Below are 57,671 nucleotides of genomic sequence, written 5' to 3' on the forward strand. Positions count from 1 at the left end.
CGTGGTTTTTCAGCAGTCTGGGATACCCGCACCGGCGAGCGCGGGAACAACGTCCTCGCTGTGCAGCAGCGAAGCGGCGCCGGCCTTGAACTGAGCGAGCTTGTCGACAATCGTCTGGCCCTCCGGCGTGTGGCCCCAGATGCTGATGCCCTGGTAAGTGCTGGGTTTCCAGGTCGTCTCGTCGACGACGATGGGATTCCAGCCGAGTTCCCATTCGAACCCGGAGGGCGTGACGGCATAGAACGACAGTTCCTTGTCGTTGGTGTGCTGGCCGATCCCCAGCGCCATACGGAAGCCGAGTTCCTTGACCCGTTGGTAGGCCTCAGTCATGTCATCGAGGTCGGCGACCTGGATGTTGACGTGCTGCACCCGGGTGCGAATTGGGTTGAGAGGCATGCGATTGACCGCTGCGATCGCGATGGAGTGGTGGCGCTCGTTGACTCGCAGGAACCGGATCTTCAGCTTCAGACCGCTGATCGTCTCATCGATGTAATCGGAGAGCCGCGCGTCGAACACGGTGGTGTAGTAACCACGCACCTGGTGCGGTCGGGTGGTGGTAACCGCGACGTGGCCCATACCGGCCGCCCCGGTGATGAATCCGCTGCGCGCTGCTAGCCGCGGCGGGGTACCCGCAGACCGGGCGCGGGTGAACACCTCCTGGGTCAGGCCATTGGGTCCGGGGAACCGCACCAGTCGCTCCACCCCTCGCAGAGCGGCCTGGTCGTCGGTGCCATCGGTGAACGGCACGCCGTGCTGGGTGACACGGGCGAGAACCGCATCGAATGACTTGTGGTCATCCAGTTGCCAACCGAGTGCGGTGACATCCTCGGCGTCGCCGCGTTCGATTAGGAACCGGCACTCGTGGTCATCGAGGCGAAATCGCATTGTGTCCGTCAGCGCGTCGTCCAGATGCATGCCCATGGCGTCGCGGCCGAAACGCCGCCAGTCGCCGAACTTTTGGCTTTCTATCACCACGTAGCCCAAATGAACGCTTCCGAACACCGAGGGACTCATGGCGCACCTCCCAGGAAATCGATGGCCAGCCGATTGAACAAATCCGCTCGCTCCCACTGCATCCAGTGCCCGGTGCGCGACGTCATGACCAGCTCTGCATTCGGCAGCAGGTTCAGCAACATCGGACCGCCGGTGGGGCGATTCACCTTGTCGTCCCGACCCCAGAGGATCAGCGTCGGCGTCGTGAGTTGCCCCAGCCGGCGGTCACGGGTGAGATCCATCCGCCACAGCGTGCGCAAACCGGACGGACGGCGCAGCGGCGGATCCGCCACCACCTGCGGGTCGATCGATGCCTGGTAACGCACGTCGATCAGGTCGTCGGGCACCGACGCGCCGTCGTAAACCAGGTAGCGGCGGATGAACGTGGCGAGCTTGTCTCGGCTTGGACCGTCTCCGGTGTAGTACGACAGCAGACTTTTGATCCCGGCACCAGGCAAGCTTCTGGTGGTACCGATCCCGCCCGGCCCCATCAGCACCAGCCTGCCGACGCGGTGTGGGGTGTCCAGCGCAAGCCGTAGTGCCGCCGCACCGCCGTAGGAGTTGCCCACGAAATGGGCTGTGTCGATGCCGAGTTCGTCGATGAGGCCGCGCATTATGTCGGCCAGATAACCGAACGGGTCGTGCTGGTCGACGCCCTTGGCCGACCTGCCGTAGCCAGGCATGTCGGGCACGATGACCCGGAAATGCGTCGCGAGGGCATCGATATTGCGGGAGTAGTTGGACAGGCCCGAAGCGCCCGGACCTCCGCCGTGCAGCAGGACGACGGGCCGCCCGCTCCCGGCTTCGGCCAGGAAGATCGGCTTTCCCGCGACGTTGATAGTGCGCTCGATCAGCTGGGCGGCGGTCATGCAATGGCTCCGGCCGGGATCGGTGCGCTCACCGACAGGTTGGCGACGCCTGCCGGGGGTGGCGGCAGTCGGTATCCGGTACCGGCTGCAGCGAATATGAATCCATCCGGGCGAACCACCATCGCGGCGGCGTTCTTGTCACGAACCCAACGGGTCAGCACACCGTCCTGGTCCCAGATCGCACCCGGATAAGGGTGGTTCTTGGTGACGGCCACCGGCAATGCACCCAGCCTCGCCCAGAAATCCATGCCGACTGGCCGGACACCGAAATACACGACAGCCCAACGTCCACCGATGACATCATCCAGCCGTCGTCTGTCTCCGCCGCAGTCGGTCACCCACGGTTGCGGCAGCTGCCAGCCAACTGCGGGATGAGCAACGCGCGTGAAAAACCCGTCGCGGAAATGCGCATCGGGGATCCATATCAGTTTCCGCCCGGCCTCGATCACACCGGGTATGCGAGTCAGCGTGCGCAGCAAGTGATTCCGCAGAAAGACCAAAGCCTTTCGTCGTTCAGTGATGAGCCGCCCGTTACGTACCGTGCGGCGGGTGACCTCGGTGACATGGGGTTTACGTTCGACCTGGTAGCTGTCGAGCAGTGATTCGGGCGCTTGGCCGCGGATCACCGCCGCGAGTTTCCAGCACAGGTTGGCCGCATCACGCACACCGGCGGACATCCCTTGGCCGATCCAGGGCGGCATGGCGTGCGCGGCATCGCCGGCCAGGAAGACGCGGCCGACGCGCCATCGGTCGGCCACCCGCACGTGGTGGCTGTAGACGACGGCCCGCAAGATCTTCACCTGGTCCTCAGTGATGCCCTGTTCGTGCAGAACCTTCCACACGGCCGCCTCACTCACAAGATTCTTCTCGTCCTCACCGGCACGGGCCGGGTACTCCCACCGGTGATGCCCCAACGGTGTCGGACAATCCACGGTCGGGCGCTTCGGATTGCAGTGAAACCGCATCCGGTCGTGACCGTCCCACTCGCGAATCATCTTGGTGTCGATGACCACCCAGCGCTCCCGGTAGGTGCGCCCGGAGTATCCGACTCCGAGCAGGCCGCGGGTAGGAGAGGAACCGCCGTCGGCGGCGATCACGTAGGACGCGCGAATCCGCTTGAGGGTGTCGGTCCGCAAGTCAGCGAGCAGGAGATCAACCCACTCAGACTGTGCGTCAACAACATTCAATACCCGAAAACATTCGTGTTCGAGGAGGACCTCGACGTTGTCGAAGCGCGCGACGCCCTCGCGGAGCACCTGGTCGACCGCCGGTTGGTAGAGGAACTGCTGCGCCGGATACCCGCAGCCGCGCGGCGGAAAGGTGGTCTCGAGAAACGGAACCCCGTCGGCGTCGACCCACGCGATCGGCCGATCCGGCAACATGTCCCGTTGCAGTCGATCGGCCAGGCCGATTGACTGCCAAATACGCATGACCTCGTCATCGGTGGAAATGGCGCGCGCTCGCCCGTACACGTCCGGATCCCGCTCGATGACGATCACATTGAGGCCAAGGGCCCCAAGCATATTGGCGGCGGTAGCGCCCGTCGGCCCGTAACCGATGACTGCGACGTCGTAGCTGGAGATCATCGCTGTCCCTCATTCGTATCGCCCCGTAATCGGGGGTGGAATCTGTAGTGATCGCTACAGTAATGTAGTGTTCACTACAGTAAGATGGGATTGAGTCGAAGTCAAGACCCGAGCGCAAGGAGTTTCGATGGCCGACACCAAGCGGCAGCCATCCCAGCGACGCCGCCGCGTCGACGGTGAAGCGTCCCGGGTCCGCATCCTGGATGCGGCAACCCAGATCGCCGGTGAGCGGGGTTACGAGGGCACCAGTATCGCGCTGGTCAGCACCAAATCGGGGCTGCCTGCCAGCTCGATCTATTGGCACTTCAAGGACAAGGACGACCTGCTAGCCGCCGTCATCGAACGCAACTTCGAGCGTTGGCGAGCGGCCTGGGAGGTGCCCGACGAAGGCACCGGTCGCGAGCGGCTGATAACAATGGCGCTGCAGCAGGCCAAGGCGTTCTTGGACTCCCCCGATTTCCTCCGGCTCGGTTTGATGCTTGCCCTGGAGCGCCGGCCCGTCGAGCCCCGCGCGCGGGAGATGTTCATCGATGTCCGGACGCAGATGCGAGCCACGCTCGCGACCACCACCCGCGAGATCGTCCCCGGCCTCACCGATGTGCAACTGCAACAATTCATTACCTACGCGATCGCCGGCGCCGACGGGCTCTTTGTCGCCAAGGAACTCGGCGGGGACTCCGTCGACCTCCCCGCACTATTCGAAATGCACGCGACCGCGCTCTACGACCTCGCTACCCGCATGGTTGCCGAGCAGTAATCCTCGGCGCCACCCCGACACATGCAAATGCCACAGTTTTCTTTTGTCGCGCGGCCCCGAGTGCAACGATCGGCAGATGGACATGATGACGATGGGCCTGATGGGCACGGTCGTGGGCGCATCGGCCATGGGCATCGCGGGCATCGCAAAGTCGGCCGCCGATAACCTGCTTCCCGGGATGGCGCTAAACGGCACCAACAAGCATCAGATGAGGAGCCAAATACATTCGCAGCGATGCGAAGCGATCCAACAGTGGCGGTGCGGCTTGGCCGGGGCACGCGATGCCTACCGGCAGTGGTCCTGCGGACCTCGCGTCGATGACCCGCCCAACGTCGTGGGCGACGAGTGGTTCGAAGGTTTGCGGCCCCACCTACCCAGCACCGGCGAAGCGGCTAAGTTTCGCACCGCGCACGAAGTCCACTGCGACAATCCGACCCTGATGCAGCTGTCGCTGCAGATCGGACGGGTCGAAAAGGAGTGGACCGAAGAGGCGAAAGGCCGTCGGCGCCGGAGGCGAAATCGGGATCAATAGCCGCGGCCGCAGTTGGCCAGATTCATTTGACAGCACTAGACTCTTTGTATGATCACCCATTCCCCTGCCGGACTTCGTTAGTCCGCAATGGGCCGAAAAGGTTGGGGCGGAGCACCACCGGCCGACGATGAGGAAGCGCGCAAGCGCATCATCGACGCGGCCCTGCGAAGTATCGAACGGCGGGGCCCGCAACACACCAGCCTGTCGGTGATCGCGGGCGACCTCGGCGTTACCCGCCCGACCGTGTACCGCTACTTCGCGACGCTCGACGAACTGGTCACGGCCGCAAGCGACGTCGCCCTCGGAGGCTGGACCTCCCGGATCGCCGAGCTCACCGCGGGCAATGGCGATCCGGTCGATCTCCTCGTCGAAGCCGTCGCCTACCTCGTCGAGCGATTGCCGGAAGAGCCCGTGCTGATGATGCTGCTGGAAACCGATCAAAGCCGCTCGATGAGCCGCCAGATGGTCTTGGGCGAATCAGTCAGGCGATCGCGCGTGCTGCTGGAGCGCACTGAAATCGACTGGGCTGCTTTGGGTTATCGCGGTAAGAGTTTCGACGACCTGGTCGAGTACCTGCTACGCATCATCCAGTCGATGGTCTTGGTGCCACCGGACCCGCCGCGGTCTGCGGCAGAGTTGCGAGCCGTGCTGCGGCATTGGATCGGGCCGGTGGTGCAGACTCCCCCGGCCCGCAAGAGGCGCTAGGACAGCGCGCACGGCGCCTCGCCGGCCGGCACAACCTCGGTAGCCGGCTGCTCGGGCAAATCGTCGGCGTGGAACCAGCGAAACGACATCAACCCTTCCGGGTGGTCTTTGGTCGAGATGGCATTGGGGTGGTCGAGCTTGTCGCGGCTGATCACGATAGTGATGCTGCCGTCCCGATTGGGGACCGCGGTGCCCGAATTGATACTGCCACGGCCGTATTCGAGGTCTGGCGCAGCCATGTACTGGTTCCACAGCGTCAGATTCCAGAACCGGCAGGTGGGATGGCGCGAGGTAATCACCAGCGCCTCGCCGGGTTCCAGGGCGTACGCGCCCAGGCTGTACACGGCGTTCTGCATGGAGTAACCGTGCGTGGCCGCGCCCGCCCGGTAGGGCGGCGCAAGGACGTTGTGGGACAGGTTTTGTCCGTCCGCAAGCTCAGTCGGGTTGCGCTCCTGCAGTATCAACGGCACGAGTGCGAGCATGTCCTGGGTGTAGCGCAGCGCCGCCCGCAGCGACTTAGCCACCGCTGCATCAGTTTTCGTCGGCGTCGCGGGCTGGCCGCCGTGGTCGATGACCTGGATCTCCCAGTCCACCCTGCGCGTTCGGGCGGGATCCTCGTGGTAGTCGCGGGTGAGCACGCCGTGCGCGTCGTCGTCCAGCGCGATGAACGCACCGTCATACCCCGCCGGGCATTGCGGACCCAGCACGCAGCTGAACCGCCCGTCGTCGTCGAGCGGCATGTCTTCGTCGTAGAGCACCCCGATGGTGCGGTTCGGCCAGGCGCCCGGCTCGGGTTCGTTGTACACCGCAATGGAGTACAACGAGCTGCCGTTGACCGCGCCGCTGACGCGATACGTCCGCATTGGGTCGATGACGACGTAGCTGTAGTAAGCATCCGTGTTGTCACCACCCCAGCGACGGTCGCGGCGAAACGGCGTCAGCACATCGTGGAAGCGGGGTGCCACCGGGTCCGCGAACAGCGTCACGTCCAACGACAGCCCGAGCATCGTGGCGAGAAACTCGTAGCCCTCGGCGACGGCCAGCTCGCCCCGCACCGCCTTCGGTCCGTCGAGGAACAGATTCTCGAAATCTGCGAAGGCGGTGAGCAGTTCGCGCCATGCGGCTGAACTCTGAGGATTGGCCATGGGTGGTATCATAAACTCGGGTCAAGATACAGCACAACGTAGGTTGTAAAATGTGTAATGGCGACTGTAGGGTCCGGATGTGACCGACGCCATCCGCATCACCGACCTCGCCAAGCCGACCTTCACACCCCAAGCTCAGGCGATCGTCGACGGCATGGCCGCGATGGCCGACTACTGTCCGCTGACCACCGACGCCCTGCACGACCAGGCCACTGCGCAGACCGGCTTGACCGACTTCGGTGAGCAGGATTATCGCGAGCGGATGGCGGTGCTGCTCGAAGCTTTTCACGAGTTGCCGCGCCTAACCGCGTTCGGCCGCACCTACGCGTTCTCACTGATGCTGACCTTCCTCAAGGGCAGGCTGCGTGTCATCGATCATCTCAAGCGCCACCCCGAGATCTTCGACGTCAGCATCCAAGCGCCCCTGGTGATCGCCGGGCTGCCGCGTACCGGCACCACGCATCTGCACAGTTTGTTGGCCGCGGACCCCGCGCTGCGTTCACTGCCGTATTGGGAAGCCCAGGAGCCACTGCCCGCGCCCGGAGAAGAAGGCACCATCGAGCCTCGCCGCCAGCGCACCGGCGACGCACTCAACATTTCCAACACGCTTATGCCGTACTTCACGCTGATGCACGAGATGACGATCGATCACATCCACGAAGACATCGGGCTTATGGTGCAGGACTTTTCGAGCGGCTTCTTCACCACGCTCACCCATCTGCCGCGCTGGTCCGACTACCTGAGCGACCATGACCAGACCCCGGGCTACCAGTTTCTGCGGATGATGCTGCAAGTGCTGCAGCATCAAGACGGCTACGACCGACGATGGGTGCTCAAGTCGCCACAGCACCTCGAGCAGTTCATCCCAATCCTCAACGTATTTCCCGACGCAACATTCATCGTCACCCACCGCGACCCCGTGGACGTCGCGGTGTCGATGGCCACGATGATGACCTACACCATGCGGATGAGCGTCGACGAGGTCGACGTGAACACGGTGGCCGAATACTGGATTACGCGGATCGACGAGCTGCTCAGCGCTTGCATGCGCGACCATGATCGATTGCCGGCGCAGCGCACCATCGACGTCCGCTTCGACGAGTTCATGGCCGACGACCTGGCGATGGCACAGCGTGTCTGGGACACAGCCGGCTACTCACCATCCGAGGACTCGAGAAAGGCTGTGGCACAGTACATGGCCGGCCATCAGCGGAGCCGGCTAGGTCGCGTCGAGTATCACGCCGCGGATCTTGGACTGGACAAGGCCGGGTTGCGGACACGGTTCGCGCCGTACGTGGACCGGTTCGTCACACCCACCAGCAGCACCGCGACCACGAAACACCCACCGGCGTAAATCAGATTGCCGGTGGGCGTTTCGTCGCTGGTGATGCCGTCCTTAGCCGAGAGGTAATCGGGAAGTGCGGTGAACCAGAGGATTCCGAGGACCAACAGATAGATCGGCCCGAAGATCCGAACGAATAGATTCGGCAGGGCAGCGCGGCGGGCGCTGATCAACACAGGAATCGCGACCGCCGCGAACGCCACGAGTTCGACGACGAAGACAACGGCCTGGGCGGTAATGTTCGGATGACTGCCACCGAAAATCGACGACGGAATGCTCAGGATCGCCACCCCGACCGGGACCAGCGCGCCGGCAACGATCGTGCGCCACAACAGGCTTGCCGCGCTGAGCCGGCTTCCGGCCTCGCGGCCGACGAAGAGCATCACCAGCAGCGCTAGCACGGCGGGGCCGAGTGTGGCAAAGATGAAGACACTCGTCATCGGCACCGAGGCGAACATCGGACGGTTGAGCGGGTTCTGCGTGTTCCATGCCCACCAACGCAGCTGCGGACCCAACTGGTCGAAGACTTCGTAGCAGCACTGGTGTACCAGGCCGACGCATACCGAGCCGACCAGAATGCCACGTGATCGGAAAATTCCTAGCGTGCGGACGATTTCGAATGCCAGGGTCGTCACCGCGGGATGCAGCGCGACGATGTAGAGCGGCAGCCGTTCATACATGAACTGAACGGTGAAGACGTTGTGGTCGAAGACCACACCGATCTGATCTTCGACCATAAACAGGTGGGGAAAATACAGCGGAATCTCGGTGACAAGTAGATAGACGATGGACGCAAACCACAGCGCCAGATTGGTCGGGTCGTTGTCCCGCCGAATCCGCCGAATCGACCACCACAGTGCGAGTAGGGCGCCAACGACCATCATCAGTTCCAGCACCGGCAGCGTCGGATTGGACAACGCGAACGGGTTGCGAATGTGAACGATGGCCGGAGCGTCCGTGCACGTGAAATGCCCTAGCGTTGCTGCGATCTCGTTGAATCGCGCATTACACTGAGACATTGCCTAACCCGCCCTTAGCCGTTCGCGGCGGCGCTGTACCAGCGGGCGACGTCCTCGCCCCGTTTCCAGCGCGCGAACCACTGATCGGCGAATTGCGGCAAGGGCTCGTGTTCCGGTTTGTGATAAGGGGTTTGACTCATCAGCACGCGGCCCGCGGCGACGAGTATCTGCTTGCGCGGCACACTGCCGAATGCCGACGGCACTGATTGATTCGCCGCGGCCAGCGGCAACTTGCTCTTGAGGTTCTCCCATGCCCCATACGCTGGTAGCAATGTTCGCGCATCGACCTTGCGATCGCCGAAAGGCACGTGCGCGTTGACGCCGTCGCCGATAACCGACAGGACCCCAAGCAGATGCTTGACCACCCCCGGCAGGGCGCGGATGCGATACCAGTTGTCGCCTACCACCGCGTCATAGATCAACAGTGCCGAGCTGCGATGCTCGACCTCTTCGACGAAGTGCCACAAGAACAGTGACGCCACCCGGTCGTCTCCCGGCCGGAACAACGTCGCCTCGTTGTCGAGCATCAGCTTGAACGAGGGCGTGAAGGTAGCCTCCAAATCGGCGATGTAGGCCAAGCGGAATTCCAGCGATTTCGTCGCGGTGAGCGTGTCGAAGCATGCCATCGCATCGTCGAAGGTCTGCTGCAGGCCCGGGTACCGCTTGATCAGTGCGCTGACATGCTTGCGGTGCGAACTGGAATGCTGCGCTTCCTGACGCAGGAACGCGATCGCCTCCGCTGCCACATCGGCGTCGGCCATCAGCGGCTTGGCTTCCTGCACCGCGGCCACGATCATCTGCTCGAAACAGATGGCAATGATCGACGTGGCGTTCATGAAGAACGAGAACGCCGGGTTCTCGGGATGCCAAACCCACGGAACGTCGCCGGTGAAGTCGAACTTCGGCCGCCGTACCTCGAGATCAGTCACAGTTCATTCCCGCGGAACTTGATTATACAGAGTTACATCTAATGTAAGATCTGATTGTTGCGGCCTCATCAGGATGAGTCAAGGCCTGATGGGGCGCAATCATCAGCCACCAGGTGCCGGTACGGCGGAATCACCTGGCGCTGAGTCAGTTACGGCGGGACCCGCGAGTGTGTCAGCTTGTGACGGCGAGTACGGCTTCCGCTAGCTCGGGACGGCACACCACCACGTCCGGCAATTTCGGGTCGGCCTGGTTGTAAAGCAATGCCGATCCGTCGATGCGCGAGGTGTGCAAACCGGCGGCGCGAGCCACCGCCACGGGGGCAGCCGAGTCCCACTCGAACTGCCCGCCGGCGTGGACGTAGACGTCGGACAGACCCTGAACGATTGACGCGACCTTGGCTCCGGCGGAACCCATTTCCACCAGCGTGCCATCCAACGCGTCGCGAACCGCTAACGCGATAGCCGGTGGCCGGGTACGCGATACGACAATGCGTGGCTTGGCCGGTGCTGCCGGTGGCGCAGCAAGCTGAGGCGTCGCCAGCGTGATTCCCTGCGCCGGCAGCGCGACGGCGCCGGCGACGAGTTCACCGGCCTGCCAGAGCGCGACGTGCACCGCCCAGTCGTCGCGCCCGAGCTCGGAGAATTCCCGCGTACCGTCCAGCGGATCGACGATCCACACCCGCTCGGAGCGCAGTCGCACCGGGTCGTCGGCGCCTTCCTCGGAAAGCACCGCGTCCTGGGGTCGCTCAGCCGAAAGCGATTGCATCAGAAAATCGTGGGATCTCTTGTCCCCCGCCGCTTTCCGATCGCTCGCATCGGCGTCGGCGAACTCCTCCCGCACCCCGAGCAACAGCTGCCCCGCCTCGGTGGCCAGGCGCGCGGCTAGTGCATGGTCATTCATCGGTTACTCCTAACCCGTCGCGAGGGTCTCGATACTTCCTTATGTTGGTAGCGTTGACCAAATTTACCGTGCCAGGATTTTCGTCGACCCGGCACCCTGCAGGCGACTTCTGGCATAGCCTGGAAATCGTGAGCGGCAACGTCTCCTCGTCGAGCGGGCCGCGGCGGGGGCGCCTTACAGTGATCGTCATCGTCGTGGCCCTTATCGTGGTCGGTGCGCTGATCTTCGTCGGCGTGAAACTGACCGGCGGTCAGCACAGCACGACCGCCCAATCCACCAGCCAACCACCAGCTCCGCCCGACAGCTACGCCATTCCGGGTTGCTACAACCCGGCGGTCCAACCGAGCGCGCGTCCAAAAAAGCTCAATGTCCTGGGCTGTGCGAGTGTTGCGGTTGCGCTGCAAGACATGTCATGGAGTTCGTGGGGCCCGCAGGGCGCCGATGGCAGCGGCACAGCAGTTTTCAAGTTGTGCGATCCGAATTGCGCCGCCGGCTCCCAACTCACCGAACCGGTCGTTGTTCACGCGTGGAATGCGCAGAAGCCGCGTACGGATGCGATCTGCCAGCTCAACCTCAAGATCTTCGGCGACATGATCTTGGCGTTCCCCAAAGACGTCCCGCCGCCCAACGCGCAGCCGATCGACGCCCAGTACAACGGGATGCCGGCGGTGCACTACGTGAACTACTCACCCAGCGACACCCACGAAACCGAATTCATCGGCTACACGTTCTGCAACTGAGCGCTTAGACCTCGACGACGACGGCGCCGCCCTGGCCGCCGCCAGCACACATTGCCGCAACGCCGATACCTCCGCCGCGGCGGGCCAGCTCGTAGACCAGCGTGGTGACCATCCGGGCGCCCGAAGCCGCAATGGGGTGGCCCAGGCTGCAGCCGCTACCGGAGAAGTTCACCTTCTCCTCATCAAGGCCGTACTCGCGACAGGCCGCGATCGGCACCGATGCGAATGCCTCGTTGATCTCCCACAGCGCCACGTCCGACGGCGACAAACCGGCCCGCTGCAGCACCTTTCCGATCACCTTCACCGCGCCCAGACCGCAGTCCCGCGGCGCTACGCCCGCGGCGGCCCACGCCTTGACCGTGCCCATCACATTGAGCTGCTCGGCTTGGGCGTAGTCGCTATCGACGAGCGCGACGGCTGCCGCGGCGTCATTGGTGCCGCTGCTGTTGCCCGCCGTGATCGAGAAGCCCTCGATCTCGGGGTGCAAGACTTTGAGGCCGGCCAGCTTCTCGACCGTCGTGTCGCGGCGGGGGTGCTCGTCGACGGCGAACTCGGTCACCGAGCCGTCAAACTGGGTGATCTTCAACGGCAGGATCTCGGCGGCGAACTTGCCGGCGTCCTGGGCCGCGACGGCGCGCTGATGCGAACGGGCCGCCCAGGCGTCCATCTCCTCGCGACTGATCCCGACGGACTGCGCGGTGTTCCAGCCCACCGTGATCGACATGTCCTTGGCGGGCGCATCCGGGGTTTCGACGTGCGTCGGCGGCATCCACCTCTCTTCGAACTTCAGCTCCGGGCCGGGGATGCGCCAATTCGTCAGCGGCGTCATCGACAGCGACTGCACACCGCCGGCGATCAGTACCCGCTCCATACCCGAGCCGATCTGGGCGGAGGCATTGCCGATGGCGGTGAGGCTGCCGGCGCAATGGCGATTCACCGACTGGCCGGGAACGTGCTCGAGACCAGTGGCACTGGCGGCATAGCGAGCCAAATCACCTCCACCGTAATGCGATTCGGCAAAGATGATGTCATCGATGACGGACGGGTCGACACCGGAACGGCGGACCACCTCCGGGAGCACCGCGGTGATCAGTGTCTCCGGCGGCGTGTTGACCAACGTCCCTTTGAACGAGCGGCCAATTGCCGTCCGGACTGCTCCGACGATGACGGGTGTACCCATGTTCTCAACCTCGCTGCGGTGGGCGGTCAGACGACGCGAATCGTATCAAATACTGTATAGGCAATAGTAATGGTCTAAATTCGGTACGCCGGGGTGTGTGACGGCGCTAACAATTAAGCGGTTCGGGTAAACACGGAGGCCTACCGTTGAAGACCAAAGGTGCGCTGGTCTGGGAATTGAACGAGCCGTGGTCGATCGACGAGATCGACATCGGCGATCCTCGTCGCGGTGAGGTGACCGTCCAGCTGGAGACGGCCGGCCTGTGCCACTCCGACCAACATTTATTGACTGGCGACTTCCCGATCCCGAGCTTTCCGGTGCTGGGCGGTCATGAAGGCGCCGGGATCATCACCGATGTCGGCGAAGGCGTCGAGAACCTGGCCGTCGGCGATCACGTGGTGATGTCGTTCATCCCGTCCTGCGGGACGTGCAAGCCGTGCCAGACCGGGCTGCGCAATCTGTGCGACCTCGGCATGGGCCTGCTGTCGGGCCAGTCGGTGTCCGACGGATCGTTCCGGGTGACCGCGAAAGGACAGAACGTGCTGCCGATGTCGCTGCTGGGCACTTTTGCGCCGTATGTGGTGGTGCATCAAACCTCGGTAGTCAAGGTCGACCCCTCGATCCCCTTCGAAGTTGCGTGTCTGGTGGGCTGCGGAGTCACCACCGGTTTTGGCTCGGCGGTACGCAGCGCCGCGGTCAAGCCCGGCGACGACGTCGCGGTCATCGGCATCGGCGGTGTCGGCGTCGCCGCGGTGCAGGGCGCCCGAATCTCAGGGGCCCGAAGGATATTCGCTATCGATCCTTTCGAATGGAAACGTGAACAGGCGGTGAAGTTCGGCGCCACAGAAACTTTCGCCGATACTGCCGGCGCCGCCGCCCGCATCGCCGACGCCACGTCGGGCCTGATGTGTCACAAGGTGATCGTCACCGTCGGTCGCAGCGAAGGACGCGACGTCGAGGCATGGATGGGGCTGACGGCGAAGGGCGGCATATGTGTCGTCACGGCGATGGGAAGCGTGCTGGCCACCGACGTCACGCTCAACCTCGCCGGTGTCGCTGATGCAGAAAAGCTTGCAGGGCAGCTTGTTCGGCGGCGGAAACCCGCAGCACGACATTCCCGAAATCCTTGCGCTGTACAAGCTGGGCCAGATCAATCTCGACGACATGGTCACCCGCGAGTACAGCCTCGAGGAGATCAACGATGGCTACCGCGACATGCTCGAGGGACGTAACGTCCGCGGCGTCATCCGATTCACCGACGCCGACCGCGGTTGACCTCGGCCCTCTTTTGCCGCGAGCGGGACGTGCCCCCAGCTCGCGAGCCCCGGAGACCTCGACATTCACCGGACGTGAGCACAATGGGTCCATGACCACCACATCACTGGCCCAGCGCGAGGCCCAGACCGCCGCATACCGAGTCGCAGCCATGTTGATGGGTATCGGCGCCGTGCATTTCCTTGCCCCAAAACCGTTCGACACGATCGTCCCCGTCGAGCTGCCCGGAGATCCACGCTTCTACACCTACGCGTCGGGTGTCGTCGAGATTGCCACCGGGGCCTTGCTGGTGCCGCGACGCACTCGGCGCACAGCCGCGCTGGCGGCCGTCGTGCTGTTCCTCGGCGTCTTCCCGGCGAACGTGAACATGTGCCGGTTGTGGTGGAGCAAGCCATGGCCGATGCGCATCGCCGCCTTCGCCCGGCTACCGCTTCAGATTCCGATGATCACCACGGCGTTGAAGATCAGGCGCAACAGCTAGCCCGCTGTCATCATCGTCGCAGCCGCGAGCCGACCCGGTGCGCGGTGCCGTCGGGATCCACGTAGGCGAATTCCCTTAAGCCGTAGTCGGTATCGACCGGCTCCACGAATCGGCCGTCGAGATCTTTCAGCGCCGTCCATTCCGCGTAAAGGGCGTCGGCGTCGCTGACGTAGAGGTACACACTGGCCGCGGTACGCAGCGGATCGTGTTCGGCCCACTCGCTGAGATGCATCGACACCGAGCCGCGGTCGACAAAGCCGTAACGCGCCGCACCCTGGTAGCCGCGGGCTTCGAACCCTAGACGGCGGTAACGATCCAGGGCAATGTCCAGATTTCGGACGGGGACGATCGGTGATACCGAGGCGAAATCAATTTCGGGCACACCACAGTTTGTCAGCTGTGTCAGCACCCGCTGTCCAGAAACCTCACACGACCTGCGTTGCTGTCGTATGCTCCACCCGCAAACACCTCGCATAGCAAACGCGTGGGTCCGCGGAACGCTTGTCGAGTCAACTTCAACAGGAGGGCACTCAGCCATGCGTCAGCTACCAGCCGTCGTCACCGTTGTCGCTGCGGGAATAGCGGTCGCCGCCTGCGGAGGTGGTCACGGTGGCGGCACGTCGTCGACGACTACCACGACTACGTCGAAGCCTCCTATCGCGCAGGCCGCGCTGCCGAATCTGCTGCTCACTCCGGCCGAGGTCGACAGCGTGCTCGGGGTTACCGGCTCGAAGACCGACAAATCGTTCGACACCCTGCAAGAGGACAAAAGCACCGACGTCTTTCCCAAGGGATACAAGTTCCCCGCCGAGTGCCTGTTCATCACCGGTGAAGCCTTGACGCCCCTGTATAGCGGCAGCGGCAACACCGCGGTGCACGGCGAGCGTGACCTCGCCCCGATTCCCTCGGGGTCGAGTGATCCGAACCCAGATGTCAGCCAGTTTGTGGTGTTGTTTCCGTCCGCCCAGCAAGCGAGCGCCTTCTTCGACGCGTCGACACAGAAATGGCCGGCCTGTGCCAACCGCCAGGAGACCGTTCCCGGCGGTGACGCCGACGCTCCCGACATTCAGTGGAAGGTCGGTCCGGTTGCCAACGCCAACGGCGTGTTGAGCACGACCGTCAACGTGACGCTGGGCAAGGGCGGCGACACGATGTCTCAAAGCTGCCAACGGGCGCTGACCGTCCGCAACAACGTCGTGATCGACACCGAGGCATGCCGCAAGGATCCGGGGGACGCCGGCATCAACGTCGCCAAACAGATCGCCGGCAAGGTCGACAAACAGTAAGCAGCGCCACCGGAGAAGCCCGCGGTCAGTTCCGCTGGCGTCCAGCCCATTCGGGTCGGCGCGAACACGCGGCCGGGACTTTGGTAAGAATGGGGTGCTATGCCGCGCTCATTCGACGTCCTGACCGAATCGCCTGCCAGCGTTGACCAGATTTATTCGGCGTTCAGCCGCGAGGACTATTGGCTGGCCAGAATCGCCCTTGGGGACGGCGCGACCACCACACTGGATTCACTGAATGTCGACTCCGACGGCAGGGTGACAGTACGCGTGACACAGCACGTGGGTCGCCAGCTACTACCCGGGCCGGTTGCTAAATTCGCGCCCGGCGAGTTGAAACTCATTCATGACGAGACATGGACGCCGGCCGGGGACGGACATGTTCTCGGGCAGGTCAACGTCACGGCTGCACCCCGGGTGGGAGGGGGCCGCGCGGAAGCGAGGCTGGAGCCGACCGGCAACGGCTCGCAGCTGAGATTCGCCGTCAAAGTGGAGGTCAAAATCCCGTTGGTGGGCCGCAAACTCGAGAAGACCCTCGGAGCGGGCCTGGCCGAGAGCATTCCTGCGGTGCAGCGCTTCACCACCAGCTGGATCGCCGACCACCCCTGACCGGCCATCCGGGCCTCCCCCTTGCCATGCGAGCGCGTCGAGGTGTTAGCTCTGTATTCGTCAGCGAGCAACACTGTTCTGCTACTGGGAGGCTTTCACGATGCTTCGCCGGCTATTCGCTCTGGGAGCAATTGCGCTAGGGGTTGCGGGAGTGTCTGCCTGCGGGTCACAACAGGCATCGCCGCCAAAAGCGTCCAGCTCGAGCTCGGCGAAACCATCCACCAGCAGCGCTTCTCCCAGCCTGCCCTCCAGCACCACCGTTTCGCCCGCCGCGACAAGCAGCCCACCCGACTGCGTCGGGCTTTCGATCTGCACGCCACCCCCGCCCGACGCTGAGGGCAACCCCGCGTGCTTCTACTCCGATGGCTGGCAAGCTAATTCGGGTGGCGCCGGGATCGAAATCTGGTATTTCCACGAGCCGCAGAACCTGTCGAAACCCGACAAGGTCACGGCGATAGTGCGTAAAAAGGACGGCACCAACGAGTCCCAGGACGCCGCGATCGACGCCGGTCAACAAACACACCGCTTCGAATTCCCGACGATCGACAAGGCCTCGGTTCAAGAGGTCCTGCTCGCTACTAACAGCGGCCGCTGTTTCGTGATCGGGCCCGGCAGCTAGCGACGTTTTGGCACGTACCCGCCTCTCCCCCTTGCATTTTCGCTGCATGGATCTCAGCGCTGTAAGGGGCTAACTCCTTCCTGGAAGGGGAAGCCTTTCAGCCGCTGGGTGTTTAGCTGCCGGCCAGCTAGGTAGGCTACGGCGTTAAGGCAGGCGACGGATAGGAACACCAGATGACCCGCATACGCACCATGACGCAGGCGGACACCACCGAGTGCGCTTGCATCTGCTACAAAGCCTTCAACGCGATCGCCGCTCGGCACAACTTTCCGTCGGATTTCCCCTCGGTACAACATGCCCACGATCTCGTCACTGCATTACAGTCTCACCCCGAATATTTCAGCGTCGTAGCAGAATCCGACGACGGGCTGATCGGCAGCAACTTTCTCGACGAACGTTCGGCGATCTCGAGCGTGGGCCCGGTCAGCGTCGCTACCGATGCACAGGACAGCCGCGCCGGTCGCGCCTTGATGCAGGCCGTGTTAGACCGAAGTGCCCAGCAGCAGGCGATGGGAGTGCGGCTGGTACAGGTCGCCTATAACAACCGTTCGATGAGCCTGTACACCAAACTCGGCTTTCAGACGCGTGAGCCGCTTGCCGTAATCCAAGGCACACCATTAGCGATGCAAATCAACGGATTTGACGTTCGCGCAGCGCACGAAGAGGATCTGGCCGACTGCGACAAATTGTGTTTGCAGGTGCATGGCCACGACCGAAGTGGCGAACTGCGCGACGCGATCGCACACGGATCGGCCAAGGTTGTCGAACGCGACGGCCGAATAACCGGATACACAACCGATGTCGGCTTCGCGGGCCACTCGGTTGCCGTGAGCAATGAAGACATCATCGCCTTGATCGCTAACGCAGACCAGTTCACTTGGAATGGATTTCTCATACCGTTGCGTAATGCCGAACTGATGCGGTGGTGCTTCGACCAAGGCCTGCGGATCGTCTACATGCTGAACCTGATGGCACTGGGGTACTACCAAGAACCACGCGGTTCCTTCTTGCCATCGATCGGCTATTGACGGCTGGCGAATCGCCCGGCAATCGAGTCGAATACCTGCGCCACGAGGTCGACCACGCCTTCGCGCGACATACCCAATTCACCGTCCAGCCAAGCGAGTAAGTAAGCGTCGGCGGCGGCCACTACACCGACGCCGAGCAGCAGCCGTTCACGGTCGTCGACGCCGTCCGCCGCCGGCAACAGGTCGGCGACAAGCTGGGCCAGCTTGCGAAGCCCTTCTCGACGCTGGACTTGAACCATTGGCCCGCCCGAGAACACCTCACGAAGCTTGATGCGCGCATGGCCGGGATTGCCCTGAAGCCCGCGGCTGATGGCGTCGATCATCGCCCGCGCCCCTTCCGAGGCGCCGATGGTGGCGTCGATCGCAACACGGCATTCACTGACCTCCTCGTCGATGAGTTGGTCGTAGGCAGCCGCCAGTAGCGCGTCCAGGTCGGCGAAGCTCTCGCCGAAATACCGATCGCGCAGTCCGGCTTGGCGAAGTACCGCGCGAATGGAAGTGCCGGCGTAGCCATGTTCGCCAAACAACTCGATGCCGGCGTCGACCAATCGCGCCCGGCGTCCGGCGACCCGCTCGGCTCCGGTCTTCCCGTCGTAGTCCCTCATTCAATGCCTTCTGATTGCGCCCGTCCCATGATCTTGAATCCTAGGCCAACCTGCGCACTTGAGTCTCAACAATGTGAGGTCAATCACCATCTGATTGCATTTGATCTCAGATATAGGTAGCGTTCAGCGCATGACCTCCTCACCGCAACTCTCACCACACAATTCCTTCGACTACGTCATCGTCGGCGCTGGTAGCGCCGGATGCGTGCTGGCCAATCGCCTGTCCGAGAACCCGTCGACTCAGGTGCTCTTGCTCGAGGCGGGTCCCGAGGACACGCATGACGCAATTCGGGTACCGGCCATCTTCGGCTCTCTATTCGGCACGGAAGTCGACTGGGACTATCGCCTCGAGCAACAGACGCACTATCAGGGTTCGATGGCCTACCCGCGCGGCAAGACACTTGGCGGTTCGTCCTCGATCAACCTGATGGTCTACATCCGTGGAGACCGAGCCGACTTCGACGGGTGGAGCGACCGTGGCTGCGCCGGTTGGGATTACGACAGCGTGCTGCCCTACTTCATCAAAGCCGAGAACAACAGCCGTCTCGGTCAACCGTTCCATGGTCAGAGCGGTCCGCTACACGTCGAGGACAGGATCTTCACCCATGAGCTCTCGCACAACTGGATCAACGCGGCGCATGAATGGGGCCTGGTTAACACCGATGACTTCAACGGGCTATCCCAAATCGGTTCGGGTGCTTACCAAGTCAGCTGCCATCAAGGCTGGCGGTGGTCGGGCGCCGATGGCTATCTGAGACCGGCACTCGGCCGCTCTAACCTGACCGTGCAGGTCAATGCCCACGCAACCCGGATTCTGGTGGATGGAGCCCGTGCGACCGGCGTGTCCTACCTGCACGACGGCGCCGAGGTGACCGCTTATGCCGGCGCCGAGGTCATTTTGTCCGGAGGCACCATCAACTCCCCGCAACTGCTGCTGTTGTCGGGCATCGGCCCGGCCGACCAGTTACGTGCACTCGGCATCGACGTCAGAGTCGATCTGCCCGGTGTCGGGGAGAACCTGCACGACCACACGATGACCCCGATTGTATGGGCGACTCAAGGGTCTACTGATCTGCTGGAGATGGCCAGCCCGGAAAACCTTGCACTCTGGCAGGACCGACGCGGCGGCCCATTTACCTCCAACGGCAGCGAGGTGGGCGGATTCATATCCACCAACGGCGACGCCGCAGCGAACGTCCAATTCATCGGCGGACCAACCTCATTCGTTGACCACGGTCGCTTCAGCCCACCGCTACCCAATTTCACGATGAATGCCGCCGTGACCCACCCGCGCAGCCGAGGTCGGCTGTGGCTGGATTCTGCCGATCCACTGGCACCTCCGCGCATCGATCCCGCCTACTTCACGGATCCGGCAGATGTCCACGACGTCGTCGCCGGCCTGCGGGGGGCTATCGAGATCGCACACCAGCCGTCGTTCGCGAAGTTCGTCAAGGGAGTGAACCTGCCCACCGAGGCGAACCTCGACCAGGCCACCCTGGTCGTTCACGCGAGGAACTGGTCGCAGACCGAGTACCACGCGGTCGGTACCTGCGCGATGGGTGTCGACGATCGAGCGGTCGTCGATCCCGATCTCAAAGTCCGTGGTATCGAAGGACTTCGGGTTGTCGACGCATCGGTGATGCCCGCGATCGTCAGTGGGAACACCAACGCAGCGACGGTCATGATCGCCGAAAAGGGCGCCGATCAGATCAAGAAGTTGCGGCACCCGCTGCGCGGTGTCCGCTGCTGAGTGCCGCACATCTGGTTACGGGTGATCAGCCTTGAAGAACATTTCGAACTGAATGCCGTCGGGGTCCTTGAACGTGAGCACCGCACCGTATTCGCGATCAGCGATCGGGGTGTGATCGACGCCGAGCTGCTCGAAACGTGCCAGCCACTCATCAAGTTCGCCGCGGGTGTCGACTTTGAATGCCATGTGGTCCAACCCGGTACGCCGCGGATCGAAGCCCTCGCCCTGATTCGCATCGTGCTGCTGGAATTCGATGATCGTCCGCGTGTTCGGATGCATCAGCAAGATGCCACGCCATCCGTCGCCGGCTACCCGGTCGATTTCGGTCAGGTCAAGCAACGCAGCCCACCATCGGGCGCTGGCCTCGGCATCACGAGCGGAGAACGAAATATGCGACACCCTACTAAAAGTTGGCATAGTAAACCCTCCGGTCTTGGGCTCAAGCCGTCAATAGCCGGCGCGCAGCACGCCCGCGATGAGTGTCAGCTTTCGAGAACGTTGTACGCCTGGCTCATCATCTGCTCGATGATTTCGGCGGCCGGCGCTACGCGTCGAACCGCGCTCACCCCTTGTCCGGCCGGGTAGACCATCAACTCCCAATCGCCGCCGGTCTCGGGCGTGGGGGGCAACGCCGACTGAATCGGCAAGTCGTACGGCATGTTGGCGGAATGCGGAAACAGTCGCGTACTGCCGATGCTGTCGCCCTGCTGCGGCGCGGCACCACCAGCACTTACCTCGGCGTTGTGCGCTGCGGGGGTCGCGAGAAGGCGGTAAGGCTGGTCGGGCCATTCCGGTCCGAAGGCATTAGTGCGCAACGTCTTGCCGGGCGAATCGATCAGGCGGCGCTTGTACTCTTGATGAGCATTGGCTTCCACGGCCACGACCAAAGCCGTGCCCACCCACACTCCATCCGCGCCTGCCCGCAAAGCCGCGGCTGCGGCTGTCCCGTCGGATATCCCACCGGCTGCAAGCACCAGCATGTCGGGCCAGTTCTGACGAATCGTCCGCAACAACGCATGCAAGGGTGTGCGTCCGCGGGCATGGCCGCCGGCTTCGCTGCCCTGGGCGACTATTCCATCGACGCCGAGGCCGATCGCGGTCGAGGCGATCTCCGACGATGAGGCCTGCATCCAGACGCGTATTCCCGCCGCGCGCAGTGCACCGACCCAGCGGGCCGGCGGTGGGTCATGGTGAAACACCACCAGCGGTACGTTCAGCCGGATACATTCGTCGATGTGCGCGTCGGTGCTGGCCGGGCCGAACCCGGTGTCGGCGCAGATCAGGTCCACCCCGAACGGCCCAGAAGTCAAGGCGCGCAATCGTTCTACCATTACGGCCAGACTTTCAGCCGGATCCGGAGATGCGCCGAGCACGCCCAATCCGCCGGCGTTGGTAACCGCCGCGGCGAGCTGTTCGTGTGCGATGAACCCCATGCCCGCGCCGACGAAGGGATGGCGAACGTGGTATTCGCGGGTCAACCGCGTCTGCAGACCGGACGCGCCCGGATGGTCGTCGTCGGCCGCCGAATCACTGGGCGAGTCAGGCATGGCCCTCCTTCCAAATACTCCATACCGGAGTATCTATCACGTTAGTCCGATCTGGAGTATTGTCAACCCATGCCTCGCAAGCAGCTGAGCCCGACGTCATTCGCGATCCTCGGGCTGCTCTCGATCCAGCCGTTCACGACTTATGAACTCGCTCAACAGATGGAGCGGACACTGTGCTGGTTCTGGCCTCGGGCCGCCAGCATGATCTATGAGGAGCCGAAAAAACTGGCGTCCGCCGGCCTGGCCGACTCGCAGGTTACTTTCACCGGCAAACGGCGTAGCACGGTCTACCAGATCACTGACGCCGGACGCGCCGCGCTCCGCGACTACCTGGATGCGCCCGCCGCAGGGATGCGGATGGAATTCGAAGCCATGATCAAGGTCGCCTTCGCCGACGCCGGCGACGTAAGTCAGTTCCGTGCGACCGTGCGGGAAATCCGGGCCGACGCCGAGGCGCGACTCACCGAAATAATGGACAGATCGAAAGACTACGACGCCACGGGCGGGCCCTTCCCGGACCGGCTGCCCGTCGCGGCAATTGCCGGCAAGCTGCTGATGGGCCAACACGAGGCCGTCATCCGCTGGGCCCGCTGGGCCGAAGATGCTCTCACGGAATGGACCGGCGTCACGCCGGCCACCGGAGCCACGGTGCCAACTCATGCATTTACTCCCGGCTTGCCCGCGCGGTACGACGACGACTCCCCTACGGCGGCAGCACCTCGCCGTGCGTCTCGGGCGCCAGCGGAATGATGAAGAGCCCGATCACAAATACGATCGCCGTCAGGGCAACGGGCAGCCCCAAGGTATGTGTGTGCAGCACTGCCGCGCCGAGTACGAAGTTCACGCCGGCGCCGACGAATCGGCCGAAAGATGTGCAGAACGCAAATGCCGTTGCGCGCACTCGTGTTTCGAACTGTTCGGGCAACCAGAGGCTGAACAACGCGAAGTTTCCGCCGAAGAAGCCGAGCACGAACAGCCACGCGATAAACGGCGCGAGGCCGTTGGGCAGATAGAACGCCCAGCCAAAGCTGCCGGTAATCGCGACGGCCATCCCCGCAAAATAGATCGCGGCGGTCTTCCTGCGTCCGACCCGTTCCGCAATCAGCGGCAAGACGAGACAACCCAGGATGGTCCCGATCGACAACAAGCCCGTGGCCAACGAAGCGGTTTTTGTCGCGTCGTTCTTGCCCAAACCCGCTTGGTGTGCCAGCTGTATCACGGCGGTCGGTTCGTAAACCGTCCCTGCCCATAAGCCCACGATCGCAATCGTCAGCAGCGCACACGCCACCCAGGTGCGGCGCCGATAGCGCGCGCTGAGAATTTCGCGCAATGGGTTCACGCGAACCGAGGTGCCCACCTCAGCCCGCTGCCACTTCTCGGTCTCCTTGACTCGGGTCAGGATCAGAATCGCCACGACGATCGGCACCGCGCCAGTCAGAAACATTGCACGCCAACCAAATTGCACGCCGATCGTGTAGTTGAGCGCCGCCGCCAGGAAGAAGCCGGCGTAGTAGCCGGTCTGCAAATAGCCTGCGCCCATTTTGCGCCGGTCCTCTGGCCATGCCTCAGCCACATAAGTTCCGGCGAGCGCCCATTCGCCACCGATCCCCACACCCGCGATGAAACGGAAGCTGGCAAGCTCCCAGACGTTTTGAGCGATCGCCGAAAGCCCGGTGAAGATCGCGAAGGTGAAGATGGTCGCCGCCAGCACCTTCGTTCGCCCGAAGCGGTCGGCGAGCGGCCCCCAGATGAATGAGAGACCCCAGCCCACCAGGAATAGCGCGAAAAGGATCGATCCCGCGAGGCCGACGTTGGCCGGCGTTGGGGCGAAGCCCGCCCGCGGCAACAGTTCAGTCAGCGCGGGCGTGAGCACCAATGCGTAGATGAACGAATCCATACCATCGAGCATCCAACCCGTCCATGCCCCCCAGAATCCGGCAATCTGCGAACGATTCAGCGGTGTGCGATGACGTACGGGTACCGCCCGGTCTGTCGTTGAACTCATACAGCGCCTCCGGCTGAACGACCATGACTGGTGAATTTTGGGATCGAAGCGAGTACATAATTGTATATAATATAAAGATGACGCGCGCAACGAATCGTTCTGCCCTCCTCGGTCCGGCAACCGCACTACCCGCGTCACTGTCGTTAGCGGAGCGGGGTAGCACGTCCCGGATGATCGCGAACGCGCTGCGCGCGGCCATCGTCGACGGCACCCTTGCGCCCGGCACGCCGCTGCGCCAGGACGCGATCGCACGGCACTTCTCCGTCAGCGCGATCCCGGTTCGCGAGGCCCTGCGCCAGCTCGAAAGCGAGGGCTGGGCCAAAGTCGAGATCAACAAGGGCGCGACGGTGGCGCCACTGTCTGCCGGTGAAGCGCGAGAAATCTATGAAATCCGAGCCGCGCTCGAAAGTCTCGCCATCGGTCTGGCCATACCTGCTCACACACCGGCCTCACTGCGGCATGCGGCCGCACTCTGCAAAGCAGCGTCGGCCGAGCAAGATCCGTCGCTCTACGTCGCTCGTAACGAAGCCTTTCACTTGAGTCTCTACGTCCCCGCCGCGCGACCGCAGCTCCTCGAAATGATCGAAATGCTGCATGGACGGGGTGAGCGCTATCTGCGGCTCAAGTTCGGGCTGCCGGTGCACAAGCGATCCTCCGACCGCGAACACACTGCGTTGCTCAGGGCGGTTCGGCAGCGCGACGTTGAAACCGCACAGTCGCTGGTCACCGAACATCTCCTCGAAACCGGGGAGCTGCTCTATCGGTTCCTTTGCCAGGACACCGAGATCGCCGACGAATATTCGTCCCCGCGTTAGGCCACCGGCGGGCCGAGAATGTCACACCCGTACCGGGCGGCTAGTTCTCGAATCTGGTCGGCAGGGGTGCGCGCGACCTGGTAGGCGATTTGCTCAAACCCTCCCGGGATGAGAATCGCCAGCAGTCGACTCTCCGCTTGAGCAATGTTGCGCCAACTGTGCGGCGAATTGCGCGGCACCGTGACGCGTGCACCCGGGGGCGCATCGAAGAGCTCGCTACCGACTGCGATTCGGTACCGCCCCGAGATCACCAAGAAGTGTTCGTCCTCGTTGCGATGCAGATGGGTCGGTACAGCGCACCCGGGTTGTGCTGCAGACTCGATAATTGCGTAAGCACCGCCCGTGGTCCGGCTGTCGACGCGGATCGCTTGCCGTTCCCCCTGCGCCGCGGCAAGCCAGGTGTCGCCGCACGACGAAAGCGGTTCTCCAGTAGTCGACATGAGTAAATCCTCTCGAGTCAGCGTTCTCGGTACGCCTTGAGCCCGTACATCAATGGGAACCGCGGTTCGCTTTCCGGCATTGCCCACCAGCCGCCGGCCGCCGGCTCCATCAACGGCCAGCGCTGCCACGGCAAAAGGACAGTCTCCGTGAGTCTTTCGATTGCAAAACCGGCTTGGGTGATGGCGGTGACGACTTCGCCTAGGCCGTGCGGCCACTCGTAGTGGACCGTGTCGCCGGCCAGCGCTGGACCATCGGTATAGCTGTGGGTGCTATCGCGTTCGACGGCACCGCGGCCACCAAGATAGTCGTGGCGGATCACCAAATCGTTTGGGAAACCTGGCTTCTGGGTAGGTCCGAGTGCGTTGAGCAGCGGGTGGAATTCCACCAGGTACAGGAAGCCGCCCGGTTTAAGCAGGCGCGAAATCGTCTGCGCCCACTCTGCCAGATCAGGCAAGTAGCACAGTGCGCCCTTTCCCGTATAGACGATGTCGAACCGTTGCGTGCCGAGTACGTCAACAGCGTCGTAGACGTCGGCGCGGACATACTCGATGGCCAGACCGGCCTGGTGCGCGATGCGCTGCGCCTCCCGCACCGACGCGGACGAGAAATCCAGCCCGGTGGTGTAAGCGCCTTTGAGCGCGAAGGCCAGCGTCTCCACGCCCAAGTGACACTGCAGATGTACTAACTCTTTGCCCGCCAGCTCACCGAGGTCGTACCACTCGAACGGGGCAAACCAGGTCGTGGGGTGGCGATCGCCGATTCCGTAGAACGCGCTATTCACGTGGATCGGCACCCGAGCGTTCCAATTACATTCGTTAGCACTAATTTTGGCCCGAATGCTCTCGTCGTTCATCCACCCACGGCTCTCGCGTTGCACGTCAGCCAATTCTGCCGCAGCGTGATCGTCAAAACGACCGTCGTGCGGGGTTTGTCTGCATCGGCGCGCGAACTGGATACCCGGAATTCGTCAGGTACTGGCTAAATCGCGCGGTGACGCTAGATTGAATATTCGCCACTGGGTTCAACGCGGAACGAGGCCATCATGGGATTCATAACGCCGGACCTGCCAGATGTCGATCACGACACCTGGCCCACGCTGCCCCGGTCCACCAGGATGCAAGTGGTGACTCGGCACTGGGTGGAGCACGGCTTCGGCACCCCGTCTGCGATCTATCTGCTGTACGTGCTCAAGATGGCCGCTTATGCCGGCGGGGCCGCCGCGGTCATCGCGTTAACCCCCGGCCTGGGTGGGCTGGACCGCATCGAAGTGTGGTGGACCCAGCCGATCGTGTACCAGAAGGTCGTCGTCTTCACCCTGCTGTTCGAGGTCCTCGGCCTGGGCTGCGGCTCCGGTCCGCTCACCGCCAGATTCTGGCCCCCCATCGGCGGATTTCTGTTTTGGTTGCGGCCCAACACGATTCGTCTGCCACCCTGGCCGCGTGTGGTTCCCTTCACGCGGGGAGATACTCGCACGATCGTCGACGTGGCCCTCTATGTGATCGTGCTGGCATCCGGTATCTGGGCGTTGCTGTCGGCCGGCGGCGGCCCGGTCACTGCGGCCGGCGACGTCGGCCTGCTCGATCCGGTGTTGCTAGTGCCGGCGATCATCGCGCTGGCGCTGTTGGGCCTGCGCGACAAGACGGTCTTCCTTGCGGCGCGCGGCGAACACTACTGGTTAACGCTGTTCGTGTTCTTCTTCGCGTTCACCGATCAGATCGCCGGATTCAAAATCATCATGCTCGCGCTGTGGTGGGGCGCGGCGACCTCCAAGCTCAACCATCATTTCCCGTACGTCGTGGCGGTGATGACGAGCAATCACCCGCTCTTGCGGAGCAAATTGTTCAACTGGGTGAAACACCGGCTCTACCGCGACCCGGTCAATGACCTGCGTCCGTCGTGGGTGCCGAAAGTCATGGCACATGTCGGCGGCACCACGGCCGAACTCCTGGTGCCCTTGGTTTTGGTCTTCTTCGCCGACGGCCACGGCTGGGCGTGGTTCCTGATCGCCTTCATGGTGATCTTCCACCTCAATATCATTTCCAACCTCCCGATGGGAGTTCCGTTGGAGTGGAACGTGTTCCTCATCTTCTCGCTGTTCTATTTGTTCGGGCACTACAACACGATTCACGTGACGGACCTGCAGTCTCCGTTGTTGCTGACCATCCTCGTCGTCGCGCTGGCCGTGGTGCCGATCCTGGGAAACCTTTTCCCCCAGCAGTTTTCGTTTCTTCCGGCGATGCGCTACTACGCCGGCAACTGGGCGACCAGCGTTTGGTGCTTCCGCGCGGGCACCGAAGAGAAGATCGAAGCCGACGTCGTCAAAAGCTCTGCTCTTACTGCCAAGCAACTGGCCAAGCTCTACGACCCGGCGACTGCCGAGATCACAATCGACAAAGCTGGCGCTTTTCGGTCGATGCACACCCATGGCCGGGCGCTCAACGGGCTCCTATCGCGCGCCGTCGACAACGAAGCCGACTACCGGATGCGCGAGGGCGAAATCGTCGCCGGCCCCCTGGTCGGCTGGAACTTCGGCGAGGGTCACCTGCACAACGAGCAACTGCTGGAGGCCTTGCAGCGGCGCTGTCACTTCGAAGAGGGCGATGTCAGGGTGGTCATCCTGGAAGGCCAACCTATTCAGACCCAACGGCAGTGGTATCGCATCGCGGATGCCAAAAAAGGTGTGATCGAGGAAGGCTACGTCACCGTCGCCGACATGCTGGCGCGCCAGCCCTGGCCCGAGCCCGGCGACCAGTTCCCTGTCCACCTGACCCACGGCGGCGATGCCGCGAAACGGCTGTCCACCGCCGACTAACTGCGCCTTTCTGGATGGCGGCTCGCCGGGGCGGTGAAGCCACCGGTGTCGTCGAAGTGTGCCCAATTCCCGTCGTCGCTGACCTCCATGCGCCAACCCAGCTCGGAGCTGTCCGCGGTAAGGGCGATGAACCAGGAATGCGCTGCCTCGGCGCTGGCAAAGTCTTTCGATGCGACGACCTTCCCGCGTGGGTCGATCGCTCGAAACTCAGCCATGGGGCTTAATTATCCCTTTTGGTGCGTCTTTAATCCACGACTGATATCTCCCGCGAGTGTTGAGACCTCGCTAGCTGGCCTCGGTAAGCGAATTGCCGCCATCACGTCGGCCGATGACGTTCGACGCCGAGAACTGCAGAGTCCACAAGTTGCCGTGATGCGGATATCTAGCGGTCATCGCTGACACCAGATCGTCGACGGTCTCAGCAGCCTCGGACTGCGCGGCGAAATCCCGGATATACGAACGTGTTTGGGCAATCATGGAGTCGACGGCGTGGTCATCGCCATCGGGCCGGCGGTGACCGGCGACAATCATCCGCGGGTGCAGATTCTCGACGAGGTCGACGGTCCCGAGCCAGTCCTGCCACTGCTCCGGTGTGGAAAGACCTAGCATCGCGTGAATCTCGTTGTAAATCGCGTCGCCGGCGACGACCACCCCGATTGCTGGGATATGGACGATGCTGGTCGGATTGATGTCTGCCTGTTTGACCTCGATGACGTGCAGAGGTGAACCGTCAACGTAGAGCGTGTCGCCCTCGATCGGTTCGGGCAACGGCCCGCCCTCGACCGTGGCGTCACCGAACAACAACCCCCACTGCGTCTGCTGAAGCTCCATCGTTTGCTTGATCGCTTCAACCACGTTGGGTAGCGCCACACACCGGGCGTCCGGGAATCGCTGCAGCAGGGGCCCTAGGCCCAGATAATGGTCGGCGTGAGCATGGGTGATGTAGATCGTCGTCAGCCTCTTGCCGGTGCGTTCAATCAGATCCCCCAGATCGCGGACGTCGTCCTTGAGGTATTGCGCGTCAACCAGCACCGCCTCGGTCGCACCGCTGATGATGGTGGAGGTCGTAGGCGAAAACTTCCCCTTCGGCCAACCCGGAACTTCAACTGCCGGGATAGTGGGCCAGCGGCCCACGTAGACAGTCGCGCGGATCGGCGGAGATGCTTTCGGGTCGGCCTGATCGGTGTCAGTAGACTGGGTTTCGGTAGTCATGGGTTGCCTCCAAGTTGCCTGTCGGTCAGTCTCTTTGGGCCCGTTAAACCCGCTCGTGGGGAACCGGCCGGTTCTCTCGAACCCACTGCTTCTCCCCCTCCGACTCGGCCAGTGGCGGCACCAAACCCTGCACCTGCCAGAAGTCGAACAGCGTTTCGTCGACGTGCATCTCCCAGTCGTAGCCTCGATCCCTCACAAAGGGCGCGATCTGTGCCTCGAAGAGCGCCATTGCGTGCCTGCGATGTTCGGTGGTCGGCAGGTGACGGGCGATGTGCTCGGCGACCAGGCGAACGAAGTTGTTCCGTGGCTCGGCGCCGATGTAGAAGTTCTCTTCGGCGACCTCGTGGAAGAGCACGTTGACATAGAACTTCGGCAGGCCCGCATCGACGTAGACGCTCATCAGGGCAGCTGACATGGCCTTTTTGTCTTCGGCGGAGTAGGCGCCAACCGGAGTGTAGATGTGCCAGAGCGGCATGTGATTCTCCTTTGATTTGTTGTCACGGTCGGGCCGGGACGGCGTTGGCTTGAACAACCATTCGACTCTTGCAACGTAGCCCATCCGATTGTGTTTGACCACTAGTTGTAAAATAATGGCAGTCGTCGTTGTCATCCCCCGCCACGCGGCATCGGACCTGAAAGGAAGTGACCCATGAAACGAGACGTCGAGTTCACGACCGAGGACGGGATCGTCCTGCGCGGCGTACTGCACGCCCCTGAACAATGCAGTGCTCCGGGAATCGTTATGGCACATGGGTTTAGCGGCGTGAAGGAGCAGCTGGATCACTACGCGGCCTCGTTTTCCGCGTCCGGATTCAGCGTGCTGCTCTACGATCATCGCTCATTCGGCACGTCCGAGGGGCTGCCTCGCTACGAGGTGGACCCCTATCAGCAGATCTGCGATTGGCAGGACGCGATTACGTTCAGCCTGACGCAACCGGAGTTCGACGACACGGTGACGGTGGGGGTGTTCGGGTCCAGTTACGCCGGCGGACTGGCGATGGTGCTGGCGGCCTGCGATGCGCGGGTGGGTACGGTCGTCGCTCAGGTCCCCAACGTCAGTGGACATCGCAATGCGCCGCTGCTGCTCGGCGAGGACGGCGTCGCCGAAGTCCGCCGTCGTAGCGTCAAGGATCGCGCGGTGCGACTGGCCGGTGGGGACCCTGAGATGGTTCCTGTGTTCACAACCGAACCAGGTGGCTTTTGCGCGCTGCCCCCCGCGGTCGATGCCGCCTACCTCCAGGAGCTCGAGGATTTGGGGACCTGGCGCAACACCGTCACACTGCGCTCATTAGAGCATCTCGTGGAATTCGAACCTGCCGGATGGGTGCCATTCGTGGCTCCCAAACCACTATTGATGGTGGTCGGCGAGCAGGACACCTGCACGTTCGTCAAGGTCCAGCGTGAGGTCTTCGCCACCGCAGGGGAGCCCAAGAAGCTCGTTGCGCATCCGGGAGGCCACTTCGACACCTACTCAACACATTTCGGAGTCGCCGGATCTGCGGCACGCGACTGGTTCGTTGAACACAGCCGGTTAACCACAGCATCGACGCCTAACCGCTTTTGATGCGCAGCCGGCCGCTTCGGGAATCACCAACACAGACCGGTTGTATCATGCAATCAGTGCCAGAATGTTCGAGAATGATGGGAATGAAGGTATCCGGTGGCAATAACTGGTCGCTCAGACTGCCCGATCAATCTGACCACTGAGCTACTCGGCGATCGGTGGAGCCTTATCGTGTTGCGCGACATCATGATCGCCGATCGGCGCTATTTTCGTGTGCTCCTTCAGCGATCGGAGGAGAAAATAGCCTCGAACATTCTCGCCACGCGGCTTCGAAACCTTGTTGAAGGAGGGCTGCTGACCACGAGCGGAGATCTCACCCATAAACAGAAGATTCGCTACAGCCTCACCGAGCCGGCGATCGAACTGCTGCCCACCCTGATCATGATCGGCACCTGGGGTACCAAGCATCTGCCGGCCAGCCCGATCACCGGCCCCTTCTTCCCCTACGTACACAATCAGGGTCCGAAGGTATGGCAAGACCTCGCCGACGACCTTCGTCATCGCCACCTTGGCGGGCCGGCGCCCAAATCTTCTGCGGCGACTATGAAGGCAATGCTGGCCACCTACAGCTGACTGCCGGCGCTGCTTACAGCGTGCGAGCCAACTGGTTCGCGAGCAGCTCAGCGAATCTGGCCGGGTCCTCGAGCGAGCCGCCTTCGGCCAGCAGTGCGGTGCCGTACAGCAATTCCGCGGTCTCGGCGACCGTGGGATCGTCGGCACGCTCTTCGTGAGCTTTGCGCAGCCCGGTGATCAGCGGATGGTCCGGATTGAGTTCCAGAATCCGCTTCCCGATGGGGATACTTTGCCCTGACGCTTGGTAGATGCGAGCGAGCGCCGGACTCATCCCGAACGCGTCGGTGATCAGGCAGGCCGGCGAATCGGTCAGGCGGGTAGACAGCCGGACTTCCTTGACGTGCTCGGTCAAGGTCTCCTGCAACCAGCTCAGCAGGTCGGCGAATTCTTTGTCCCGCTCCTCGCGTTCGGCGTCGCTCTCGTCCTCACCGGAGCCGAGGTCCACCTCTCCCTTGGCCACCGACTGCAGCGGTTTGCCGTCGAAGTCGGTCACGGTGCCCACCCAGACCTCGTCGACGGGGTCGGTGAGGACCAGGACCTCATAACCCTTGGCCTTGAAGGCCTCGAGGTGCGGCGACTTCAGGATTTGCTGCCGCGTCTCACCGGCGGCGTAGAAGATCTGCTCCTGCCCCTCCTTCATGCGCGCGACATATTCGGCGAGGGTGGTGGCGTCCTCCTCGCTGTGCGTCGACGCGAACGAGGAGATTTGCAGCAAGGTGTCTTGGTTGTCGACGTCGGACAGCAGGCCCTCCTTGAGAACCCTGCCGAACTGGGTCCACAAGGTGCGATAGTCCTCGGGCCGCTCGGACTGCAGATCCTTGATCGTGGACAGCACCTTCTTGGTCAGCCGGCGACGAATCGCGTTGATCTGCCGATCCTGTTGCAGGATTTCGCGAGAAACGTTGAGCGACAGGTCTTGTGCGTCGACCACGCCCTTGACGAACCGCAGATACTCCGGCATCAGCTGGTCGCAATCGCCCATGATGAATACGCGCTTGACGTACAGCTGGACCCCGATCTTGGCGTCCCGGTTGAACATGTCAAACGGGGCATGCGCCGGGATGAAGAGCAGGGCCTGGTACTCGAAGGTGCCCTCGGCTTTCATCGCGATAACCTCGAGCGGATCGTCCCAGGCGTGCGCGATGTGCTTGTAGAACTCCTTGTACTCCTCGTCGGACACTTCGTCTTTGGGCCTAGCCCACAGCGCCTTCATCGAGTTCAAGGTCTCGGTCTCGATGGTGACGACCTCTTCGCCGCCCTCCTCCCCTTCTTGGGAGGCAGGTTGTCGTCGCACGACCTCCATCCGGATTGGCCATGCAATGAAGTCGGAGTACTGCTTGACGAGGCTCTTGATCTTCCACTCCGAGGTGTAATCGTGGAGCTCGTCCTCGGCGTCCTCTGGTTTGAGGTGCAGGGTAACGGCGGTCCCCTGCGGGGCGTCTTTGACGGATTCGATGGTGTAGGTGCCCTCGCCGCTGGATTCCCACCTGATGGCTTCGCCCTCACCGGCCTTGTGTGTCAGCAGCTCGACCTTGTCGGCCACCATGAAAGACGAGTAGAAGCCGATACCGAACTGACCGATCAGCTCCTCCGAGGCCGCCTCGTTCTTGGCCTCCCGAAGCTGCTGGCGCAGCTCGGCGGTGCCCGACTTGGCCAGCGTGCCGATCAGACCGATGACCTCGTCGCGCGCCATGCCGATGCCGTTGTCGCGGATGGTCAGCGTGCGCGCGTCTTTGTCCACGTCGATCTCGACGTGGAGGTCAGACGTGTCGACGTCGAGATCCTTGTTGCGAAATGCCTCAAGCCGAAGTTTGTCCAGTGCGTCGGAAGCGTTCGAGATCAACTCCCGCAGAAACGAGTCCTTGTTCGAGTAGACCGAGTGGACCATCAAATCCAGGAGTTGTCGCGCCTCGGCCTGAAACTCCAACTGTTCAACACCTGCATTCATGAGATGTGAATCTACCGAGGCGAGAATCGTTAACATCGCGGGGTCCGGCCTGCCTACTCTGAGGGGGCAGGCCAGCCGGTGAAGGGAGCTCAGGTGTCTGTTGCTCAACGCGAACGTGCCGCCCTCGTTGACACCATGCGTAGCGTCGGGCCGGATGCGCCCACCCTGTGCGACGGCTGGACAACACGAGATTTGGCCGCCCACCTGGTGATTCGCGAATACCGTCCCGACGCCGCCCCCGGCATCGTGATCCCATTCTTCGCCGGCCACACCGCCAAGGTGCAAAACGACGTGGCCGGGCAGACCGACTGGGATGCGCTGCTGGACAAAGTCGCGTCCGGCCCGCCGGTCTACTCTCCGCTGAAGCTGCTCGACCCGGTGGCCAACATCGGCGAGATGTTCATTCACCACGAGGACGTGCGCCGTGCGCAGCCGAACTGGACGCCCCGCGCCCTGGAACCGGCCCTGGCCAAAAGCCTGCGTCGCACACTGCCGCTGATGGCCCGGATGACCCTCGGTAAGGTTCCCGGGCGGATCGCGTTGCGCACGCCGGAAGGCAAGACGGTGCTGGTCGCGGGCAGTGGCGCGGCGGTCACTGTGACCGGTGCGCCCGAGGAGCTGCTGCTGTTCTCCGTGGGGCGGCAGGCTCAGGTCGAGTTCGACGGCGATGCCGATGCCGTGACGGCGGTGCGCGAGTCGCCCAAGGGGCTGTAGGCGGTCGCAGCTAGGCCGACGTTGCCGGCTCCTGGGCAAAGGGGACCTCCACGCCTTTTTGGAACGACAGCGCCCCACTTTGAACTGCCAACGCGACCGTGAGCACGCCTACCCATAGCCAGGCTTCGGTTGGACTGATATGTGTCGCCGGACTTGTGTAGCGCAACGCCATGATGGAGCGCACTATCACGGCAGCAACGACGGCAACCGTGACGTACGGAACGGCCATCCGGATGAATCCCGCGACGCGGCCGACAGGTGATACCGAACGACGTCTACCAATTCCGAAGTACCACAAGGCGGCACAGACGACCATGAGCCCCAGTGGTATCGGAATCGCGAGCCGGTTGGCCCAGTCCCACAACGATTGGAGCGGCTGGTGCGTTTCCGGATCACCCAGCGAGAGCGCCAGATGTGTGAGCGTATCTTCCACCAGGAACACCGAAATTGGGGGAACGAAGACCGCCAGGACGAATACGCAATGCCTGGCCAGCGTGCCTGAGTTTCCCGAAAAGAACTGCACAATGGCGTACAGCAATATGTAAATGGACGCCGCAAACGATACGGCGGCCAGCACTTCCACCGAGGCGGCTCGGCCATAGGTGAGGGAGCATCCGCTCTCCCCGGCAAGCAAGCCATACCGCAGGGTCGTCAGAAAAAGACCCAGGAATGCACACACCAGGGAAATTCCCACTTGAGTCTCATGGTCGACCTCGCGCGGCTGCGGCCCACGCCCCTCGCCACGGCGCCGATAGGCGCGGTCAAGCACGAGATTTATGACGACAAAGGCAAAACCGGCGAGGATCCCGGTGAATTGCGCGTAAGTCCTGGCCACGACCGACATATCGAAGCCAGTCCACAGGACGCAGGAGTCGGCGATGAATCCCAAGGCCATCGTTGCGACGGTACTCGGACCTGGCCCGGCAGCAAAGGTTCGACGCCCGTGTCGGCCCTCGAAACTGGTGCATCTCCCGACCACACGCACCGCATCAGCCGCAATGCTTCGGGTGACATGGTTTGCGAAGGCGGTATCGCATGCGATACCGCCATCTAAATCGGTTATGGATCAACATTTCTGGTACTGATGTGTCCGGGTGATCCGGTGGATTACGGGCGGCTGCAGGCCTCGCGCAGATCCTTCTTGATGACTTTGCCGAATTGGTTACGCGGCAAGGAATCGACGATGACCAAGCGCTCGGGATGCTTGTAGCGACCGAGCCCTAGCGAATGACAGTGCTGCACCAGGGCTTCCAGCGATACACCCTCAGCTGACGTGGGTACTACGACGGCGCATACCCGCTCCCCTGCGCTGCGGTCGGGCACTCCGATGACCGCGACATCGGCGACCCCAGGATGGGTGGCGAGCACATTTTCGATCTCGAGGGCCGAGATGTTCTCCGCGTTGCGGATAGTCGCGTCCTTGATTCGGCCGGTGACCCGCACATTGCCGTCGGTGTCGATCAGCCCGAGATCGCCGGTGCGCAGCCAGCCTTCATCGTCGAACGCGTCGACGTCGAGCGTGGCGTCCGCGTAGCCCAGGAAGCATTGCGGTCCCTTGAGCCGCAGCTCCCCCTCGTGCCCGACGGACAATTCGGTTTCGTGGTTGTCGACCACGCGAACGCTCACCCCCGCTACCGGTGCGCCAACGGTGTAGTCGAGCACCTCGGGCGCGGCGTCAAGCGCCGGTGAGGTGGCCACGGGAAACTCGGTCATCCCCCACGCGTTGGCGATGCCGGCTATTCCCAAGGTCTCGCGAACCTGCCGTCCCAGCTCGGCTGTGATCGGCGCGCCCCCGGCTATGCAACCGCGCAGGGCGCCGAATAGCGGCCGATCACCTTGGGCTCGTTGAGCTTCCAAGAAGGCAACGAAAAACGGGGTGGCCGTGCCGAGAAAGGTCGGCTGGTGCGCCGCGATGGCCTGCGGCGTCGCGGCCGGGTCGAACACCTCGAACAGCGCCAGGCGCATACCGGTCATCAACGCTGCGGCCACCATCGCGGCACCGCCGATATGAGAGATGGGAAACGCGATCGGATCCACGTCGCCGGCACTGAAGCCCATCGCGTGCACCATTCCGCGCGAACCGGCGATCACCGTAGTGTCGCTGTGACGAATCCCCTTGGGCGCCGCGGTGGTTCCCGACGAGTAGTAGATCCACTGGGTGTCACCGCCGGGAGTCGCCGGTGCGGTGAGGATGTCGACATCTGCGCGTGGCAGCCGAAGCTCGTCAGCCCGCGGAAGTGTCGCCAGGTCGACGGCGATGACCTCGAAGCCCTGATCCGAGGCCAGCGCCCGAGCGAGCTCGCCGTAATCGAATCCCCGCCAAACTTCGGGCACCACAAGAAATTCGGTCGACAGGTGGCCGGTGATGAAACCGACCTCACGCTCCCGCAGTATCGGGATGATCGGATTCTGCACCGCGCCGAGTCGGGTCAGCGCCGCCATGACGACCACGGTCTCGAGCGTGGTGGGCAGCTGCCAGGACACGATGCTGTCCGCCCCGATCCCACGTTCAGCGAACCCGGCAGCAGTCGCGCATGCGGCATCATGCAGCTGGCGTGCGCTCAGGCTCCGACCGTAGTCGTCGGCGAATAGCGGTCGATCCGGGTGGCGCTGTGCCGCGTCGACGATCAACGTCCAGTAGGTGACGTCCGTTCCGGTCGTCATCCGGCCGGCGGTAAGTCCGTGGGTGGTCGAAATCCGGAGTGCGCTATGGACACAGACACGGCGCTGCCGACTGGGCCCAGATGGTCTACGACGACGGCTGAACCATTGGCCACCCCGTCGTCGCTGTAATGCGTAAGTGCGGCGAGCCCGATATGCGGCCCTTCGGGCAACCGGCTCAGGGTAAGCGTGTAGTCGACGTTGATGAACTCCAACGCATTGCTACCCCAGTTGGCGATCGCGGCGGTCACATCGGCACACAGCGCCGCGCGGCTGAACGGAGTGAGAGGCTCGTCGTCGATCAACGGACGCGTTTCGTGCAGCCACGTGTACTTCGGTCCGGTGATGTCCCAATCGGGATCGGGATTCTGAAGCTCGCCTCCCCAACCGTAGGTCTGCAGGAACAGCGTCGGCTTGTCGCCGCTTTGCTCGACGGGCAGCCGCGGCATCTGCAACGGTTGCGACCACACTTGGCCGTCGGGCTGTGAGCCGCGCCGCAAGAACAACGCGCACGCCCGCGCGACCGCTTCGCCACGCTGGATGAGACGTGCCTCGACCAGCCGCAATCGACGGCGTTCGTGTTGCACCTGGATGTGCACGTCGAAAGGCTCCAGCGCGGCAGGTGCGGGCAGATCAACCGTCAGCCGCGCGGGTTGCAATTCGGGGTCGTCGATTGCACCCTCGAGCGCGCAGGCAAGAATGCCGCCGACCACGTGTCCGCTCATTGATGGGCCCCACCCGCCGCGCGCGACTGCCGTTGGCACGTAACGGCTTTGGTCGCGCGTAAAGTACGGCGTCGATGCCGCCCAATCGATGCCGTCCGGCAGGATATTCGGCTCGGTCACCACATGACTCTCCACGCGAACAGGGCCTTCATCCAAACTCCTCCTCTGAGGTACGCAACAGTAGATATTACAGTTCGGCTCCCCAGCCGCGGGATGCATGGTTGTCATTAGTGTCAAAAATCCACCTGCACAGAACTATTGGCCTCTCGACATGCGCGGTTTGCCAGGCACATCAGGCAAAGTTGGGCCGGGCTTAGGGTTCGCCCAAAGCCTTCGCATGCTCATGTCACAGCCGGCACATAGCTAGCCTATCTAGCGTCGAGCGGGATGGGGGTCAGCGTTCGATAGATCCGCTAGTGAATACGTGGGGGAATCATGAATCTCAAGCAACTGATTGCGGCAGCCACACTGGCCGGCGCCTTCAGCGCGGCAGCGCTGGGCATGGGCGTCGGTATGGCCAATGCCGCTCCAGGATCACCACCGCCAGCTCCAGCCGGCGGCCACGGCGCGCCAGCGCCTGCCGGCATCCACGCCCCGACCGGGCCAAATGACCCGGGTGGGCCCGGCGGCCCGGGTGGGCCCGGTCCGGGTGGGCCGGGCGGACCCGGTGGCCCCGGACCCGGCGGGCCTGGTGGTCCGGGTGGGCCGGGCGGACCCGGCGGTGCTTGGCATGGAGACGCCCAGCGTGGCTACTTCAACCGAGCCCCGTGGGGAGAAGGACCCGCGCCTTGGGGCTACGGCGAGCCGCCCCGGCCGGACTGGGGAAGGCCGCTCCCGCCGCCCGGGGGTCCGTGGAACTACGGCCCGATCAACTACTGGGGCTACCAGGAAACCCCCGTGTGGAATCCCGGTTTCAACCAGTGGGGCTTCGACTTCTTCGGAGTCTGGATCCCGCTGTAAATAGCTGACCACGACTGACCACGGCGCCCGTTTCGCCGCTTGGCGGGGCGGGCGTCGTGCTGACTCTCCTGACGCACAGTTGTCCGGGACGCTTTACACTTCTCGCGTGAAACTGCGGATGACTGCCTGCCTCGGCGCGCGCGGGTGAAATCGCCGTGACCATGCGACGTTTCGTTGCCATCGTTGTCGTCACGATGTTGGCCGCGGGCTGCGTGCCGGCGCGGGCCGCCGGCAATCGCAACATCACCTTGACGCTGGTGCGCCATGCCCAGTCGGCGGCCAACGCGTCGGGACTGATCGACACCACGACCCCCGGTCCGGAGCTCTCGCCCAGGGGGTTCTGCCAGGCGACGCTTGTGGTCCCGCAACTGGCCCCCAACCACTACGACGGCATCTACGCCTCGACAATGATCCGCACCCAGGAGACGGCCACCCCGACGTCGCAGGCGCTGGATGAACCCATCACCGTGCTGCCCGGTCTGCGGGAGATCGAGGCCGGCAAATTCGAGGGCACCCCCGAGGCCGACATCCCGCAGACCTACTTCGCCGCCCCGGCCAAGTGGCTGCAGGGTGACCGCAGCGCGCGGATCCCCGGCTCGGTGGATGGCAACGAGTTCAACGCCCGGTTCGCCGAAGCCGTCCAGCGCATCTACGACAGCGGCGAGCAGAATCCGGTCGCGTTCTCACACAGCGCGGCGATCATGTTCTGGGTGCTGATGAACGTGCACAATCCCGACCTGTCGTTGCTGAAAACCAAATCGTTGCCGAACGTCGGCCACGTGGTGCTGACCGGAAATCCGTCCGACGGCTGGACATTGACCGAATGGGATGCCGATCCCCCGCCGTGCTGACTTCCTGAGCAGCGCTTCAGCTCTTGATGCCGACGGTTACCACGTCGGATATGAACCAGATCCACCATGGACGCGGGATCCGGTGCTGATCGGTAACGGTGAACCCGGCACCCTCGAAAATCGATCGCACCTCGTCCGGCGACGCGTTGTGCTGCGGTTTCCACCTGCTCGTCGAAGGCGCCTGCAGGAGTGTTTGTCGGCTGCTCAGCGCCGAGACGACCGCCATTCCGCCGGGCGTCAGTACGCGATGAAACTCCCGGAGCGCAGCCGGCTGGTCGAAGAAATGAAACGCCGAGGTCGTCACGACCGCATCGAGGGCTCCGTCGTCAAACGGCAGTTGCTCGGCGGGGCCGCGCATCCAGTGCACCCCATCGGATTTGGCGCGCGCCTGGGCCAGCATCCCATCCGACATGTCCACCCCGTAGATCGCCTCGGGGTGCAGTTCCCGCTCGATTCGTTCACTGAGAACACCTGTCCCACAAGCAATATCGGCGATATTGCACGATTGGTGGTCACGGAGCCTCGCGATCACCTCATCATGCGGCAGGCGGTAAATCCGCTGTTGCAGAAACGGCTGGTCGTAAACCGGGGCTAAGAAGCTCCAGACCCGGGTGATGGCGCTGTTGAGTCCCCGACGACGCGGTGCAGTCATATGAAATGTCTAGTGATGCCCGGGCGCACCGGGTCCTCCGGGACCGCCGGGACCACCCGGCCCACCCGGCCCACCGGGACCATTTGCGGCCGGCAGCACGAACACGCATTGGTTCAACTCGACGCTCCAGGCCCAGCCCGGGGCGCAATACGGGTCGGCCCGGCTGACCGGCGGCGCAGCGATCCAGGCGGTCGGCAATCCCGTCAGCACAAGAGCGAACACGCCTACCGCACAACGCCGTAGCGATGGTGAGCGGGTTAACACCGCGAGTGTCTTGGTCATGTCGGTTCCCCTCCCCGGAGATGGCCAGAAGATAGCCAGCGCACATCATTGTGCTCCAGCCTCACCATTCGCGTCCGGAGATTCGTCGGGTATCCCTGCAGCGCACCGAATTCGCAAAGTTCCCGCACAGGTAAGCGGATTAGCGTGGCGGCGTGACTGATCGTCAAGAGCGTGCAATGTCCTTCGGATCGATTGCCGAAGACTATGACGGACTGCGGCCACAGGCTCCGCAGGAAGCGGTGAGCTGGCTGGTGCCTTCCGGTTGCGAGGTGGCCGTCGACGTGGGGGCGGGAACCGGACTGTTCACCCGCACCCTGGTGGACAAAGCGGCACAAGTCGTCGCGGTGGAACCCGACGCGCGAATGCGGAGGGTACTGACCGAGCGATCACCGGGAGTCCGTGCGCTCGAGGGGCACGGCGAATCGATCCCCCTTCCCGACGCCAGCGCGGACGGGGTGTTCGTCTCGTCGGCGTGGCACTGGATGGATCACGAACGCGCCGTGCCCGAGATCGGCCGGGTGTTGCGCGACGGTGGTCGCTTCGGTCTGATCTGGACGAGCCGAGACCGCGAGGTGGACTGGGTACGCCAACTCGGCCAACTGCCCGGCCAAGACCTCGAGGAGGTCCAGTCGGCCGAGCGATTCCGGCAGCGCCTGCACTTTGACCTTCCCGAACCGCAGATCTTCCATAACACCGAGCGCGAAGTCTTCCGCTTCGTGAAGACGATGACGGTCGATGACGCCGTGGCAATGTTGGGGACCTACAGCCGGGCCATCATTGCGTCGCCCGACGACCGCGCCCAGACATTCTCCGATGCGCGCGCCGCGCTCGACGCGCGCTTTCCCGGTTCCGAGACGATCGATATCCCAATGCGCGCGTGGTGCTGGCGCGCCGACCGCATTCCCCGCGGCTCCGAGCCCTAGGCGGTGCTTCGCCGCGCGGCTGCAGACCCTGTTCGATCACAGACCTGCAGGTAGCGGCATCACGATCGGGAGCAATCCCACTCAGTTCACAAATGGGCTGTTAGACAGCAGATTCCGTTGCCTGCAGCTATCCAGCGCGCTACGCTGAGCCGGCACCACCCCACCGATGCCCCCTGAGGTCGGCAAGACGCACGACAACTGAAGATTCCGGGATCCGCAATGAAATTTGTGCTCGCAAGTTATGGAACTCGGGGGGATATCGAGCCGTCAGTCGCTGTCGGCCGCGAACTGCTACGCAGAGGGCATGACGTGCACATGGCCGTCTCGCCCGACCTCGTCGGCTTCGCAGAAGCGGCGGGCCTCAACGCGGTCGGCTACGGGCTGGACACGCGGGAATGGCTGGACACCTATCGCGACTTCTGGGCGTCTGCCTTCCATAACTATTGGAAAGTCCCCGATCTGATCAGGATGTGGCGCGAACTTCGCGACTCCGTCATCCGCAGCTGGGTGGAGATGAGCGCGACGCTGACGCCGCTGGCGGACGGGGCGGACGTGCTCTTCACCGGCGAAAGCTTCATGGAGACCGCGGCCAACGTCGCGGAGTACTACGACATGCCGTTGGCCACCCTGCACTACGTCCCAATTCGGGCTAACGGCCAGCTCATTCCGATTGTGCCGTCGCCGTTGGCCCGCTCCGCGATGAGCATGTCCAACTGGTTGACGTGGCGGATGACGAAGCACCTCGAAGATGCGCAACGCCGCGAGCTAGGCCTGCCCAAGGCAACTCGTCCTGCCTCACGACGCATCGCTGACCGCGGATCGCTGGAAATTCAGGCCTACGACCAGGCTTGCTTCCCCGGCCTTGAAACCGAATGGACGAAATGGAAAGAACAGCGGCCCTTCGTCGGCGCGCTGACGATGGAATTGATGACGGATGCCGACGAGGAGGTGGCGTCGTGGATTGCCGCGGGAACACCGCCGATTTGCTTCGGCTTCGGCAGCACGCGCGTCGAATCTCCCGGCGACACGGTCGAAATGATCGGTGCGGCGTGCGCGCAACTGGGTGAGCGGGCATTGGTCTGCTCCGTTTGCAGCGACTTCGGCGAGGTGCCACATTTCGACAACGTCAAAGTTGTCAGCGAGGTGAATTACGCCGCAATCTTTCCGGCCTGCCGCGCGGTGGTGCACCACGGCGGCACCGGCACGACCGCCGCGGGCCTGCGGGCCGGGGTTCCCACGCTGGTGCTGTCGATGGACCTCGTCCAGGCGATCTGGGGAGCTCAGGTCACCCGGCTGAAGGTTGGCGCCGCACGGCGGTTTGCGAACACCACCCGCGAATCGCTGGTCGCCGATCTCCGCCGGATCCTCAACCCGGAATGCGGGACCCGGGCCCGCGAATTCGCCACTCGGATGAGCAAACCCGACGCGAGCGTTGCCAACGCCGCCGATCTCCTCGAAGGTCTTGCCGATCCGAAGCGTTCGGTCCCCGAGGCGGTTCAGCCTAGTTCTGCGCTCAAATAAGTGATGGTGCGCCGAAACTCGTTTAGCAATTCGTGATCGGGCAGCACGAAGCCGTTTTCGGCGTACAGGTCTTCGGTGGGGTGCTGCGTGACCCTCCAGCCGATACCCGTCAGGTGCTCACTGGCCTGGCGCCGCTCGCCGACCCACACCAGATCGGCGACATCGAAATCCAGCCCATGCTTGCGCCACCCGTTGCGCAAGGCTCGAGCACGTTCGTCGGTGAACACCCGCATGTCGGTGATGTTTTCGGTGGCCAGCCGGCTGCCGGGCGCGCTCAGCGCGGTGATGTTGTCGAGAAGCCGGTCCTGGGCATCCGGCGGCAGATACGGCAGCAGGCCTTCAGCGATCCACGCCGTCGGCGCGGTGGTGTCAAAGAAGTTGTCGCGCAGGGCCGTAGGCCAATCGTCACGCAGATCGACGCCGACGGCTCGACGTTCCGCGGTCGGTTCAGCGCCGATCTGGGCCAGCGTGGTTCCCTTGAACACGATCACCTCGGGTTGGTCCACCTCGAAGACGACGGTGCCCGCCGGCCACGGCAACCGGTAGGCGCGCGCATCGAGCCCGGCGGCCAGGATGACGACCTGACGGATCTCGCTCGAGGTCGCGGTGACCAAGAAATTGTCGAAAAACCTTGTGCGCATGGCTATCTGCTCGCAACGCTGCTGTGCCGTCAGGGGCACATCCTCATCGTCCAGAGGGATATCGCCGTCGAGCATGCGAGTAAAGAAGGAGTGCCCGACGGCCCGGACCAACGGCTCGGCGAATCGATCATCGAGCAACGGATCGGGTTCGCGTGACGCCAGCGCCCGAGATGCCGCCACCATTGTTGCTGTCGCGCCCACACTGGAGGCAAGGTCCCAGCTGTCTCCTTCGGTACGCGCCGCGCCATCCGATGACACCGTTACCCCCATCCTGAAAGCAGCCCGCAAGGGCAGAGATTCGATTTCAGCCACCATAACTTGGACTACATCGGCACGACCCGCAGGTAGCGGATCGACAAGAAACGACAAAGATCGCCACACGCGTCGCACGCGACACTAAAGTGCTGTCCGTGAGCAGGAACGTTTTAGCCATCGGCCGCAGTCGCTGGATGGCGATCGCGGCCTCGCTCGTCGTTTCTGGCGGCATGATCTACGCCCAGGGCACGAAGTCCACGGTCACTGAGCCGCCAACGGCAACCCCGACGGTGACCGGCGCACCGCCCCCGAAAGACCCGGGATCTGCACCCGCTAACAGGGCCCACGTCGCCACCCCCGCGGAGGCGGAAGCGTTGGCGGCGCTGGCCGTGAGTGCGCCGACCGGGGCACAGAACTTCCAATTCCCGCTACCCGCCGGCATCGCGTCAGAGGACCGATTGCAGGTCAAAACCATCTGGGCAGCCCGTGTCATCAGCGTGCTGTTCCCCCAGATCAAGACCATCTACGGGTACCGGCAGGATGCGTTGCCGTGGCATCCCAACGGGTTGGCCATCGACGTGATGATCCCGAACCATGACAGCGCGCAGGGCATCGAACTCGGCAATCAGATCGCCGGGTATGCGTTGGCGAATGCGAAGCGGTGGGGCATCAACCACGTGATCTGGCGGCAGAAAATCTACCCGGGCCCCAACTCGGGAGCCTGGACGGCCGACCTCGGAAACGAAACCGCCAACCACTACGACCACGTCCATATCGCCACAGGTGGCGGCGGATATCCCAAGGGCAACGAGATTTATTACATCGCATCCATGACCCCTGCACCGCCGGAGTAGGGGCGTTAGCTAGCGCCGAGAGTCAACGAAACCCCGCGAATCGCGCGCGACACCTTTACTCGATCTTGACCAGGTATTGAATTACGCCACCGACGATGGCAGACGTGAGTACGCTTCCATCGGTGGAACTGGGGGTTTTGGGACCTCTCCAGGTCCGACAGGACGGATCGCCCGTCGCTATTCCGGGCGCGAAACCGCGCGCCATCCTCACGATGCTCGGGCTGCACAACGGATCAGTCGTGCCGGCCGACGCGTTGATCAAGTTGCTGTGGGGCGACGATCCGCCGCGCACCGCCGACAAGGCCCTGCAAACCCATGTCTCCTCGCTGCGCCGGACCCTGGGCGACGGCGTCGTGGTCACCGAGGGAGCGGGCTGGACGCTCAAGGGCACCGATGTGGATGCATCACGGTACAAACTGGCGGCCAAGGCGGGGCGTGATGCGGCCGCGGCCGGCGACACCGGCGATGCGGCGGCGCGCTTCGAGGAGGCGCTGATGCTCTGGCGCGGAATCCCCGAACTCCCCGACGGCCAGCGGGGGCAATCGGAGAAGACGCGCTGGATCGAAAGTCATGCCGCGCTGGTGGAGGATCGGGCCGACGCGCTGCTTGCCACGGGTCGCGTCGCCGAAGTCATCGGCGATCTCGAGGCGGCGGTGGCCGAGGCGCCGCTGCGCGAAAGACGATGGGGCCAGCTGATGCTCGCCCTCTACCGGGCCGGCCGACAGGGTGAAGCCCTTGGGGCGTATCAACGGGCACGGTCGCTACTCGCCGACGAGCTGGGAGTCGATCCGGGGCCGGAGCTCCGGCGGCTCGAGACCGCGATCGTCGCCCAGGACGCGTCGCTGGATATTGCTGTGACACAGCACCTTCCGTCGGTGACGCGCGCGGTGACTTTCCTGCTCACCGACATCGAGGGATCGACGGCCGCCTGGGAGGCCGACGCCGATGCCATGGCGATAGCACTCGCGCGTCACGACGAGCTGGTCGAGCAGGTCGTCACCTCGCGCGGCGGGCGGCTGATCAAGACACGCGGCGAGGGCGACGCGACGTTCTCCGTCTTCGATAGGCCATCGGCGGGCGCCGCCGCGGCAATTGAGTTGCAAGACGCGATCACTCACGAGCCGTGGGCATCGCGGGAGCCCATCCGTGTGCGGATGGCGCTACACACCGGGGAGGTCGAGCTTCGCGACGGCGATTACTTCGGTCGGGCGGTCAACCGGGTTGCGCGCCTGCGATCGCTGGCCGAGGGCGGCCAGATCCTGTGCTCCGGCGCGACGGCCGAACTCGTCATCGACTCGCTGGCCGACGACGTCATGCTCGACGACCTGGGGATGCGTCAGCTGAAGAACCTCGCGCGCCCCGAGCACGTTTTCGAGCTGCGACTGGAAACCGCCCCGGCCCAGCCCCAACCGGAGACAACCGAACCGCCGATGGAACGTCCCGGCCTCCCCGCCGTACTCGTAGGGCCCGGGCCGTTCGTCGGACGTGGCCGCGAACTCGAACGGCTGCTTTCGGTGTGGCAGACCGCGCTCGCGGGTGGTGTGCCCACGGTGCTGATCGCCGGCGAGCCGGGCGTCGGCAAGACACGCCTGGCCGGTGAGTGGTCGCAGCGCGCTTATGCGCAAGGAGCTGTCGTCCTGTACGGCCGCTGCGACGAGGACCTCGGTGCGCCGTATCAGCCGTTCGCCGAAGCGCTGCGTTCGCTCGTGCCGTGCATAGGCGCTGACCGACTGCGGGGACTGCGCGGCGTCGAATCCTTGCTACCGCTGGTGCCCGGGTTGACCGATGTCGTGCCCGATCTCGCTCCCCGGGCGCACCCGGATCCCGACACCGAGCGCTATGCCCTATTCGACGCCGTGGTCGCGTTGCTGGAAATCGCCTCCAAGAGTGCGCCGGTGCTGTTGATACTTGACGACCTGCATTGGGCGGCTAAGCCGACACTGCTGCTGCTGCGGCATCTGCTGCGCTTCGGCGACCACGCTCGCGTCCAGATCGTCGGCACCTACCGCAGCACCGACCTGGACCGTTCCCATCCCTTGGCCGCTGGTCGCCGACCTACACCGCGACGGCACGGCCAACCGGCTGAGCCTGTCCGGCCTCGACGAAGACGACGTGACCACATACGTCGCCGAGGCCGGCTACGACGACGAAGAGCTCGCCCACGCGTTGGCGTCAGTCACGGGCGGTAACCCCTTCTTCCTGATCGAGGCTCTCCGCCATGTCGATGAGAGTGGCGGCGTATGGGATCAGAGCACCCTGCCGCAAGGCGTACGAGAAGCAGTGAGCCGCAGACTTTCTCGGCTTCCAGCCGAGACCAACAAGGCCCTCGCCGCGGCTGCGGTCGTCGGTAGCCGGTTCGCCTTGGACCTGGTCGAGAGCGTGGTCGGCAGCGACCTGATCGACGCATTCGACGAGGCGTGCCAGGCCGGCATCGTCATCGAAGAGCCCGGCGGCAACTACCGATTCAATCACGCGATCGTCCGTCAATCGCTGCTGGCCGAGCTGGCGTCGGTGCGGCGCATGAGATTGCACCAGCGCATCGCCACAACCCTGGAGACGCAGCCCGGCGCCGATGACGAACTGCTGGCTGAGCTGGCTCACCACTACTTCGAATGTGCTTGGGCCGGAAACGCAGCCAAGGCAGTCTTCTATTGCCGACGTGCCGCGGACCAGGCGATGACACGGCTCGCCTACGAAGGTGCGGCCGACCTGTACCACCAGGCCCTGCACGCGCTGGAGGAACTTGACGACGAGCTGCCCGACCGCGACGATCTAACAGCCGAGCTGTTGATTGCGCGCTGCGAAGCCCTGCTCGCCGCGGGTGATGTGGCTTCGGCAGCGGGCGCGGTCTCTCAATTACAGGAAACGACAGTCGATTCAGCCCGGCTGGCGGCATGGGCGACATGCTTCGACGGCCAACTCTCGATGTTGATTCACCCCGAACGCTTGGACGAGGCCGAATCCGCGCTAAGCGCGGCCGCCGCCAAGCTCGCCCAACTGGACGACGCCGCCGGAAAAGCCAAGGCGCACACCGTCCGGGCAGGGTGTCTCGCCCGACTTGGACGAATCGCCGACTGCGAGATCGCGTTGGACGACGCCCTGACCGCGGCGCGGCGGGCACGCGAAAGCCGGAGTGTGAACGCTGTTTTGGCGGGCGCGCCGCTCGCGGCGTTGTGGGGGCCCAACCCGGTTCCACGCGCGGGCGGACGGTGTCTTGACGTGGTCCGGCTGCTCCGTATCACGACCGACTCCCCCGCCGTCGAGGCCACCTCGACGCGCTGCCAGGCCGTCTTGGAGGCCTTCCGCGGACGCGCCGCCGCGTCCCGACGGATGATCGACTCTGCCCGCCGCACCGTCACCGAGCTCGGCCTGCGCCATGCGCGGCTCGAAGTTGAGCAATTCGCCGGCATCGTCGAGCTGATCGTCGACGATCCGGCTGCGGCTGAATCACATCTGCGTAAGGCTTACAACGGCTTTCGTCGCATGGGTTTGGACGCCGATACCGCGGAGACCGCGGCACTGCTTGGTCGCAGCTGCCTAGCGCTCGGCCGAGATGCCGAGGCAGAAGAATTGTGTACCGAGAGTGAGCGGCTCGCGGGGCACGCGTTGAAGGCATCGATGGGGTGGCGCACGCTTCGGGCACACCTGCTGTCCCGCGGCGGTGACCACGCGGCGGCCCGCAGCGTCGCGGAAGCTGCGGTTGCGTTGGCCGAGCGGACTGACGCCCTGGTCGACCACGGCGACGCATGCCTGACGCTGGCAACGGTTTTGGCGGCCGCCGGCAATACCGCGGGGTCGCGCGTCGCCGCCGAGCAAGCAGTAAGCCTGTACGAACGCAAAGGCGCTGCGGCACTGGCGGAGATGGCGCAGCGACTTCTGAGTGAGCGCACCTTGGCCGTCGCCCCAGCTCCACCCGCAACCTCTCCCGTCGTACCGGACACCGAATGCGTGCGGGTGGGCGAACGTGTGATGGCCGCAATTCATCGCGAGGACTGGGATGAGTTCGAGCGGCTGTTCGCACCCGATGTTTCGATAGAGAGTCGCCGGAAGATCGTCGGCTTTACGCTCCCATCGGTTGCGGCGCGACGGGAGATATGGCGCGGCGTCGAGACAGGCACGATGCGGATCGACCATGTCATGGTCGCCGCGCGAGGCGAGCGGCTGGCTCTGTCTCGATTGGTGACAAGCACTGCCGATACGAGCCCGGGAGCGCCGCAAGACGAGCTTCTTCAGCTATTCGCTATCGACGACAACGGTCAAGTGGTCCGTCAAGTGTGGTTCGACGTCGACGACATCGACGCGGCAATGACCGAGCTCGACGCGGCGCATGCTCGGTTCGAAGAAGAGTATCTTGATGTGCGCAGGCTAGAGAACACGGCTGCGTTCGTATTCGAGCACGTCTGGTCGTACATGGCGACTTGTGACTGGGACGCGATGGCCCAAACCGTGGCCGACGACTACATCGGCATCGATCACCGGCGGGTGGTGAGCGCCGAGACCCAATACAGTCGCGACGTCGTGATCAGAGATCTGCAGGCGGCCGCAGAAGTTGGCTTCACGATCTCGATGGTGACCGCGGTTGCGATTCGCGGGGAGCGTCTCGTGCTGGCGCGAACTCGCGCCTCCGGCAACGACCCCGCCGCGGTACAAAACGATGCCCTCAACGTCGTTGAGATCGACACCGATGACCGGATCGCGACCGTGGTCACATACGACCTCGAAGACTTCGATGCTGCGATGGCAGAACTCGAATCCCGTTACCTCGCCGGCGAAGCCAGCGCCCACGCGGACACCTGGTCGCTGCTTTTCCGGGGTTTCGCCGCGTTCAATGAACACCAACTCCCCGCGTCGACACCGGATTGGGTGACTATTGACCACCGCCGAGGACGAGCGTTCTCCCCCGGCGAACTGGTCCCATACATCCATGCCACATGGGAACTCGCGCCGCAAGCCCGGATCTATGTCGAGACAGTGCATCGGCTGAACAACCTCGGAGCGCTCGTCACCCAAACGACGCATGGTCGGTTGCCAGATGGCTTCGACGCCGAATGGCTAGAGGTCACTCTTCTGACGGTCGAAGGCGACCTGATCAACCGCTGCGAAATCTTCGACGAGGCCGATCTCGACTCCGCAATCGCACGGTTCGATCAGCTCAGCGGACCGTCACGACGACTGGAAAATACGGCAACGCTCGTATTCGACCGCCTCTGGACGCATTACGCGGCCCGCGACTGGGATGCCGTGGCTGAAACGCTCGCCGAGAACGTTTCCGGCATGGATCACCGACGGGTCGTGAACGCCGGGACCCGACGTGGTCGAGATGCCGTGTTCGACGATCTGCAGGTGTCTGCCGACCTCTTCACGATTTCGATGGTGGATGTCATAGCAGTCCGAGGCGAGCGGCTCGCCCTTGCACGGGTGCGCGCGTCCGGCCGCGACCCCGAGGCAATTCAAAACGATGCTCTCAACGTTGTCGAGATCGACGCCGATGAGCGGATCACCACGGTCGAAATCTTCGATCTGGACGACATGGACGCGGCGTTCACCGATCTAGACGCGCGCTACCTCACCGGCGAAGCGGCGCCGTACGCGCGCATGTGGACGGCAACAACTGAGAACTACGCCGCGCTCAGCCGACACGAACTCCCACCGATGACACCCGACGCCGTGACACTTGATCACCGTCGAGCGGCCGCGTTCGCACCCGGTGAATTCCTCCAATACCTCCGTGCCGCCATCGATCAAAGCCAAAGCACCAACATCCACCCCACGGTTGTGCATCGACTGAATGAACTCGGCACGGTGATCACTCATACGGCGTATGTGACCTCAAGCGACGGCTTCGATGCCGAATTCCAAGACGTCATCGTTTCCACGCTAGCGGGCAACGTGGTCAATCACTTCGAGCTCTTCGACGAAGCAGATCTCGACTCCGCGCTTGCACGTTTTGAGCAACTGCAATCGCAAGTCCGTCCGCTGGAGAATTCGGCTAGCCGAGCAGCCGAACGCTTCCTCGCGCACTTCGCAGCCCGCGACTGGGCCACCGTCGCAGAGACATTCGCCGATGACTTCTCCAGTGACGATCGCCGGCGCGTGGTAGGCGCGGGAGTCCGACATGGTCGCGACGCCCAGGTGGCGGACCTGCGATCGATCGCCGACGTAGGGATCACGCATGTGACGTCGGCCCCGGTCGCGACCCGCGGAGAACGCCTCGTTCTGACGCGGGGCCGCCTCTCGGCTGGCCACCAAGGATCTGAGACGTTCTTCACCGAGTCGTTTTCCATCGTCGAGGTCAACGCCGAAGGTCGGATCGTCGCACTTGTCTCGTTCGACCTCGAGGACGTCGATGCCGCCTTCGCGGAACTCGATTCCCGTTATCTCGCAGGCGAAGCGGCTGCTCACGCGCGCACCTGGTCGGCAATCACGGAGGGCTATGCCGCGCTCAGCCGGCACGAACTCCCCACGGTGACGCCGGATTGCGTGTCGATTGACCATCGCCGGGCGGCCGCCTTCGCGCCTGGTGACCTGAGCCAGTACATCCGCGCAGTGATCGATGAAAGTCAAAGCACCAGTATTTTCGTCTCGACCGCGCACCACCTAAGTGAACTCGGTGCGGTCGTCACCCACTCGGCTTATGGAACCTCGCGGCAGGGTTTCGACGCCGAATGGCACGAGGTTGCCCTGTTGACCGTGGTGGGCAACGCGATCAGCCGCTGCGAGCTATTCGACGAAACGGATCTCGACGCCGCGCTTGCCCAGTTCGAGGAACTGCATCCGCCAGCGCGTCGGCTAGAAAACACGGTAAGCCGAGCAACCGGTCGCTATCTGGAACGAGTCGTCGCCCACGACTGGGACGCAGTGGCGGAGGCGCTGGCCGATGACTACGTTACCGACGATCGCCGTCATGTGACTGGCGGCGGCATCTTCGGCCGAGATGCCGAGATCGCCAGCGTGCAAGTGCAAGCCGACCTCGGCGTAACGGCGATAGTGCCGACCGTCATTGCGGTCCGCGGCGAGCGCCTCGCCCTCGCTTTGGCCCGCTACTCAGGTCGCGGACAAGAGCACGAGACGTTCGAAGCAGAGATGCTGATCGTCTTCGAAATGAATGCAGCAGACCGGTTCACAGCGGCCGTCGCGTTCGACTCCGACGACATCGATGCTGCTTTCGAAGAACTCGATGCGCGATACCTCGCCGGCGAGGCGGCTGCCCACGCGCAAACGTGGTCGATCGTTGCGGCTAGCTACGCGGCACTGAATCGGCATCAGCTCCCGTTGACGGCACCGGACTGCGTCAACATTGACCACCGACGGGAGACAGCATTCGGGCCCGCCGACGTGACCGCGTATTTCGACGCCGGGTGGGACGTAGAGCAAGACATCAATGTCTATGTCGAGCAAGTGCATCGGCTGAGCGACGTCGGAGCGGTCGTGACTTACGCGGCGCATGAGACCTCGCAAGAGGGACTGAACGCCGAGTGGCGAGGGATCGCGGTTTTCACAGTCGAAGACGACATGATCAACCGAACTGAAGTCTTCGACGAGGCAGACCTTGACGCCGCCCTCACGAAATTCGTGGAATTGCAACCGAATCCTCGGCGGCTGGTAAACGCGGCGTCTCACGTCTATGAACGCTTCCTGAGGTGCTTCGACACCCGTGACTGGGATGCGATCAACACGATCGTGGCCGAAGACATGTGCCATGACGATCGCCGCCGGATCGTGAGCGCAGGGGTCCGACTTGGTCGCGACGCTCAGGTTGAAGACATGCGGGTGCTCGCCGACATGGGAATGCACGGGACGTCTGACGTCATAGCGATCCGCGGGGAACGCCTTGTTCTCAGTCACATTCATGGCTCGAACGTCGATGTCCAGTCGCAGACCTTCCTCATCGACGTGATCGACGTTGTCGAGATCGACAGCGACGGTCGGATGATCGCAGTCGTGACGTTCGACCCCGACGACGTTGACAACGCCTTCGCCGAACTCGACGCGCGATACCTCGCCGACGAAGCGGAACCCCATGCGGATGCATGGTCGGTGATCTCAGCTGGCTATGCCTCGATGAACCGGCACGAGCTCTTCCCGACGACACCGGGTTGGGTGAACATCGATCACCGGCGGCCCGGGATCATCGAGGAGGGGGGCCTGAACGCATCCCTGCTTTCGCTGTGGAAGCTCGTGCCGGACGTCACCTTCCGGGCGACGGCTGTGCATCGCCTGAGTGACCTCGGAGCGGTTTGCAGCCATGTGGCCCACGGCGTTTCGCAAGACGGCGTCGATGCCGAGTGGCGGGGAATCGAAGTTATGGCCGTCGACGGTGATCTGATCAATCGCTGCGAAATCTTCGACGAGGCAGACCTCGACGCCGCCCTCGGACGCTTTGAAGAACTTCAGCCGCCGATGCCGCAGTTGGAGAATTTGGCGAGCCGGGTCGCGGAGCAATTTCTGGCGCATTTCGCGGGCGGTAGCTGGAACGCCATGACGCAGCTGCTCGCCGTCGATACCACCTCGGATGATCGCCGCCGAGTTGTGAACGCCGGGATCCGGCACGGCCGAGATGTCGAGATCGCGAATTGGCGGGCCACCGCCGACGTTTGGAGCACGGATGTGCGATCGACCGTGGTCGCGACCCGCGGGGATCGCCTCGCGCTCATTCGCCTGGTCCTCGCCGGACCAGGTCAGCCATCCGAGGCGTTCAACGTAACAGCGCTCGCCATCGTCGAGATCAACGCCGACAACCAAATCGCAGCCACAGTCGTGATCGAACCCGACGACACCGATGCCGCGTTCGCCGAACTCGATGCACGCTATCTCTCCGGTGAAGCGGCCGCTCATGCGCGCACATGGTCGGCGATCACGGCATGCTTTGCCGCGCTCAATCGACGCGAGCCGCTGCCGACCACGCCGGACTTCGTGAGCATCGACCATCGCCAGACGGTAGCGTTCGATTCTGGTGAGCTGATCGCATTCGTTCGCGCCGGATCAGACCTCGACGAAGACATCACTCGCGTCGAGTCCGTAAGTCATTTGAACAACTTCGGTGCGGCCGTCACCTTCACGACGCATGGAACCTCGCGTGAGGGCTTCGACGCCGAGTGGCGGGCAATCGCTGTTTCGACGGTCGACGGCGACCTGGTCAACCGCTGCGAGCTATTCGACGACACCGACCTCGACGGCGCGCTCGCACGGTTAAAGGAACTGCACCAGCCGGCGCCCCAGCTGGAGAACGCGGCAATCCACGTGCGAGATCGGTTCTTGGCCAGCTTCCTAGCTCGCGACTGGGACGCGATCCGCGTGATGCTGGCCGACGACCACTACAGCGATGATCGTCGGCGCGTAATCGGCGCCGGCATCCGCCGCGGCCGAGATGTACAGATGGACGAATTGCGGGCGGTAACCGCCGAATTCGGAACCGTGACCATGACGTCGGTCGTCATTGCGACCCGTGGCGAGCGCCTGGCTCTCTGCCGTGGCAGCTACATGGGTCGAGACCAGCGACCAGGGGCGTACCAAATCGATGCCCTTACCATCACCGAGATCAACGCCGACGAGCAGATCGCGGCGGTTGTCATGTTCGACCCCGACGACATCGACACCGCCTTCGCCGAACTCGACGCGCGATACCTCGCCGGCGAAGCCGCTGTACATGCGCACACATGGTCGCTTATCACGCAGGTTTACGCCTCCCTCAATGGAGGTGAGCTCCCCCCGGTGACACCGGATCTGGTGGATATCGATCATCGGCCACTGGCCGCGATCGGATCTGGCGACCTGACGGCATACGTCGCTGCCTCGTTGGAAGACATGGCGATCAACCGCATTTACGTTGAGGCCGTCCATCGTTTGGGCGACCTGGGTGCTGTCGTGAGCCATGCGGCGGACGGGATCTCACACGAGGGGTTTGACGCCGAGTGGCGAACGGTCCAACTTCTGACGTTCGAAGGCGACCGGATCAGCCGCTGCGAGATCTTCGACGAGGCGGACCTCGACGCAGCACTCGCCCGGTTCGAGGAGTTGCAACCGCAGACACCGCGGCTGGAAACCGCTGCCACGCGGGTGTACGAGCAGTTGCTGGTTGATTACACGGCCCGCGACTGGGCTGCTATCACCGGAATTCTGTCCGATGATCTCTTCAGCGACGATCGCCGCCCTCTGGTGGGGGCTGGGATCCGGCCCGGCCCAGATGCTTTGGTAGAAGACTTGCGGGCCACAGCTGCCGTCGAGGTCACCAACGCAACGTCAGACACCATTGCCACCCGCGGGAGCCGCCTTGCCCTCACTCGTGCCCGATACTCGCGCAGCAGCGACGGGCCCGAGGCATTCCACGTTGACTTCCTGCAACTAGTCGAGATCGACGCCACCGCGAGAATCACGGCGCTCATCGCGTTCGCCCCCGAGGAACTTGACGGCGCCTTCACTGAACTCGAAAGCCGCTACGTCGCGGGAGAAGCAGCTGCCCGCGCGCAAACGTGGTGGGTGATTGCTAATGCCTACACCGGATTCGCTCGGCACGAACTTCCTCCGATGACAACGGATTCGGTCTACATTGACCGTCGATCGGTCGTATCGATCGAGGGCGTTGAACTGGCCGCGTCCATGCGTGTCGTGTGGGATCTCATACCGGATGCCGTCGCCTACATCGAGACGGTGCATCGACTGAGCGAACTCGGAGCCGTCATCACGCAGGTGCTAGTAGGAACTTCGCACGAGGGCTTTGACGCCGAAGCTCGGATGATCGCCGTTTTCACGATCGAAGGTGACCTATTTAACTGCTTCGAAATCTTCGACGAGGCAGACCTCGATGCAGCGCTCGCGCGGTTCGACGAGCTGCACCCACAGGCGCGGCGACTCGAAAACGCGGCAACCCAAGTGGCCAAGCGTTTTCCGGTGTATATGACGGCAAGCGACTGGGATGGCATGACGGAGATTCTGGCCGCCGACATCTCCATCGACGATCGCCGGCCCGGTGCCAATGCCGGAATCCGACGCGGTCGGAAAACCGCAATCCAGGACATGCGGGCGGCTGTGGACGTCGGTTTCAAGAACATGACTTCGACCGCGATTGCAACCCGTGGCGAGCACCTTGCCCTCATGCTTGTCCACGCATCGGGGCCAGCAGCCCAGGATCCCGACGCATACCAGCTTGATATTTATCATGTCGTCGAGATCGACACCGACGGCCGGACCGTGGCTGTCGTGGTCTTCGACTTCGACGACATCGACGCTGCGTTCGCGGAACTCGATGCGCGCTATCTCGCCGGAGAGGCAGCCGCGCACACACATACCTGGTCGGCCATCGCGCAGGCCTTTGACGCGCTGAATCGAAATGAAATCCCGCCGACTACCGGCGAATTCGAGGACGTCGACCACCGTCTGCTTGCAGCGGTCGGGCCGGGTGACCTGAAGGCATACCTCGGAGCTGCGCTAAAAGATGCCCCGCAGACTCGCATCTACGTTGAGGCCGTCCACCAGCTGACCGACCTCGGGGCTGTCGTCACCCACGTGGCGAAGGGAACATCACGAGACGGGTTCGACGCCGAATGGCGGATAACTGACATCTTTACCGTCGAAGATGATCTGCTTAGCCGCTGCGAGATGTTCGACGAATCAGACCTCGACGCCGCGCTCGCGCGGTTCGACGAGCTCACCCGGCCAGCACCACTCCTCGAGAACGACGCGACCAGGGTATGGACACCACTCATCGACGCATTCAACCGACGCGACACGGATGGTCTCCTTGCCCTCGGCACCGCGGACGGACGATTTGAAGACCGGCGCAAAGGCCTACGTGATGTCGTCGAGGGTCCAGAGCGGCGGAAGGCTGTGCAGGCCGTGATGGAGACGGCGCCCAGCGGCTGGCGGTTGGAGGTGGAGCCCATCGCCGTGAGGGGCTCCCGCCTTTCGCTGACCCGCGCGTGCTATCGCGACGTCGATGCCGCCGATCGACCGATCGCCGTCGAGCTGTTGCACGTCACCGAACTCGGCGACGGCGGCCTATTGCATGACACCTTGAACTTCGACTCCGAGGACATCGACGGCGCCTTCGCGGAACTCGAGGCTCGGTACCTCGCCGGCGAGGCAACCGCACACTCGCGTACGTGGTCAGCCATCCTGCGAGTGTTCGAAGTGCTCAATCGAGGTGAATTGCCCACGGCGACACAAGACTTCGAAGATGTCGACCATCGACGCGGCGCGATGCTAGCCCCGGGTGACCTGATGAAATACCTTGCTGCCGCGCGGGATGACTTGGTGAGCAGCCGTGTCTACCCTCTTTCTGTTCATCGGCTCACCGACCGTGGTGCGGTCGTCACCCACACCGGGCAGGCGACGTCACGAGAGGGCTTCTACGCCGAGTGGCGCATCACCGACGTCTTTATGGTCGACGGCGACCTGATTAACCGCTGCGAGATGTTCGACGAATCAGACCTCGACGCCGCGCTCGCGAGGTTCGACGAGCTCGATAGTGAGCTGAGCAACCGCCGTCACTCTCCTTGACAATCGTCCTTGCCAACCAACTGTGACCGTGGATTTCGCCCATACCCGGGCCTACGTTGCACTTAGGGGAGCGCCGACGTCCGGTCTACGTCCGAGGAGGGCCGTCAATGACTGCAGGGACAACAACGGACACACCTGCACTCGAAAAGGCACTCGAAGAACTATCTCGGGGCGCGCCCGGCTGGACGGCTTCGTCATTGGACGAAAAGGTGGCATTGCTGGAAGCGCTGCCCCGCAAACTTTTTGACGTTGCTCCGCAGATGGTAGCCGCTGCCCTTGACGCCAAAGGCATTTCGTCGAGATCCAGCTGGGCTACCGACGAATGGACAACCGGCGTGTGGGTGCCCATCCAAGCCATCAACACGCAACTGCGCGTTCTCGAGCGGATCCTCGCCGGTAAGGAACCGGTCGACGCCGGCGCCGTGCACACCCGGCCCGATGGACAAGTCACCGTCGACATCTTTCCGCTTACCGCGTACGACCGCCTCTTATTCCACGGCTACCGCGCCACCGTGTGGATCGAGCCGGGCAGGAGCGCTGTGCAGACACGTAGGGAGGCCGCCGGGATCTACCGCGGCCAGACCCCCGGCCGGCCCGAAGTCTGCCTGGTGCTGGGTGCAGGCAACATGAGTGCCATCACGATGCTGGACGTGATCGACCAGCTGTACGTGCGGGGCAACGTGTGCGCCTTGAAGTTGAACCCGGTGAACGACTACCTCGGACCGTTCTACGCAGAGATCTTCAGCGACTTCATCTCCCGCGGTTGGGTTCGCATCCTGTACGGCGGCGCCGACGTTGGTGGTTACCTAGCCGGTCACCCCAAGATCGATTCGATCCACATTACCGGCTCAGCGGCCACCTACGACGCGGTC

The 57,671-nt window shown here is 63.5% G+C and carries 48 protein-coding genes and 2 pseudogenes (1 of these 50 cut by a window edge); 25 read left to right on the forward strand and 25 right to left on the reverse strand.

Features of this window, described 5'->3' with window-relative positions:
* Positions 1-9: 9 nt before the first annotated feature.
* From DB708_RS08735 to DB708_RS08745, 3 genes are read right to left on the reverse strand one after another with little or no spacing between them, the layout of a single operon-like run.
* Positions 10-1,014: a VOC family protein gene (locus DB708_RS08735; protein ID WP_108921538.1), complete on the reverse strand. Its 1,005-nt coding sequence runs from the start codon at positions 1,012-1,014 to the stop codon at positions 10-12.
* Positions 1,011-1,862, reverse strand: coding sequence for an alpha/beta fold hydrolase (locus tag DB708_RS08740; RefSeq protein WP_108921539.1), 852 nt, complete (start codon positions 1,860-1,862; stop codon positions 1,011-1,013). The genes DB708_RS08735 and DB708_RS08740 overlap by 4 nt, the downstream gene beginning before the upstream one ends.
* Positions 1,859-3,448 carry a bifunctional 3-(3-hydroxy-phenyl)propionate/3-hydroxycinnamic acid hydroxylase gene (locus tag DB708_RS08745; RefSeq protein ID WP_108921540.1) on the reverse strand — a complete coding sequence of 530 codons (1,590 nt, stop codon included), beginning with the start codon at positions 3,446-3,448 and terminating at the stop codon, positions 1,859-1,861. Before DB708_RS08745 ends, DB708_RS08740 begins: the two co-directional genes overlap by 4 nt.
* A gap of 127 nt (positions 3,449-3,575) precedes the next feature.
* Between DB708_RS08745 and DB708_RS08750 the strand changes: the two genes are divergently transcribed.
* The 3 genes from DB708_RS08750 (at position 3,576) to DB708_RS08760 (ending at position 5,442) form a co-directional block, all read left to right on the forward strand.
* Positions 3,576-4,205, forward strand: a complete 630-nt coding sequence (locus DB708_RS08750) for a TetR/AcrR family transcriptional regulator (protein ID WP_108921541.1) — start codon at positions 3,576-3,578, stop codon at positions 4,203-4,205.
* 76 nt (positions 4,206-4,281) lie between these two features.
* Positions 4,282-4,737 carry a hypothetical protein gene (locus DB708_RS08755; protein ID WP_108921542.1) on the forward strand — a complete coding sequence of 152 codons (456 nt, stop codon included), beginning with the start codon at positions 4,282-4,284 and terminating at the stop codon, positions 4,735-4,737.
* 87 nt (positions 4,738-4,824) lie between these two features.
* Positions 4,825-5,442: a TetR/AcrR family transcriptional regulator gene (locus DB708_RS08760; protein ID WP_108921543.1), complete on the forward strand. Its 618-nt coding sequence runs from the start codon at positions 4,825-4,827 to the stop codon at positions 5,440-5,442.
* On the opposite strand, the gene DB708_RS08765 is transcribed toward DB708_RS08760, so the two are convergent.
* Complete coding sequence (locus DB708_RS08765) at positions 5,439-6,587, reverse strand: DUF1214 domain-containing protein (protein ID WP_108921544.1); 1,149 nt, start codon at positions 6,585-6,587, stop codon at positions 5,439-5,441. The genes DB708_RS08760 and DB708_RS08765 overlap by 4 nt on opposite strands.
* 79 nt (positions 6,588-6,666) lie before the next feature.
* Here DB708_RS08765 and DB708_RS08770 point away from each other — a divergent pair, with 79 nt between their 5' ends.
* Entirely contained in the window at positions 6,667-7,941 is a 1,275-nt protein-coding gene (locus DB708_RS08770) for a sulfotransferase family protein (RefSeq protein ID WP_108921545.1), read from the forward strand.
* Here DB708_RS08770 and DB708_RS08775 read toward each other — a convergent pair.
* The 3 genes from DB708_RS08775 to DB708_RS08785 form a co-directional block, all read right to left on the reverse strand.
* Positions 7,824-8,948, reverse strand: coding sequence for a hypothetical protein (locus DB708_RS08775; protein WP_133250991.1), 1,125 nt, complete (start codon positions 8,946-8,948; stop codon positions 7,824-7,826). The genes DB708_RS08770 and DB708_RS08775 overlap by 118 nt on opposite strands.
* A 14-nt stretch (positions 8,949-8,962) precedes the next feature.
* A complete protein-coding gene (locus DB708_RS08780; protein ID WP_108921546.1) occupies positions 8,963-9,877 on the reverse strand; it encodes a metal-dependent hydrolase in 915 nt (304 codons plus the stop codon).
* A gap of 172 nt (positions 9,878-10,049) precedes the next feature.
* Positions 10,050-10,778: a 3'(2'),5'-bisphosphate nucleotidase CysQ gene (locus tag DB708_RS08785; RefSeq protein ID WP_108921547.1), complete on the reverse strand. Its 729-nt coding sequence runs from the start codon at positions 10,776-10,778 to the stop codon at positions 10,050-10,052.
* A gap of 128 nt (positions 10,779-10,906) precedes the next feature.
* On the opposite strand from DB708_RS08785, the gene DB708_RS08790 reads away from it, so the two are divergent.
* The gene (locus DB708_RS08790) at positions 10,907-11,518 is read left to right on the forward strand and encodes a hypothetical protein (RefSeq protein ID WP_409347574.1); all 612 of its coding nucleotides are present in this window, start codon (positions 10,907-10,909) and stop codon (positions 11,516-11,518) included.
* Positions 11,519-11,522: 4 nt separating this feature from the next.
* Here the strand turns inward: DB708_RS08790 and DB708_RS08795 are convergent, their stop codons facing one another.
* Positions 11,523-12,698 (reverse strand): thiolase family protein, encoded by a 1,176-nt coding sequence (locus DB708_RS08795; RefSeq protein WP_108921548.1) that lies wholly within the window; start codon positions 12,696-12,698, stop codon positions 11,523-11,525.
* A gap of 146 nt (positions 12,699-12,844) precedes the next feature.
* Here DB708_RS08795 and DB708_RS08800 point away from each other — a divergent pair.
* A pseudogene (locus DB708_RS08800) lies at positions 12,845-13,973 on the forward strand (NDMA-dependent alcohol dehydrogenase).
* 91 nt (positions 13,974-14,064) lie between these two features.
* The gene (locus tag DB708_RS08805; protein WP_108921549.1) at positions 14,065-14,454 is read left to right on the forward strand and encodes a DoxX family protein; all 390 of its coding nucleotides are present in this window, start codon (positions 14,065-14,067) and stop codon (positions 14,452-14,454) included.
* Positions 14,455-14,464: 10 nt separating this feature from the next.
* Here DB708_RS08805 and DB708_RS08810 read toward each other — a convergent pair whose 3' ends face one another.
* Positions 14,465-14,827: a bleomycin resistance protein gene (locus tag DB708_RS08810; RefSeq protein WP_201263476.1), complete on the reverse strand. Its 363-nt coding sequence runs from the start codon at positions 14,825-14,827 to the stop codon at positions 14,465-14,467.
* Positions 14,828-14,990: 163 nt separating this feature from the next.
* Here DB708_RS08810 and DB708_RS08815 point away from each other — a divergent pair, with 163 nt between their 5' ends.
* The 4 genes from DB708_RS08815 (at position 14,991) to DB708_RS08830 (ending at position 17,993) form a co-directional block, all read left to right on the forward strand.
* Positions 14,991-15,740, forward strand: a complete 750-nt coding sequence (locus DB708_RS08815) for a sensor domain-containing protein (protein ID WP_108921551.1) — start codon at positions 14,991-14,993, stop codon at positions 15,738-15,740.
* 99 nt (positions 15,741-15,839) lie between these two features.
* Positions 15,840-16,346 (forward strand): DUF2505 domain-containing protein, encoded by a 507-nt coding sequence (locus DB708_RS08820; protein ID WP_108921552.1) that lies wholly within the window; start codon positions 15,840-15,842, stop codon positions 16,344-16,346.
* A 151-nt stretch (positions 16,347-16,497) separates the two neighbouring features.
* Positions 16,498-16,965 carry a hypothetical protein gene (locus DB708_RS08825; protein WP_235616691.1) on the forward strand — a complete coding sequence of 156 codons (468 nt, stop codon included), beginning with the start codon at positions 16,498-16,500 and terminating at the stop codon, positions 16,963-16,965.
* 173 nt (positions 16,966-17,138) lie between these two features.
* Positions 17,139-17,993 (forward strand): GNAT family N-acetyltransferase, encoded by an 855-nt coding sequence (locus DB708_RS08830; protein WP_108921554.1) that lies wholly within the window; start codon positions 17,139-17,141, stop codon positions 17,991-17,993.
* Here DB708_RS08830 and DB708_RS08835 read toward each other — a convergent pair.
* Positions 17,987-18,598: a TetR/AcrR family transcriptional regulator gene (locus tag DB708_RS08835; protein ID WP_108921555.1), complete on the reverse strand. Its 612-nt coding sequence runs from the start codon at positions 18,596-18,598 to the stop codon at positions 17,987-17,989. The two genes, DB708_RS08830 and DB708_RS08835, sit on opposite strands and share 7 nt — an antisense overlap.
* 130 nt (positions 18,599-18,728) lie before the next feature.
* Between DB708_RS08835 and DB708_RS08840 the strand changes: the two genes are divergently transcribed.
* Positions 18,729-20,348, forward strand: a complete 1,620-nt coding sequence (locus DB708_RS08840) for a GMC family oxidoreductase (protein WP_108921556.1) — start codon at positions 18,729-18,731, stop codon at positions 20,346-20,348.
* A 15-nt stretch (positions 20,349-20,363) separates the two neighbouring features.
* Here the strand turns inward: DB708_RS08840 and DB708_RS08845 are convergent, their stop codons facing one another.
* The gene (locus DB708_RS08845) at positions 20,364-20,765 is read right to left on the reverse strand and encodes a VOC family protein (RefSeq protein ID WP_108921557.1); all 402 of its coding nucleotides are present in this window, start codon (positions 20,763-20,765) and stop codon (positions 20,364-20,366) included.
* A gap of 65 nt (positions 20,766-20,830) precedes the next feature.
* Complete coding sequence (locus DB708_RS08850) at positions 20,831-21,895, reverse strand: NAD(P)H-dependent flavin oxidoreductase (RefSeq protein ID WP_108921558.1); 1,065 nt, start codon at positions 21,893-21,895, stop codon at positions 20,831-20,833.
* Between the two features lie 69 nt (positions 21,896-21,964).
* Here DB708_RS08850 and DB708_RS08855 point away from each other — a divergent pair, with 69 nt between their 5' ends.
* Positions 21,965-22,645 (forward strand): PadR family transcriptional regulator, encoded by a 681-nt coding sequence (locus DB708_RS08855; RefSeq protein ID WP_108921559.1) that lies wholly within the window; start codon positions 21,965-21,967, stop codon positions 22,643-22,645.
* Here DB708_RS08855 and DB708_RS08860 read toward each other — a convergent pair.
* Positions 22,599-24,026 carry an MFS transporter gene (locus DB708_RS08860; RefSeq protein WP_201263463.1) on the reverse strand — a complete coding sequence of 476 codons (1,428 nt, stop codon included), beginning with the start codon at positions 24,024-24,026 and terminating at the stop codon, positions 22,599-22,601. The genes DB708_RS08855 and DB708_RS08860 overlap by 47 nt on opposite strands.
* A 44-nt stretch (positions 24,027-24,070) precedes the next feature.
* Between DB708_RS08860 and DB708_RS08865 the strand changes: the two genes are divergently transcribed.
* The gene (locus tag DB708_RS08865) at positions 24,071-24,715 is read left to right on the forward strand and encodes a GntR family transcriptional regulator (protein ID WP_201263465.1); all 645 of its coding nucleotides are present in this window, start codon (positions 24,071-24,073) and stop codon (positions 24,713-24,715) included.
* Here the strand turns inward: DB708_RS08865 and DB708_RS08870 are convergent.
* Entirely contained in the window at positions 24,712-25,155 is a 444-nt protein-coding gene (locus tag DB708_RS08870) for a cupin domain-containing protein (protein ID WP_108921562.1), read from the reverse strand. The genes DB708_RS08865 and DB708_RS08870 overlap by 4 nt on opposite strands.
* A gap of 17 nt (positions 25,156-25,172) precedes the next feature.
* Entirely contained in the window at positions 25,173-25,937 is a 765-nt protein-coding gene (locus DB708_RS08875; protein WP_235616692.1) for a class I SAM-dependent methyltransferase, read from the reverse strand.
* Between the two features lie 261 nt (positions 25,938-26,198).
* Here DB708_RS08875 and DB708_RS08880 point away from each other — a divergent pair, with 261 nt between their 5' ends.
* Positions 26,199-27,968 (forward strand): DUF3556 domain-containing protein, encoded by a 1,770-nt coding sequence (locus DB708_RS08880; protein ID WP_108921564.1) that lies wholly within the window; start codon positions 26,199-26,201, stop codon positions 27,966-27,968.
* Here DB708_RS08880 and DB708_RS08885 read toward each other — a convergent pair.
* The 3 genes from DB708_RS08885 to DB708_RS08895 form a co-directional block, all read right to left on the reverse strand.
* The gene (locus tag DB708_RS08885) at positions 27,965-28,183 is read right to left on the reverse strand and encodes a hypothetical protein (protein ID WP_108921565.1); all 219 of its coding nucleotides are present in this window, start codon (positions 28,181-28,183) and stop codon (positions 27,965-27,967) included. The genes DB708_RS08880 and DB708_RS08885 overlap by 4 nt on opposite strands.
* A 70-nt stretch (positions 28,184-28,253) precedes the next feature.
* The gene (locus DB708_RS08890) at positions 28,254-29,180 is read right to left on the reverse strand and encodes an MBL fold metallo-hydrolase (protein ID WP_108921566.1); all 927 of its coding nucleotides are present in this window, start codon (positions 29,178-29,180) and stop codon (positions 28,254-28,256) included.
* A gap of 43 nt (positions 29,181-29,223) precedes the next feature.
* Complete coding sequence (locus tag DB708_RS08895; RefSeq protein ID WP_108921636.1) at positions 29,224-29,655, reverse strand: tautomerase family protein; 432 nt, start codon at positions 29,653-29,655, stop codon at positions 29,224-29,226.
* A 174-nt stretch (positions 29,656-29,829) separates the two neighbouring features.
* On the opposite strand from DB708_RS08895, the gene DB708_RS08900 reads away from it, so the two are divergent.
* Both DB708_RS08900 and DB708_RS08905 read left to right on the forward strand, forming a co-directional pair.
* Positions 29,830-30,744 (forward strand): alpha/beta hydrolase, encoded by a 915-nt coding sequence (locus DB708_RS08900; RefSeq protein ID WP_108921567.1) that lies wholly within the window; start codon positions 29,830-29,832, stop codon positions 30,742-30,744.
* Between the two features lie 96 nt (positions 30,745-30,840).
* Positions 30,841-31,317: a winged helix-turn-helix transcriptional regulator gene (locus tag DB708_RS08905; protein WP_201263466.1), complete on the forward strand. Its 477-nt coding sequence runs from the start codon at positions 30,841-30,843 to the stop codon at positions 31,315-31,317.
* Positions 31,318-31,330: 13 nt separating this feature from the next.
* On the opposite strand, the gene htpG is transcribed toward DB708_RS08905, so the two are convergent.
* Positions 31,331-33,265 (reverse strand): molecular chaperone HtpG, encoded by a 1,935-nt coding sequence (gene htpG / locus DB708_RS08910; protein ID WP_108921568.1) that lies wholly within the window; start codon positions 33,263-33,265, stop codon positions 31,331-31,333.
* 93 nt (positions 33,266-33,358) lie between these two features.
* On the opposite strand from htpG, the gene DB708_RS08915 reads away from it, so the two are divergent.
* Positions 33,359-33,979, forward strand: coding sequence for a TIGR03085 family metal-binding protein (locus DB708_RS08915; protein WP_108921569.1), 621 nt, complete (start codon positions 33,359-33,361; stop codon positions 33,977-33,979).
* 10 nt (positions 33,980-33,989) lie between these two features.
* On the opposite strand, the gene DB708_RS08920 is transcribed toward DB708_RS08915, so the two are convergent.
* The 3 genes from DB708_RS08920 to DB708_RS08930 form a co-directional block, all read right to left on the reverse strand.
* Positions 33,990-34,874, reverse strand: a complete 885-nt coding sequence (locus DB708_RS08920; protein WP_108921570.1) for a hypothetical protein — start codon at positions 34,872-34,874, stop codon at positions 33,990-33,992.
* 212 nt (positions 34,875-35,086) lie between these two features.
* A complete protein-coding gene (locus tag DB708_RS08925; RefSeq protein ID WP_108921571.1) occupies positions 35,087-36,643 on the reverse strand; it encodes an AMP-binding protein in 1,557 nt (518 codons plus the stop codon).
* Positions 36,640-37,485, reverse strand: a complete 846-nt coding sequence (locus DB708_RS08930) for an acyl-CoA thioesterase domain-containing protein (RefSeq protein WP_108921638.1) — start codon at positions 37,483-37,485, stop codon at positions 36,640-36,642. The genes DB708_RS08925 and DB708_RS08930 overlap by 4 nt, the downstream gene beginning before the upstream one ends.
* A gap of 315 nt (positions 37,486-37,800) precedes the next feature.
* On the opposite strand from DB708_RS08930, the gene DB708_RS27045 reads away from it, so the two are divergent.
* Both DB708_RS27045 and DB708_RS08935 read left to right on the forward strand, forming a co-directional pair.
* On the forward strand, positions 37,801-38,325 hold the full coding sequence (locus tag DB708_RS27045) for a chitin-binding protein (RefSeq protein ID WP_133250992.1): 525 nt from the start codon (positions 37,801-37,803) through the stop codon (positions 38,323-38,325).
* A 161-nt stretch (positions 38,326-38,486) separates the two neighbouring features.
* Entirely contained in the window at positions 38,487-39,176 is a 690-nt protein-coding gene (locus tag DB708_RS08935; protein WP_108921639.1) for a histidine phosphatase family protein, read from the forward strand.
* Between the two features lie 16 nt (positions 39,177-39,192).
* Here the strand turns inward: DB708_RS08935 and DB708_RS08940 are convergent, their stop codons facing one another.
* On the reverse strand, positions 39,193-39,828 hold the full coding sequence (locus tag DB708_RS08940; protein WP_108921572.1) for a class I SAM-dependent methyltransferase: 636 nt from the start codon (positions 39,826-39,828) through the stop codon (positions 39,193-39,195).
* A 9-nt stretch (positions 39,829-39,837) separates the two neighbouring features.
* A complete protein-coding gene (locus tag DB708_RS27585) occupies positions 39,838-40,110 on the reverse strand; it encodes a hypothetical protein (protein WP_235616694.1) in 273 nt (90 codons plus the stop codon).
* 152 nt (positions 40,111-40,262) lie between these two features.
* Here DB708_RS27585 and DB708_RS08950 point away from each other — a divergent pair, with 152 nt between their 5' ends.
* Positions 40,263-41,033: a class I SAM-dependent methyltransferase gene (locus DB708_RS08950; RefSeq protein WP_108921573.1), complete on the forward strand. Its 771-nt coding sequence runs from the start codon at positions 40,263-40,265 to the stop codon at positions 41,031-41,033.
* A 219-nt stretch (positions 41,034-41,252) separates the two neighbouring features.
* Positions 41,253-42,554, forward strand: coding sequence for a glycosyltransferase (locus DB708_RS08955; protein ID WP_108921574.1), 1,302 nt, complete (start codon positions 41,253-41,255; stop codon positions 42,552-42,554).
* Here DB708_RS08955 and DB708_RS08960 read toward each other — a convergent pair.
* On the reverse strand, positions 42,530-43,453 hold the full coding sequence (locus DB708_RS08960) for a class I SAM-dependent methyltransferase (protein WP_108921640.1): 924 nt from the start codon (positions 43,451-43,453) through the stop codon (positions 42,530-42,532). The two genes, DB708_RS08955 and DB708_RS08960, sit on opposite strands and share 25 nt — an antisense overlap.
* Positions 43,454-43,605: 152 nt before the next feature.
* Between DB708_RS08960 and DB708_RS08965 the strand changes: the two genes are divergently transcribed.
* The 3 genes and pseudogenes from DB708_RS08965 to DB708_RS08975 all read left to right on the forward strand — a co-directional run.
* Positions 43,606-44,304 (forward strand): glycoside hydrolase, encoded by a 699-nt coding sequence (locus DB708_RS08965; protein ID WP_409347575.1) that lies wholly within the window; start codon positions 43,606-43,608, stop codon positions 44,302-44,304.
* Positions 44,305-44,426: 122 nt separating this feature from the next.
* Positions 44,427-56,799 (forward strand): annotated as a pseudogene (locus DB708_RS08970) (BTAD domain-containing putative transcriptional regulator).
* 107 nt (positions 56,800-56,906) lie between these two features.
* Positions 56,907-57,671: the beginning of an aldehyde dehydrogenase family protein gene (locus DB708_RS08975; protein WP_108921576.1), read on the forward strand. 951 nt of this gene lie beyond the right edge of the window; 765 of the gene's 1,716 nt are visible here — the first part of the coding sequence; it begins with the start codon at positions 56,907-56,909; the stop codon falls past the right edge of the window.

Source organism: Mycobacterium montefiorense, assembly GCF_003112775.1.
Classification (GTDB): Bacteria; Actinomycetota; Actinomycetes; order Mycobacteriales; family Mycobacteriaceae; genus Mycobacterium; species Mycobacterium montefiorense.

Bases quoted from the DNA above. Each gene is read 5' to 3' on its own strand.
- DB708_RS08735 (WP_108921538.1), bottom strand. From the start codon at position 1,014: ATGAGTCCCTCGGTGTTCGGAAGCGTTCATTTGGGCTACGTGGTGATA.
- DB708_RS08740 (WP_108921539.1), bottom strand. From the start codon at position 1,862: ATGACCGCCGCCCAGCTGATCGAGCGCACTATCAACGTCGCGGGAAAG.
- DB708_RS08745 (WP_108921540.1), bottom strand. From the start codon at position 3,448: ATGATCTCCAGCTACGACGTCGCAGTCATCGGTTACGGGCCGACGGGC.
- DB708_RS08750 (WP_108921541.1), top strand. From the start codon at position 3,576: ATGGCCGACACCAAGCGGCAGCCATCCCAGCGACGCCGCCGCGTCGAC.
- DB708_RS08755 (WP_108921542.1), top strand. From the start codon at position 4,282: ATGGACATGATGACGATGGGCCTGATGGGCACGGTCGTGGGCGCATCG.
- DB708_RS08760 (WP_108921543.1), top strand. From the start codon at position 4,825: ATGGGCCGAAAAGGTTGGGGCGGAGCACCACCGGCCGACGATGAGGAA.
- DB708_RS08765 (WP_108921544.1), bottom strand. From the start codon at position 6,587: ATGGCCAATCCTCAGAGTTCAGCCGCATGGCGCGAACTGCTCACCGCC.
- DB708_RS08775 (WP_133250991.1), bottom strand. From the start codon at position 8,948: ATGTCTCAGTGTAATGCGCGATTCAACGAGATCGCAGCAACGCTAGGG.
- DB708_RS08785 (WP_108921547.1), bottom strand. From the start codon at position 10,778: ATGAATGACCATGCACTAGCCGCGCGCCTGGCCACCGAGGCGGGGCAG.
- DB708_RS08795 (WP_108921548.1), bottom strand. From the start codon at position 12,698: ATGGGTACACCCGTCATCGTCGGAGCAGTCCGGACGGCAATTGGCCGC.
- DB708_RS08805 (WP_108921549.1), top strand. From the start codon at position 14,065: ATGACCACCACATCACTGGCCCAGCGCGAGGCCCAGACCGCCGCATAC.
- DB708_RS08815 (WP_108921551.1), top strand. From the start codon at position 14,991: ATGCGTCAGCTACCAGCCGTCGTCACCGTTGTCGCTGCGGGAATAGCG.
- DB708_RS08820 (WP_108921552.1), top strand. From the start codon at position 15,840: ATGCCGCGCTCATTCGACGTCCTGACCGAATCGCCTGCCAGCGTTGAC.
- DB708_RS08830 (WP_108921554.1), top strand. From the start codon at position 17,139: ATGACCCGCATACGCACCATGACGCAGGCGGACACCACCGAGTGCGCT.
- DB708_RS08835 (WP_108921555.1), bottom strand. From the start codon at position 18,598: ATGAGGGACTACGACGGGAAGACCGGAGCCGAGCGGGTCGCCGGACGC.
- DB708_RS08840 (WP_108921556.1), top strand. From the start codon at position 18,729: ATGACCTCCTCACCGCAACTCTCACCACACAATTCCTTCGACTACGTC.
- DB708_RS08845 (WP_108921557.1), bottom strand. From the start codon at position 20,765: ATGCCAACTTTTAGTAGGGTGTCGCATATTTCGTTCTCCGCTCGTGAT.
- DB708_RS08850 (WP_108921558.1), bottom strand. From the start codon at position 21,895: ATGCCTGACTCGCCCAGTGATTCGGCGGCCGACGACGACCATCCGGGC.
- DB708_RS08855 (WP_108921559.1), top strand. From the start codon at position 21,965: ATGCCTCGCAAGCAGCTGAGCCCGACGTCATTCGCGATCCTCGGGCTG.
- DB708_RS08865 (WP_201263465.1), top strand. From the start codon at position 24,071: ATGATCGCGAACGCGCTGCGCGCGGCCATCGTCGACGGCACCCTTGCG.
- DB708_RS08870 (WP_108921562.1), bottom strand. From the start codon at position 25,155: ATGTCGACTACTGGAGAACCGCTTTCGTCGTGCGGCGACACCTGGCTT.
- DB708_RS08880 (WP_108921564.1), top strand. From the start codon at position 26,199: ATGGGATTCATAACGCCGGACCTGCCAGATGTCGATCACGACACCTGG.
- DB708_RS08885 (WP_108921565.1), bottom strand. From the start codon at position 28,183: ATGGCTGAGTTTCGAGCGATCGACCCACGCGGGAAGGTCGTCGCATCG.
- DB708_RS08890 (WP_108921566.1), bottom strand. From the start codon at position 29,180: ATGACTACCGAAACCCAGTCTACTGACACCGATCAGGCCGACCCGAAA.
- DB708_RS08895 (WP_108921636.1), bottom strand. From the start codon at position 29,655: ATGCCGCTCTGGCACATCTACACTCCGGTTGGCGCCTACTCCGCCGAA.
- DB708_RS08900 (WP_108921567.1), top strand. From the start codon at position 29,830: ATGAAACGAGACGTCGAGTTCACGACCGAGGACGGGATCGTCCTGCGC.
- htpG (WP_108921568.1), bottom strand. From the start codon at position 33,265: ATGAATGCAGGTGTTGAACAGTTGGAGTTTCAGGCCGAGGCGCGACAA.
- DB708_RS08920 (WP_108921570.1), bottom strand. From the start codon at position 34,874: ATGGCCTTGGGATTCATCGCCGACTCCTGCGTCCTGTGGACTGGCTTC.
- DB708_RS08925 (WP_108921571.1), bottom strand. From the start codon at position 36,643: ATGACGACCGGAACGGACGTCACCTACTGGACGTTGATCGTCGACGCG.
- DB708_RS27045 (WP_133250992.1), top strand. From the start codon at position 37,801: ATGAATCTCAAGCAACTGATTGCGGCAGCCACACTGGCCGGCGCCTTC.
- DB708_RS08935 (WP_108921639.1), top strand. From the start codon at position 38,487: ATGCGACGTTTCGTTGCCATCGTTGTCGTCACGATGTTGGCCGCGGGC.
- DB708_RS08940 (WP_108921572.1), bottom strand. From the start codon at position 39,828: ATGACTGCACCGCGTCGTCGGGGACTCAACAGCGCCATCACCCGGGTC.
- DB708_RS27585 (WP_235616694.1), bottom strand. From the start codon at position 40,110: ATGACCAAGACACTCGCGGTGTTAACCCGCTCACCATCGCTACGGCGT.
- DB708_RS08955 (WP_108921574.1), top strand. From the start codon at position 41,253: ATGAAATTTGTGCTCGCAAGTTATGGAACTCGGGGGGATATCGAGCCG.